At 69.3% G+C, this 55815-nt stretch carries 47 protein-coding genes, 1 tRNA gene and 2 pseudogenes (1 of these 50 running past the window's edge); 26 read left to right on the forward strand and 24 right to left on the reverse strand.

Annotation, left to right across the window (positions count from 1 at the left end; translation table 11 throughout):
* A protein-coding gene (mfd, locus tag ACX12L_RS00245) for a transcription-repair coupling factor (protein WP_459260716.1) crosses the window boundary here: on the reverse strand, nucleotides 1-2755 show its 5' portion. Its footprint begins 722 nt before the window's first position; the window shows 2755 of its 3477 coding nt (coding positions 1-2755); it begins with the start codon at nucleotides 2753-2755; its stop codon lies beyond the left edge, outside the window.
* Between the two features lie 78 nt (nucleotides 2756-2833).
* On the opposite strand from mfd, the gene ispD reads away from it, so the two are divergent.
* Nucleotides 2834-3676, forward strand: coding sequence for a 2-C-methyl-D-erythritol 4-phosphate cytidylyltransferase (gene ispD / locus ACX12L_RS00250; RefSeq protein ID WP_459260717.1), 843 nt, complete (start codon nucleotides 2834-2836; stop codon nucleotides 3674-3676).
* Nucleotides 3677-3693: 17 nt separating this feature from the next.
* Complete coding sequence (gene ispF / locus ACX12L_RS00255; RefSeq protein WP_459260718.1) at nucleotides 3694-4176, forward strand: 2-C-methyl-D-erythritol 2,4-cyclodiphosphate synthase; 483 nt, start codon at nucleotides 3694-3696, stop codon at nucleotides 4174-4176.
* Between the two features lie 3 nt (nucleotides 4177-4179).
* On the opposite strand, the gene ACX12L_RS00260 is transcribed toward ispF, so the two are convergent.
* Entirely contained in the window at nucleotides 4180-5679 is a 1500-nt protein-coding gene (locus ACX12L_RS00260; RefSeq protein WP_459260719.1) for a sensor histidine kinase, read from the reverse strand.
* 86 nt (nucleotides 5680-5765) lie between these two features.
* Nucleotides 5766-6497, reverse strand: coding sequence for an osmolarity response regulator transcription factor OmpR (gene ompR, locus ACX12L_RS00265; protein WP_459260721.1), 732 nt, complete (start codon nucleotides 6495-6497; stop codon nucleotides 5766-5768).
* Nucleotides 6498-6705: 208 nt separating this feature from the next.
* Between ompR and ACX12L_RS00270 the strand changes: the two genes are divergently transcribed.
* Nucleotides 6706-7422 carry an SIMPL domain-containing protein gene (locus ACX12L_RS00270; protein WP_459260722.1) on the forward strand — a complete coding sequence of 239 codons (717 nt, stop codon included), beginning with the start codon at nucleotides 6706-6708 and terminating at the stop codon, nucleotides 7420-7422.
* 60 nt (nucleotides 7423-7482) lie between these two features.
* Here ACX12L_RS00270 and ACX12L_RS00275 read toward each other — a convergent pair whose 3' ends face one another.
* A complete protein-coding gene (locus ACX12L_RS00275; RefSeq protein WP_459260723.1) occupies nucleotides 7483-8265 on the reverse strand; it encodes a 3-hydroxybutyrate dehydrogenase in 783 nt (260 codons plus the stop codon).
* Nucleotides 8266-8334: 69 nt separating this feature from the next.
* On the opposite strand from ACX12L_RS00275, the gene ACX12L_RS00280 reads away from it, so the two are divergent.
* The 7 genes and pseudogenes from ACX12L_RS00280 (at nucleotide 8335) to rimO (ending at nucleotide 14958) form a co-directional block, all read left to right on the forward strand.
* Entirely contained in the window at nucleotides 8335-9276 is a 942-nt protein-coding gene (locus tag ACX12L_RS00280; protein WP_459260724.1) for an alpha/beta fold hydrolase, read from the forward strand.
* Between the two features lie 29 nt (nucleotides 9277-9305).
* Nucleotides 9306-11522: a RelA/SpoT family protein gene (locus ACX12L_RS00285; RefSeq protein WP_459260985.1), complete on the forward strand. Its 2217-nt coding sequence runs from the start codon at nucleotides 9306-9308 to the stop codon at nucleotides 11520-11522.
* A gap of 58 nt (nucleotides 11523-11580) precedes the next feature.
* Nucleotides 11581-11657 (forward strand) — tRNA-Val (locus ACX12L_RS00290).
* A 408-nt stretch (nucleotides 11658-12065) separates the two neighbouring features.
* Nucleotides 12066-12281 carry a hypothetical protein gene (locus ACX12L_RS00295; RefSeq protein WP_459260725.1) on the forward strand — a complete coding sequence of 72 codons (216 nt, stop codon included), beginning with the start codon at nucleotides 12066-12068 and terminating at the stop codon, nucleotides 12279-12281.
* Nucleotides 12282-12349: 68 nt separating this feature from the next.
* Nucleotides 12350-12652 (forward strand): annotated as a pseudogene (locus tag ACX12L_RS00300) (RNA recognition motif domain-containing protein); the annotation flags it as partial.
* A gap of 322 nt (nucleotides 12653-12974) precedes the next feature.
* On the forward strand, nucleotides 12975-13514 hold the full coding sequence (gene phaR / locus ACX12L_RS00305; protein WP_459260726.1) for a polyhydroxyalkanoate synthesis repressor PhaR: 540 nt from the start codon (nucleotides 12975-12977) through the stop codon (nucleotides 13512-13514).
* A gap of 52 nt (nucleotides 13515-13566) precedes the next feature.
* The gene (gene rimO, locus ACX12L_RS00310; RefSeq protein WP_459260727.1) at nucleotides 13567-14958 is read left to right on the forward strand and encodes a 30S ribosomal protein S12 methylthiotransferase RimO; all 1392 of its coding nucleotides are present in this window, start codon (nucleotides 13567-13569) and stop codon (nucleotides 14956-14958) included.
* 57 nt (nucleotides 14959-15015) lie between these two features.
* Here rimO and ACX12L_RS00315 read toward each other — a convergent pair whose 3' ends face one another.
* Both ACX12L_RS00315 and ACX12L_RS00320 read right to left on the reverse strand, forming a co-directional pair.
* Nucleotides 15016-15375 carry an FKBP-type peptidyl-prolyl cis-trans isomerase gene (locus tag ACX12L_RS00315; protein WP_459260729.1) on the reverse strand — a complete coding sequence of 120 codons (360 nt, stop codon included), beginning with the start codon at nucleotides 15373-15375 and terminating at the stop codon, nucleotides 15016-15018.
* A gap of 115 nt (nucleotides 15376-15490) precedes the next feature.
* Nucleotides 15491-15796, reverse strand: a complete 306-nt coding sequence (locus ACX12L_RS00320; RefSeq protein WP_013518203.1) for a winged helix-turn-helix transcriptional regulator — start codon at nucleotides 15794-15796, stop codon at nucleotides 15491-15493.
* Between the two features lie 363 nt (nucleotides 15797-16159).
* Between ACX12L_RS00320 and ACX12L_RS00325 the strand changes: the two genes are divergently transcribed.
* Nucleotides 16160-17353 carry a CaiB/BaiF CoA transferase family protein gene (locus ACX12L_RS00325; protein WP_459260730.1) on the forward strand — a complete coding sequence of 398 codons (1194 nt, stop codon included), beginning with the start codon at nucleotides 16160-16162 and terminating at the stop codon, nucleotides 17351-17353.
* A gap of 62 nt (nucleotides 17354-17415) precedes the next feature.
* Here the strand turns inward: ACX12L_RS00325 and ACX12L_RS00330 are convergent, their stop codons facing one another.
* The 5 genes from ACX12L_RS00330 to dnaG form a co-directional block, all read right to left on the reverse strand.
* Nucleotides 17416-18369: a ketopantoate reductase family protein gene (locus ACX12L_RS00330; RefSeq protein ID WP_459260731.1), complete on the reverse strand. Its 954-nt coding sequence runs from the start codon at nucleotides 18367-18369 to the stop codon at nucleotides 17416-17418.
* Nucleotides 18370-18476: 107 nt separating this feature from the next.
* Nucleotides 18477-19160, reverse strand: a complete 684-nt coding sequence (locus ACX12L_RS00335; RefSeq protein ID WP_459260732.1) for a DNA-3-methyladenine glycosylase I — start codon at nucleotides 19158-19160, stop codon at nucleotides 18477-18479.
* A gap of 49 nt (nucleotides 19161-19209) precedes the next feature.
* Nucleotides 19210-19668, reverse strand: coding sequence for a hypothetical protein (locus tag ACX12L_RS00340; protein WP_459260733.1), 459 nt, complete (start codon nucleotides 19666-19668; stop codon nucleotides 19210-19212).
* Between the two features lie 393 nt (nucleotides 19669-20061).
* Nucleotides 20062-22464 carry an RNA polymerase sigma factor RpoD gene (rpoD, locus tag ACX12L_RS00345; protein ID WP_459260734.1) on the reverse strand — a complete coding sequence of 801 codons (2403 nt, stop codon included), beginning with the start codon at nucleotides 22462-22464 and terminating at the stop codon, nucleotides 20062-20064.
* A 258-nt stretch (nucleotides 22465-22722) separates the two neighbouring features.
* A complete protein-coding gene (dnaG, locus tag ACX12L_RS00350) occupies nucleotides 22723-24648 on the reverse strand; it encodes a DNA primase (protein ID WP_459260735.1) in 1926 nt (641 codons plus the stop codon).
* An 85-nt stretch (nucleotides 24649-24733) separates the two neighbouring features.
* Here dnaG and ACX12L_RS00355 point away from each other — a divergent pair, with 85 nt between their 5' ends.
* A complete protein-coding gene (locus tag ACX12L_RS00355) occupies nucleotides 24734-26380 on the forward strand; it encodes an acyl-CoA synthetase (protein WP_459260736.1) in 1647 nt (548 codons plus the stop codon).
* 47 nt (nucleotides 26381-26427) lie between these two features.
* Here ACX12L_RS00355 and ACX12L_RS00360 read toward each other — a convergent pair whose 3' ends face one another.
* The 4 genes from ACX12L_RS00360 to modA form a co-directional block, all read right to left on the reverse strand.
* The gene (locus tag ACX12L_RS00360) at nucleotides 26428-27993 is read right to left on the reverse strand and encodes a phospholipase D-like domain-containing protein (protein ID WP_459260986.1); all 1566 of its coding nucleotides are present in this window, start codon (nucleotides 27991-27993) and stop codon (nucleotides 26428-26430) included.
* A gap of 192 nt (nucleotides 27994-28185) precedes the next feature.
* Nucleotides 28186-29262 carry a molybdenum ABC transporter ATP-binding protein gene (modC, locus tag ACX12L_RS00365; protein ID WP_459260737.1) on the reverse strand — a complete coding sequence of 359 codons (1077 nt, stop codon included), beginning with the start codon at nucleotides 29260-29262 and terminating at the stop codon, nucleotides 28186-28188.
* The gene (gene modB, locus ACX12L_RS00370) at nucleotides 29259-29933 is read right to left on the reverse strand and encodes a molybdate ABC transporter permease subunit (protein ID WP_459260738.1); all 675 of its coding nucleotides are present in this window, start codon (nucleotides 29931-29933) and stop codon (nucleotides 29259-29261) included. Before modB ends, modC begins: the two co-directional genes overlap by 4 nt.
* Nucleotides 29934-30024: 91 nt before the next feature.
* Nucleotides 30025-30789 (reverse strand): molybdate ABC transporter substrate-binding protein, encoded by a 765-nt coding sequence (modA, locus tag ACX12L_RS00375; RefSeq protein WP_459260740.1) that lies wholly within the window; start codon nucleotides 30787-30789, stop codon nucleotides 30025-30027.
* Between the two features lie 66 nt (nucleotides 30790-30855).
* Here modA and ACX12L_RS00380 point away from each other — a divergent pair, with 66 nt between their 5' ends.
* The 6 genes from ACX12L_RS00380 to ACX12L_RS00405 all read left to right on the forward strand — a co-directional run bounded on the left by ACX12L_RS00380 (nucleotide 30856) and on the right by ACX12L_RS00405 (nucleotide 36490).
* Nucleotides 30856-31641 carry a TOBE domain-containing protein gene (locus ACX12L_RS00380; RefSeq protein ID WP_459260741.1) on the forward strand — a complete coding sequence of 262 codons (786 nt, stop codon included), beginning with the start codon at nucleotides 30856-30858 and terminating at the stop codon, nucleotides 31639-31641.
* A gap of 162 nt (nucleotides 31642-31803) precedes the next feature.
* Entirely contained in the window at nucleotides 31804-32574 is a 771-nt protein-coding gene (locus ACX12L_RS00385; RefSeq protein ID WP_459260742.1) for an ABC transporter ATP-binding protein, read from the forward strand.
* A gap of 1 nt (nucleotide 32575) precedes the next feature.
* Complete coding sequence (locus ACX12L_RS00390; protein WP_459260743.1) at nucleotides 32576-33286, forward strand: ABC transporter ATP-binding protein; 711 nt, start codon at nucleotides 32576-32578, stop codon at nucleotides 33284-33286.
* A gap of 49 nt (nucleotides 33287-33335) precedes the next feature.
* Entirely contained in the window at nucleotides 33336-34538 is a 1203-nt protein-coding gene (locus ACX12L_RS00395) for an ABC transporter substrate-binding protein (protein ID WP_459260744.1), read from the forward strand.
* A 47-nt stretch (nucleotides 34539-34585) separates the two neighbouring features.
* The gene (locus tag ACX12L_RS00400) at nucleotides 34586-35470 is read left to right on the forward strand and encodes a branched-chain amino acid ABC transporter permease (protein ID WP_459260745.1); all 885 of its coding nucleotides are present in this window, start codon (nucleotides 34586-34588) and stop codon (nucleotides 35468-35470) included.
* Nucleotides 35471-35488: 18 nt separating this feature from the next.
* On the forward strand, nucleotides 35489-36490 hold the full coding sequence (locus ACX12L_RS00405) for a branched-chain amino acid ABC transporter permease (RefSeq protein ID WP_459260746.1): 1002 nt from the start codon (nucleotides 35489-35491) through the stop codon (nucleotides 36488-36490).
* 49 nt (nucleotides 36491-36539) lie between these two features.
* On the opposite strand, the pseudogene ACX12L_RS00410 reads toward ACX12L_RS00405, so the two are convergent.
* The 3 genes and pseudogenes from ACX12L_RS00410 to ACX12L_RS00420 all read right to left on the reverse strand — a co-directional run bounded on the left by ACX12L_RS00410 (nucleotide 36540) and on the right by ACX12L_RS00420 (nucleotide 41357).
* Nucleotides 36540-37632: pseudogene (locus ACX12L_RS00410) on the reverse strand (lipocalin-like domain-containing protein).
* The gene (locus tag ACX12L_RS00415; protein ID WP_459260747.1) at nucleotides 37629-38699 is read right to left on the reverse strand and encodes a PLP-dependent cysteine synthase family protein; all 1071 of its coding nucleotides are present in this window, start codon (nucleotides 38697-38699) and stop codon (nucleotides 37629-37631) included. The pseudogene ACX12L_RS00410 and the gene ACX12L_RS00415 overlap by 4 nt, the downstream one beginning before the upstream one ends.
* 18 nt (nucleotides 38700-38717) lie before the next feature.
* The gene (locus tag ACX12L_RS00420; RefSeq protein WP_459260748.1) at nucleotides 38718-41357 is read right to left on the reverse strand and encodes an ABC transporter permease; all 2640 of its coding nucleotides are present in this window, start codon (nucleotides 41355-41357) and stop codon (nucleotides 38718-38720) included.
* 132 nt (nucleotides 41358-41489) lie between these two features.
* On the opposite strand from ACX12L_RS00420, the gene ACX12L_RS00425 reads away from it, so the two are divergent.
* On the forward strand, nucleotides 41490-41918 hold the full coding sequence (locus tag ACX12L_RS00425) for an Hsp20/alpha crystallin family protein (RefSeq protein WP_459260749.1): 429 nt from the start codon (nucleotides 41490-41492) through the stop codon (nucleotides 41916-41918).
* Nucleotides 41919-41927: 9 nt separating this feature from the next.
* On the opposite strand, the gene ACX12L_RS00430 is transcribed toward ACX12L_RS00425, so the two are convergent.
* The 3 genes from ACX12L_RS00430 to ACX12L_RS00440 all read right to left on the reverse strand — a co-directional run bounded on the left by ACX12L_RS00430 (nucleotide 41928) and on the right by ACX12L_RS00440 (nucleotide 43891).
* A complete protein-coding gene (locus ACX12L_RS00430; protein WP_459260987.1) occupies nucleotides 41928-42590 on the reverse strand; it encodes an ABC transporter ATP-binding protein in 663 nt (220 codons plus the stop codon).
* A 70-nt stretch (nucleotides 42591-42660) separates the two neighbouring features.
* On the reverse strand, nucleotides 42661-43623 hold the full coding sequence (gene miaA, locus ACX12L_RS00435) for a tRNA (adenosine(37)-N6)-dimethylallyltransferase MiaA (protein WP_459260750.1): 963 nt from the start codon (nucleotides 43621-43623) through the stop codon (nucleotides 42661-42663).
* A complete protein-coding gene (locus ACX12L_RS00440; RefSeq protein ID WP_459260752.1) occupies nucleotides 43613-43891 on the reverse strand; it encodes a hypothetical protein in 279 nt (92 codons plus the stop codon). The genes miaA and ACX12L_RS00440 overlap by 11 nt, the downstream gene beginning before the upstream one ends.
* Before the next feature lie 187 nt (nucleotides 43892-44078).
* Here ACX12L_RS00440 and ACX12L_RS00445 point away from each other — a divergent pair, with 187 nt between their 5' ends.
* Complete coding sequence (locus ACX12L_RS00445; protein WP_459260753.1) at nucleotides 44079-45023, forward strand: 2-hydroxyacid dehydrogenase; 945 nt, start codon at nucleotides 44079-44081, stop codon at nucleotides 45021-45023.
* On the opposite strand, the gene ACX12L_RS00450 is transcribed toward ACX12L_RS00445, so the two are convergent.
* Together ACX12L_RS00450 and ACX12L_RS00455 are read right to left on the reverse strand one after the other, a co-directional pair.
* Nucleotides 45020-45466: an HIT family protein gene (locus ACX12L_RS00450; protein ID WP_459260754.1), complete on the reverse strand. Its 447-nt coding sequence runs from the start codon at nucleotides 45464-45466 to the stop codon at nucleotides 45020-45022. The two genes, ACX12L_RS00445 and ACX12L_RS00450, sit on opposite strands and share 4 nt — an antisense overlap.
* Nucleotides 45467-45576: 110 nt before the next feature.
* On the reverse strand, nucleotides 45577-46599 hold the full coding sequence (locus tag ACX12L_RS00455; protein WP_459260755.1) for a porin: 1023 nt from the start codon (nucleotides 46597-46599) through the stop codon (nucleotides 45577-45579).
* A 240-nt stretch (nucleotides 46600-46839) separates the two neighbouring features.
* Here ACX12L_RS00455 and ACX12L_RS00460 point away from each other — a divergent pair, with 240 nt between their 5' ends.
* The 6 genes from ACX12L_RS00460 to ACX12L_RS00485 all read left to right on the forward strand — a co-directional run bounded on the left by ACX12L_RS00460 (nucleotide 46840) and on the right by ACX12L_RS00485 (nucleotide 54740).
* Nucleotides 46840-47463 (forward strand): Crp/Fnr family transcriptional regulator, encoded by a 624-nt coding sequence (locus ACX12L_RS00460; protein WP_459260756.1) that lies wholly within the window; start codon nucleotides 46840-46842, stop codon nucleotides 47461-47463.
* Nucleotides 47464-47739: 276 nt separating this feature from the next.
* Nucleotides 47740-49833 (forward strand): sensor domain-containing diguanylate cyclase, encoded by a 2094-nt coding sequence (locus ACX12L_RS00465; RefSeq protein ID WP_459260757.1) that lies wholly within the window; start codon nucleotides 47740-47742, stop codon nucleotides 49831-49833.
* A gap of 136 nt (nucleotides 49834-49969) precedes the next feature.
* On the forward strand, nucleotides 49970-51559 hold the full coding sequence (locus ACX12L_RS00470) for an ABC transporter ATP-binding protein (protein WP_459260758.1): 1590 nt from the start codon (nucleotides 49970-49972) through the stop codon (nucleotides 51557-51559).
* Nucleotides 51546-52616, forward strand: coding sequence for an ABC transporter permease (locus tag ACX12L_RS00475; protein ID WP_459260759.1), 1071 nt, complete (start codon nucleotides 51546-51548; stop codon nucleotides 52614-52616). Before ACX12L_RS00470 ends, ACX12L_RS00475 begins: the two co-directional genes overlap by 14 nt.
* On the forward strand, nucleotides 52616-53536 hold the full coding sequence (locus ACX12L_RS00480) for an ABC transporter permease (protein ID WP_459260760.1): 921 nt from the start codon (nucleotides 52616-52618) through the stop codon (nucleotides 53534-53536). The genes ACX12L_RS00475 and ACX12L_RS00480 overlap by 1 nt, the downstream gene beginning before the upstream one ends.
* 43 nt (nucleotides 53537-53579) lie before the next feature.
* Nucleotides 53580-54740 carry a BMP family ABC transporter substrate-binding protein gene (locus tag ACX12L_RS00485; protein ID WP_459260761.1) on the forward strand — a complete coding sequence of 387 codons (1161 nt, stop codon included), beginning with the start codon at nucleotides 53580-53582 and terminating at the stop codon, nucleotides 54738-54740.
* Nucleotides 54741-54853: 113 nt separating this feature from the next.
* On the opposite strand, the gene ACX12L_RS00490 is transcribed toward ACX12L_RS00485, so the two are convergent.
* Nucleotides 54854-55546 carry a hypothetical protein gene (locus ACX12L_RS00490; protein ID WP_459260762.1) on the reverse strand — a complete coding sequence of 231 codons (693 nt, stop codon included), beginning with the start codon at nucleotides 55544-55546 and terminating at the stop codon, nucleotides 54854-54856.
* Between the last annotated feature and the right edge of the window lie 269 nt (nucleotides 55547-55815).

Consider the following 55815-nt stretch of genomic DNA (forward strand, 5'->3'; position numbering starts at 1 on the left):
AGGCATAGGCCTGGTGGTGGCTGCGGCCCACGCGGCCGCGCAGCTGGTGCAGCTGGGCCAGGCCGAACTTGTCGGCGCGGCTGATGAGGATGGTGTTGGCGCTGGGCACGTCGATGCCGGTCTCGATGATGGTCGAGCACAGCAGGATGTTGTAGCGCTGGGCCACGAAGTCGCGCATGACCTTCTCCAGCTCGCGCTCGGGCATCTGGCCGTGGGCCACGGCGATGCGCGCCTCGGGCAGTATTTCCTCCAGCTTCTGGCGCCGGTTCTCTATGGTCTCGACCTCGTTGTGCAAAAAGTAGCACTGGCCGCCGCGCTTCAGTTCGCGCAGCACGGCCTCGCGGATCACGCCCGTGCCCTCGTTCCTCACGAAGGTCTTGATGGCCAGGCGGCGCTGCGGCGCGGTGGCGATCACGGAGAGGTCGCGCAGGCCCTCCAGCGCCATGCCCATGGTGCGCGGGATGGGCGTGGCCGTGAGCGTGAGCACGTCCACCTCGGCGCGCAGGGCCTTCATGGCCTCCTTGTGGCGCACGCCGAAGCGGTGTTCCTCGTCGATGATGAGCAGGCCCAGGTTCTTGAACTTGGTCGATTCGCTGAGCAGCTTGTGCGTGCCCACGACGATGTCCACCGTGCCATCGGCGATGCCCTTCACGGCTGCGGTGATCTCCTTGCCCGAGCGGAAGCGCGAGACCTCGGCCACCTTCACGGGCCATTTGGCGAAGCGGTCGCACAGCGTGCGGTAGTGCTGCTCGGCCAGCAGCGTGGTGGGCGCGAGGAAGGCGACCTGCTTGCCGCCCGTCACGGCGACGAAGCAGGCGCGCAGGGCGACCTCGGTCTTGCCGAAGCCCACGTCGCCGCAGACCAGGCGGTCCATGGGGCGCGGGCTGATCATGTCCTGCACCACGGCGTGGATGGCGGCGTTCTGGTCGGCCGTTTCCTCGAAGCCGAAATCGGCGACGAACTGCTCGTAGTCCTGCGGCGCGTAGCGGAAGGCGTGGCCCTGGCGCGCGGCGCGCCGGGCGTAGATGTTGAGCAGCTCGGCCGCCGCGTCGCGCACTTGTTCGGCGGCCTTGCGCTTGGCCTTCTCCCACTGGCCGCTGCCCAGCTTGTGCAGCGGCGCCTCGTCGGCCGACACGCCGGTGTAGCGGCCGATGAGCTGCAGCTGGCTCACGGGCACGTAGAGCACGGCCTTGTCGGCGTATTCCAGGTGCAGGAACTCCTGCGGCGCCGGGCTGCCGTCGGGGTTTTTGTTGCCCACGTCCATGCTGACCAGGCCGCGGTAGCGCCCTATGCCGTGCTGGTTGTGCACCACCGGGTCGCCCACTTTCAGCTCCGACAGGTCCTTGATCAGCGCCTCCACGTCGCTGGCCTGCTCCTGCTTCTTGCGCCGGCGGGTGGTGGCGCCCTGGGCGAACAGCTCGGTCTCGGTGACCAGGTCCAGGCCTTCCTCGATCCAGGCGAAGCCCGTCGCCAGCGCCGCCGTGGCAATGCCCACGCGCTCCCCGGGCGTGGCCTGGAACTCGGCCAGCGAGTCGAACGCCGGCGGATTCAGGCCCGAGGCGCGCAGGAAGTCCAGCAGGCTCTCGCGCCGGCCGTCGCTTTCGGCCAGCAGCAGCACGCGCTGCGCCGTGGCGCGGATGTGGGCCTGCAGCCGCGCCAGCGGGTCCTCGGCGCCGCGTGCCACGGACAGGTCGGGCAGCTTCTGGAACCGGGCGTTGTCGGCCACGTCTTCCACGCCCGGGCGCAGCGACAGCTGGGCGTGCGGCTTGGCCTGCGCGTAGAACTGGTCGGCCGAGAGGAACAGCGCCTCGGGCGGCAGGGTGGGGTGGTCCGGGTCGCCCTGGATCAGGCGGTAGCGCTCGCGCGTGTCCTGCCAGAAGCGCTGGAAGGCGGTCTCCAGGTCGCCGTGCAGCACCACCGTGGCCTGTTCGCCCAGATAGTCGAACACCGTGGCGGTCTCGTCGAAAAACAGCGGCAGGTAGTACTCGATGCCCGCCGTGGCCACGCCGTTGCCCATGTCCTTGTAGATGCGGCTGCGCGTGGGGTCGCCCTCCAGCAGCTCGCGCCAGCGCTGGCGGAACTTGGCGCGCGCCGCGTCGTCCATGGGGAACTCGCGCCCGGGCAGCAGCCGCACCTCGGGCACGGGGTACAGGCTGCGCTGGCTGTCGGGGTCGAAGGTGCGGATGGAGTCGATCTCGTCGTCGAACAGATCCACGCGGTAGGGCTGCGGCGAGCCCATGGGAAACAGGTCGATGAGCCCGCCGCGCACCGCGTATTCGCCGTGGCCCACCACCTGGGACACATGCTGGTAGCCGGCCAGGGTCAGCTGCGCGCGCAGCTTGGCTTCGTCCAGCCTTTGCCTGACCTTGAAGTGGAAGGTGTAGCCGGCCAGGAACGCGGGCGGCGCCAGGCGGTACAGGGCCGTGGTGGCGGGCACCAGCACCACGTCGGCCTCGCCCTGGGAGATGCGCCACAGCGTGGCCAGGCGCTCGCTGATCAGGTCCTGGTGCGGCGAGAAGCTGTCGTACGGCAGTGTCTCCCAGTCGGGAAACAGCGCGCAGCGCAGCCCGGGCGCGAAAAACGCCATCTCGTCGATGAGGCGCTGCGCGTCCGATGCGTCGGACGTGACGATGGCCGTGCAGCGGCCGGCGGCCTTCTCGCGCTCGCCCAGGCGGGCCAGCAGCAGGGCGTCGCTGCTGCCCGCGGGGCGGGGCAGGGTGAAGCGTTTTCCGGGGGAGAGTTTGGGCAGGTCCATGCGGGAGGTGTCGCCTGGATAGGTGCGCGATGCGCCTCGGCAGGCTTGTGGCAACCCGCGATTTTAGAATGCCCACCCATGACCGACCTGTTGCCCGCCTACAACCCTGTCCGCCACGTGCCCGGGCGCTTTTGGGCGCTGCTGCCCTGCGCGGGCACGGGCACGCGTGCCTTGCGCACGCAGCCGGGCGCGGGCGCCGTGCTGCCCAAGCAGTACCAGGTGGTCGCCGGCCAGCCCATGGTGCTGCACACGCTGGCGGCCTTTGCCGGCGTGGCGCGGCTGGCGGGCACGCTGGTGGCCGTGGCGCCGGGCGACGGGTTCTTTGCGCAGCACACGCATCCGGCCTTCTTCGCCGTGCCCTGCGGCGGCGCCACGCGCGCCGACACGGTGTTGGGCGGCATCAAGGCCCTGCAGGCGCGCGGGGCGCTGGACGAGGACTGGGTGCTGGTGCACGACGCCGCGCGCTGCCTGGTGGCCACGGCGCAGATCGATGCGCTGATCGACGCCTGCCAGCACGACAGCGTGGGCGGGCTGCTCGCGCACAAGCTGGCCGACACGCTCAAGACCGCCACGGACGGGCCCGGCGGCGTGCGCGTGGCCTCCACCGTGGACCGCAGCGACAAGTGGCTCGCGCAGACGCCGCAGATGTTCCGCATCGGCGCGCTGCGCCGCGCGCTGGAGCATGTGGGCGTGGGGGCCACCGACGAGGCCAGCGCCATGGAGGCCATGGGCCTGCACCCGCGCCTGGTGCCCGGCGGCGCGCAGAACTTCAAGGTGACCTACCCGGACGACTTCGCCCTGGCCGAGGCCGTGCTGGCCCAGCGCATGCACGGTGCCACGCTGGATCGATTCGGCGGCGCGCGCGGCGCGGCGGCCAGCGAGCCGGCGCAGACCTTTTTTTCCTCCACAACACCGCGCTAGCGGCGAACGGAACGAGCATGGATTTCAGGATTGGCGAGGGTTGGGACGTGCATGCGCTGGTGCCCGGGCGGCGCCTGGTCATCGGCGGCGTGGAGATTCCCCATGCGATGGGGCTGCTGGGGCATTCCGACGCCGACGTGCTGCTGCACGCCATCACCGATGCGCTGCTGGGCGCGGCGGCCCTGGGCGACATCGGCAGCCATTTCCCCGACACCGATGCGCGTTTCCGCGGCGCCGATTCCGTGGCGCTGCTCACCGAGGCCGCGCGCCGCGTGCGGGAAAGGGGCTACGCCATCGGCAACATCGACAGCACCGTGGTGGCGCAGGCGCCGCGCCTGGCGGCCCACATACCGGCCATGCGCGAGCGCATCGCCGGCGCCCTGGGCCTGCAGGGCGACCAGGTGAACGTGAAGGCCAAGACGGCCGAGCGCCTGGGCCCCGTGGGGCAGGGCCTGGCCATCGAGGCGCGCGCCGCCGTCTTGCTGGTGCGCCGCGCTTGACGCCTATACCGGCCGCTTCGGCAGGTCTGCCGTAGGCGGCAGGTGGCGCTTGACCTGCGGGCGCTGCAGGCGCTGCTGCGGGTCCTGCCCCTCGGGCAGGTCGGTGGCGCGCTGCAGCTGGATGTGGGCCACGAGCCCGCCCGAGGCCGAATTCGCCAGCGCGAAGATGCCGCCCATGCGCTGCACGGTCTTGTCCACGATGGACAGGCCCAGGCCCGCGCCCGCGGCCGCCGTGCGCGCCGAGTCGCCGCGGAAGAACGGCTTGGTCAGGTTGGCCAGCTGCTCCGGCGGCGCGCCGGGGCCATGGTCGCGCAGCTTGATCAGCACCCATTTCTCGCGCGCCTTGGCGGCGATGTCCACGGTGGTGATGCCGGTTTCGCGGTTCTTGCCGTAGCGGCGCGCGTTCTCCAGCAGGTTGGAGATCACGCGCGCCAGCTCCACTTCGTCCGCCATCGCCATCAGGTCCTCGGGCACGTTCATGGTGATCTGCAGCTCGCGGTGGTCCTGCACCGCGTACACGCAGGAGGACACCACGCCATGCAGGTTGACGGGGCTGAGCGCCACGGTGTCGGGACGCGCGTAGTCGAGGAACTTGTCGATGGTGGCGTCGAGCTGCACGATGTCGGCCACCATGTGCTCGCGCGCCACCTCGTCGGTCACGCTCATCTCGGTCTCCAGGCGCAGGCGCGCCAGCGGCGTGCGCAGGTCGTGCGAGATGCCGGCCAGCATCACGGCGCGGTCCTGCTCCAGCTTGGCGAGCTTCTGCGCCATGCGGTTGAAGCCGATGTTGACCTCGCGGATCTCGCTGGTCACGGCCTCCTCGTCGAGCTGGCCGGCGGCGAAGTCGCCGTCGCGCACGCGGTTGGCGGCGTCGCTGAGCTGCTTGAGCGGGTGGTTGATGAGCCGCGCGATGATGGCGGCGCCCGCCAGCGACAGCGCGCCCACGATGATGAGCCAGACCAGCCAGGTCTTGCCGCCGGCCGTGGACAGGCGCGAGCGGTCCATGAGCAGCCAGTTGGGGTCTCCGTTGATGATGAAGCCCACCCACAGGCCGTTCTCGCCGTTGACGCTGCTGGCCACGATGGTGCCCGGCCCCAGCCGCTGCGTGAGCTCCTCGGTCAGGCGCTGCCCCAGGGCCGAGGGCGGGAGCAGCTCGAACTTGTCCTTGGGTTCGCGCGGCAGGATGCGCACGCCCTCCTGGTCCGCCATGGTCTTGAGCAGGGACACACGGGCGATGGCGTCGGAATGCACGAGCGCCGCGCGGCTCAGGTTGACCATGGAGGCAATCTGCTGCGCCGTCTGCAGCGTGCGCGGCTCGAACTCCAGCGCGCGCAGCGTCTGCACCCAGGCCAGGATGCAGCCCACCAGCAACAGCGCCAGCAGGAAGAAGGTACGCCAGAACAGGTTCAGCCCCACGCGCGAACGCTGGGGCCGGCGGCTGGCCGAGGCCTCCAGCGGCGCCGGGCTGGTGGCGTCCGAAGGCATGTCGTGGGTGGCGTTCATGGTGGTGGCGGCATGCTGGGGCGCGGCGCCCGCAGGGCGGCCGCGTCCTGTGTCCGTCTGGTCAGGTGTGATGGCGACCCGCGGGATCAGTTCGTGCCGTCCGGCACGAACACGTAACCCACGCCCCAGACGGTTTGGATGTAGCGCGGCGCGGCGGCATCCACCTCCACGAGCTTGCGCAGGCGCGAGATCTGCACGTCCAGGCTGCGGTCGAAGGGCTCGAACTCGCGCCCGCGCGCCAGCAGCGCGAGCTTCTCGCGCGACAGCGGCTGGCGCGGGTGGCGCACCAGGGCCTTGAGCATGGCGAACTCGCCCGTGGTCAGAGGCAGCTCCTCGCCGTTCCTTTGCAGCGCGCGCGTGCCCAGGTCGAAGGTGAAGGGGCCGAAGGTCACGACCTCGTTGTCGCCCGAGGGGGCGCCCGGCGCCTCCTGCGGCGGGCGGCGGCGCAGCACGGCGTGTATGCGCGCCAGCAGCTCGCGCGGGTTGAAGGGCTTGCCGAGATAGTCGTCGGCGCCCACCTCCAGGCCCACGATGCGGTCCACGTCCTCGCCCTTGGCGGTGAGCATGATGATGGGCGTGCGGTCGCTGGCCGCGCGCAGGCGCCGGCAGATCGACAGGCCGTCCTCGCCGGGCATCATCAGGTCGAGCACGATCAGGTCCACGGTCTCGCGCAGCAGGATGCGGTTGAGCGCCTTGCCGTCCTCCGCCACCATGACTTCGAAGCCTTCCTGCGTGAGATAGCGGCGCAGCAGGTCGCGGATGCGCGCATCGTCGTCCACCACGAGGACCTTGTCGGTGCGGTTGGTTGTTGAAGCCATGCTGTCTTTCCCCAGTCCAATTTGTAACAGAGCCGATTTTGACCAGCTTGTGGACGGAAATTCGCGTTTCCCCTTAGGGTCTGACCAACTGTTACAGGTTTTGCGCTGCAGCGCAACGACGCCGACCGGTGTTCAATGACGATGCCCGGCGGGGGCGGCCGGCATTCGCCGATCAGGCCTGCATACCGAGGAAGGAACGAGAGAGAATATGAAGAAAACTTTCAAAACCATAGCTGCCAGCGCTTTATTGGCGGGCGCTACAGCCGTTTTTGCCCAAAACATATCGATCGCTGTGCCGCAGAACGTGCTGCAGTTGTCGGCCTCCGGAACGGTCGAGGTGCAGCAGGACCTGCTGGTCCTGACGCTGGCCGCCACGAGGGAAGCGCCGGAGGCGGCGGCGGTGCAGGCGCAGCTGCAGCAGGCCCTGGATGCCGCGCTCGCCGAGGCGCGCCGCGGCGCACAGCCGCAGCAGATGGACGTGCGCACGGGGGCCTTCGGCATGTACCCGCGCCATGGCAAGGACGGCAAGATCGCCGGCTGGCAGGGGCGCGCGGAACTGGTGCTGCAGGGGCGCGACTTTGCGCGCATCACGGGCACGGCCGGCAGGATCCAGGGCATGGCGATCAGCCAGATCGCCTTCGACCTGTCGCGCGAGGCGCGCGCAAAGGTCGAGACCGAGGCGCAGTCCAAGGCCATCGAGGCCTTCAAGGCGCGTGCCACCGAACTGGCGCGCGGTTTCGGCTTTGGCGGCTACGACTTGCGCGAGGTGAGCGTGAACAGCAACGAGATGGCTCCCGGTCCGCGGCCGCGCATGCTGGCCATGGAGGCCAAGGCGGCATCCATGGCCGCCGACGCGCCGGTGCCGGTGGAAGCCGGCAAGGCCCAGGTGGTGGTGAACATCTCGGGCTCGGTGCAACTGCGTTGATTCGGGCAGCCAGCCTCCTGCAATAGTGCTGGCAGCTATTAGGAATCGTGGCGGCAGCGCTTACTGCGCGACCCAGCCGCCGTCCATGTTCCAGGCCACGCCGCGCACGTTGTTGGCGGCGGGCGAGCAGAAGAACACCGCCAGATCGCCCAGCTCCTCGGGCGTGGTGAACTGCATGGAAGGCTCTTTTTCGCCCAGCAGGACCTTCTTCGCTTCTTCGTTGGACACGCCTAAAGCGGCAGCCTTGGCGTCCACCTGCTTCTGCACCAGGGGGGTGAGCACCCAGCCCGGGCAGATGGCGTTGCAGGTCACGCCCGTGGTGGCGTTCTCCAGCGCCGTCACCTTGGTCAGGCCCACGATGCCGTGCTTGGCCGCCACGTAGGCCGACTTCTGCGCCGAGGCCACCAAGCCGTGCACCGAGGCCACGTTGATGATGCGCCCCCAGTTGTTCGCCAGCATGCCCGGCAGGGCCAGGCGCGTGGTGTGGAAGGCGCTGGTGAGGTTGATGGCGATGATGGCGTCCCAGCGCTCGGGCGGGAAGTCCTGCACGCTGGCCACATGCTGGATGCCGGCGTTGTTCACCAGGATGTCCACGCGGCCGAACTGGGAGGCGGCGTACTTGAGCATGTCCTCGATCTCGGCGGGGCGGCTCATGTCCGCGCCGTGGTAGGCCACACGGGCCCCCGCGGCCTGGCCCTCAGCCAGCACCTCGGCCCGGGGCCCGTCCACGTCGCCGAAGCCGTTGAGCACGATGTTCGCCCCCTGGCGTGCCAGGGCCTTGGCGATGCCAAGGCCGATGCCGCTGGTGGAGCCGGTGACGAGGGCGGTTTTACCGTTCAGCATGAGAGTTTCTCCGAATGAATTAGGATGCAGCCCAGGCATTATCGAGTGCTGCATGGCGGTACCGTTTCCATGATTGAACCTACGCTGAAATACGTACCGTGCCCGGGCCCCGCGGCCGCCGGCGCCACCGCACAGGAAGGCCATCGCATGGCCTATTGGGAGTGGAACGACACGGGTGATCCCCGCCACCCCCACGTGATCGTGTGCGCGCATGGCCTGTCGCGCCAGGGGCGCGACTTCGACACGCTGGCGCGCAGGCTGTGCCGCCACGCGCGCGTGGTCTGTCCCGACGTGGCCGGGCGCGGCCACAGCGACTGGCTGGCGGACCCCATGGATTACCAGCTGCCCGTGTACGCGGCCGACATGCTGGCGCTGCTGGGCCAGCTGCAGCAGCAGGCTCCCATCGCCACCCTGGACTGGGTGGGCACGAGCATGGGCGGGCTGCTGGGCATGGCCATCTGCGGCGTGCCCGACCTGCCGCTGCCCGTGCCCGTGCGGCGCCTGGTGCTCAACGACGTGGGACCATGCCTCGAATGGCAGGCGCTCCAGCGCATCGGCCAGTACCTGGGCCAGCCCGTGCATTTCGATTCGCTGCAGCAGGCGGCCGATGCGCTGTGGGCCGTGTCCAGCAGCTTCGGGCCGCACACGCCGCAGGAGTGGCTGGAACTGTCGCGCGCCATGGTGCGCCCCGCGCCCCAGGGCGGCTTCGTGCTGCACTACGACCCGGCGATCGCCGTGGCGTTTCATGCGCTGACGCCGGAGGCCGCGAGCGCGGGCGAGCAGCAGATGTGGCAGCTCTACGACCGGATCACGGCGCAGGTCCTGCTGCTGCGCGGCATGCAATCGGACCTGTTGTCGCCACGGACGGCGCAGCAGATGACCGCGCGCGGGCCCCGTGCGCGCCTGGTGGAGTTCGCCGGCGTGGGCCACGCGCCCACGATGGTCCATGACGACCAGGCCGAGGTGGTCGCCCGGTTCCTGCTGGACGGGCAGGAGGAGCCTGCAGCATGAGAAGCAGCTTCATCGGCCAGACGCCACCCATGGCGCAGGCTGGGGGCGCTGCGGCGCGTCCCGACGGCGTGCCGCAGCTCATCGCGGCCACATCGCAGGTCGAGGAGGCGGAGCATGCCGACGCCCTGGTGCGCGCCCGGGCCTTCGCAGAGCCCCTGCTCATCGGCGAAACGCTGGAGACCGGGGAGAACATGCTGGCCCATGCGGACGCGGTGGCCGCCATCCTCAGGAACCTGGGCGGCTCCGAGACCATGCAGGCGGCGGCCTACCTGGTCTACACCTGCGAGCACCTGAACAAGCCCGAGGAGGTGATCGGCAAGGCCTTCGGCGGCAACTTCGCGGCCCTGGCCGTGGAGACCACCAAGCTCATGCGCGTGCAGCTGCAGGCGCGCGAGGCGCAGGTGGCAGGCCTGCAGGTGGACGATGCGGCCACGCAGACCGAGAACGTGCGCAAGATGCTGCTGGCCTTCTCGCGCGACCTGCGCGTGGTCATGCTGCGCCTGGCCTCGCGCCTGCAGACGCTGCGCTACTACGCGGCCACCAAGCGCCCGGTGTCGCCGGCCATCGCGCGCGAGGCGCTGCAGGTGTTCGCCCCTCTGGCCAACCGCCTGGGCATCTGGCAGATGAAATGGGAGCTGGAAGACCTGGCCTTCCGCTTCCTGGAGCCCGACACCTACAGGGAGGTGGCGCGCCTGCTCGACGAGAAGCGCGTGGAGCGCGAGCTGTACATGGAGCAGCTGCGCAGCAGGCTGGAGTCCGAGCTGCGCGCGCACAGCATCAGCGCCACCGTGTCCGGCCGGCCCAAGCACATCTACAGCATCGTCAAGAAGATGCGCGGCAAGTCGCTCGACTTCGACCAGGTGTTCGATATCCGCGCGCTGCGCGTGATCGTGCCCAGCGTCAAGGACTGCTATGCCGCCCTGAGCTGGGTGCACAGCCAGTTCACCTCCATCGAGGCCGAATTCGACGACTACATCGCCAAACCCAAGCCCAACGGCTACCAGTCGCTGCACACGGTGGTGCGCGACGAGGCCGGCAGGGCCATCGAGATCCAGATCCGCACCCAGGCCATGCACGACCATGCCGAGCACGGCGTGGCCGCGCACTGGGCCTACAAGGAGGCAGGCACCAAGGGCTATGCCGGCGTGTCGGCCAGCAGCGACTACGACGCCAAGATCGCCGTGCTGCGCCAGCTGCTGGCCTGGGAGCGCGACCTGGTCGGCTCGGCCAGCCGCAGCGGCCTGTTCGAGGACCGCATCTACGTGCTGACGCCGGATGCCGCGGTGGTGGAACTGCCCCAGGGCGCCACGCCCGTCGATTTCGCCTACGCGGTCCACACCAACGTGGGCCACCGCTGCCGCGGCGCGCGCGTGGACGGGGCCATGGTGCCGCTGAACACGCCGCTGCAGAACGGCCAGACGGTGGAGATCAGCACCGTGAAGGAGGGCCGCCCCTCGCGCGACTGGCTCAACCCCGATCTGGGCTACCTCACCAGCAACCGGGCCAAGGCCAAGGTGCGCGCTTGGTTCAATGCCCAGGCGACCCACGCGACGGTCACGCGCGGGCGCGAACTGGTGGAAAAGCTGTTGCAACGCGAGGGCAAGACGGCCATCAAGCATGACGACCTGGCCGTCCAGCTGGGATTCAAGTCCGCCGACGCACTGTTCGAGATGGTGGGCAAGGACGAGCTGTCGCTGCGCTCCATAGAGGCCCTGCTGCGCCCGCCCGAGCCGGTGGCGCAGGAGCCCGACCTGCTGGTCAGGAAGGCGCGCACGGCCGATGGCGCGCACAAGGGCGGCGTGCTCGTGGTCGGCGTGGATTCGCTCATGACGCAGCTGGCCAAATGCTGCAAGCCCGCGCCGCCCGACGACATCCGCGGCTTCGTCACGCGCGGCAAGGGCGTGAGCGTGCACCGCTCCGACTGCCGCAACTTCCACGAAATGGCCGCGCGCAACGCCGAGCGCGTGATCGACGTGCAATGGGGTCGGCCGCGGAGCTTGCCGGCGGAGGCGGCCGTCTATCCCGTGGACGTGGCGGTGGAGGCATCGGACCGCCAGGGCCTGCTGCGCGACATCTCCGAGGTGTTCGCGCGCGAGAAGACCAACGTGATCGGCGTGCAGACCCAGTCCGTGAAGGGCACGGCCTGGATGACCTTCACCGTGGAGGTGTCCGACGCCGGGCGGCTGAACAAGGTCCTGGGCATCGTCGCCGGCGTGCAGGGGGTGCGCTCGGCGCGCAGGCGCTGAGCCGTTTTCTTTCTGGGCGGTTTTTTGCTGCTATACTTTCGCTTTCTCGAACGATCACAGGCGCGTAGCTCAGCTGGTTAGAGCACCACCTTGACATGGTGGGGGTCGTTGGTTCGAGTCCAATCGCGCCTACCAATGAAATCAACGGGTTGCAGCGGCTTCGCTGCGACCCGTTTTTCTTTCTGGGCTGGCAAGGCGCACACCTCGGAGACTTTCGAGCCGGCTTCGCCATCGAACAATATGCTCTCTTTTGAATAAAAGTTTGCTTGTTTTGATTTGTGAGGCATAATGCGCCGATGCGCTGCCCACTGCTTGCCTTGGCAGCGCCCGACTGACAGCACTCCCATCGCCTGTTCTGCCGCACTTCCAGCGAAGTCCGTCGGCTGTCACTCCTTCTTTCGCGGCGAGCTCATTGCGGATCCCCACCTTCTTTTCCGGATCTGCCCGAGCCCTCCCTGTGCCATGGCGCCGCAGGGATTTTTCTTTCCCCCCTTTGACCCCTGACGGGACGCCTTACTGGCGAAGATCCCCCGTCAGTCCGCAATGCTTGAAAAACAAAACGCAGAGTGCGTAGGCAACTACGTTGTCACGCCGCTCACCAAATCCACCAGTGCCGGTGTTGCCGCCTCGGTTTCCATCCGCCGGGGAATGTACGACCGGATCTTCCGGTTCGTCCCCCACTTTGCCTGCGATGCGCAGGCGGTGCAGTACGCCTTGGCCCAGGGCCGCAGCATGGTGCTGCAGGGCCAGCTGGGCTGACTGGCTTCCATTTCCTCTCCGTGGCTGGCCCCGAGTGGCCGGCCCTTCACTCCGAAAGAAAGACATTTATGAACAATCGACTCTATGTAGGCAACCTGGCCTATTCTGTCCGCGACGAATCGCTGGTCCAGCAGTTCTCCCAGTTCGGCTCCGTCACCTCCGCGAAAGTCATGATGGAGCGCGATACGGGCCGCTCCAAGGGCTTCGGCTTCGTCGAAATGGCCAGCGGTGCCGAGGCGCAGGAAGCCATCAACGGCCTGCACGGCAAATCGGTCGATGGGCGCGCTTTGACGGTGAACGTCGCACGCCCCATGGAAGCCCGGCCGAGCTTTGGCGGTGGCGCCGACCGCGGCGGCTATCGCGGCAGCCGCTACTGACATCATTGAATGGGGCGCAGCCACGGCTCTCGCCGTGGCGCCCGTTGCCCGGTTCTGGGCGTAAAGCCTTCAAACGCATCAAGCCGCCGAACAGGCGGCTTTTTCATCGCCGGGCCGTCCCAAGATGGAAAGCGGCCCCCTTGGGGGCAGCGACCCGCGCAGCGGTGGAGCGTGGGGGCCATTTTTCGTTGATGCATGTCGCGCAAGGGCAATGTGGATGTCGCGATCAGGGTATTCCTGCGCGTGGCGTAGGCATGGCCTGCCTAGAATCTGCTGCACTGCAATACGAGCCGGACCACGACCGGAGGAGCCACCCGTGCCAGACCAGAACCCCGCACCTGACGCCAAGCCCGTGCAGCGCGTCATCAAGAAGTACCCCAACCGCCGCCTGTACGACACCTCCACCTCCACCTACGTCACGCTGGCCGAGGTCCGGCAGCTGGTGATGAATGGCGAGACGGTCGCCGTGCGCGATGCCAAGAGCGGCGAGGATCTCACGCGCAGCATCCTGCTGCAGATCATCCTGGAGGAGGAGGCCGGCGGCGCGCCCATGTTCAGCGAGGCGGCGCTGGCTAACATCATCCGCTTCTACGGCCATGCCATGCAGGGCTTCATGGGCGCCTATCTCGAGAAGAACGTGCAGATGTTCACCGAGATCCAGGCCAAGCTGGCCGAGCAGACGCAGGGCCTGACGCCGGAGATGTGGTCGCAGTTCATGAACCTGCAGTCGCCCATGATGAAGGGGCTGGTGGGCAATTACGTCGAGCAGTCGCAAACCATGTTCCAGCAGATGCAGGAGCAGATGCAAAAGCAGACCGAGCAGGTGCTTGGCGCGTTCGGCATCAAGAAGCGCTGACCGAAACGCCGACAAAAGCGCCGACTTCTGCCGAATTGAGACAATGCGGGGGATGAGCGAAGCACTCTCCCCCACAAAGACCCCCAAGATCGGCTTCGTCAGCCTGGGCTGCCCCAAGAACCTGACGGACTCCGAACTCATACTCACGCAGCTGAGCGCCGAAGGCTACCAGACCTCCAAGACCTTCGAGGGCGCGGATCTGGTCGTCGTCAACACCTGCGGCTTCATCGACGATGCCGTGCGCGAGAGCCTGGACACCATTGGCGAGGCGCTGGCCGAGAACGGCAAGGTGATCGTCACCGGCTGCCTGGGCGCGCGCGCCGACACGGCGGGCGGCAACCTGGTCAAGGGCGTGCACCCCAGCGTGCTGGCCGTGACCGGCCCGCATGCCGCGCAGGAGGTGATGGAGCACGTGCACCAGCATTGCCCCAAGCCGCACGACCCCTTCATCGACCTGGTGCCGGGCGCGTTCGGCGAGGCCGGCATCAAGCTCACGCCGCGCCACTATGCCTACCTGAAGATATCCGAGGGCTGCAACCACCGCTGCACCTTCTGCATCATCCCGTCGATGCGCGGCGACCTCGTGTCGCGCCCGATCGGCGGCGTGCTCCAAGAGGCCAGGGCCTTGTTCGAGGGCGGCGTGAAGGAACTGCTGGTGGTGAGCCAGGACACTTCGGCCTACGGCGTGGACGTGAAGTACCGCACGGGCTTCTGGGACGGCAAGCCGGTCAGGACGCGCCTGCTGGAACTGGTGAAGGCCCTGGGCGAGATCGCCAGGCCCTACGGCGCCTGGGTGCGCCTGCACTATGTCTACCCCTACCCGAGCGTGGACGACATCATCCCGCTCATGGCGCAGGGCCTGGTGCTGCCCTACCTGGACGTGCCGTTCCAGCACAGCCACCCCGATGTCTTGAAGCGCATGAAGCGCCCGGCCAGCGGCGAGAAAAACCTCGAGCGCATCCAGCGCTGGCGCGAAATGTGCCCCGAGCTGGTGATACGCAGCACCTTCATCGCGGGCTTTCCGGGCGAGACGGAGGAGGAATTCGAGCACCTGCTGCAGTTTCTGCGCGAGGCGCAGATCGACCGCGCCGGCTGCTTCGCCTACAGCGACGTGAAGGGCGCCGCCGCCAACGACCTGCCGGGCATGCTGCCCATCGGGCTGCGCGAGGAGCGCCGCGCGCGCTTCATGGCCGTGGCCGAGGAAGTCTCCACCGCGCGCCTGCAGCGCCGCGTGGGCCAGACCCTGCAGGTGCTGGCGGACAAGGCCGTGGGCCTGGGCAAGAAGGGCGGCGTGGGCCGCAGCTGGGCCGACGCGCCCGAGATCGACGGCCTGGTCCACCTGCTGCCGCCCGAGAAGATCAGCAAGACCTACAAGGTGGGCGACTTCGTCAAGGCGCGCATCGTGGGCACGCAGGGGCACGACCTGGTGGGCGTTCCCGTCTGACGAAAAAAAGGAGCGTGGGTCCACCACGCTCCTTTTGCGGTTGGGGGCAGGGCGCCGTCAGCCGCCCACGGCCAGCAGCTCCACGTCGAACTTCAGCGTGGCGTTGGGCGGGATCACGCCGCCCGCGCCGCGCGCGCCATAGCCCAACTCGGCCGGGATGATGAGCGTGCGCTGGCCGCCGATCTGCATGCCCTGCACGCCCTCGTCCCAGCCCTTGATGACCATGCCGGCGCCGAGGGGGAATTCGAAGGGGTCGTTGCGGTCGCGACTGGAGTCGAACTTCGCCCCCTGCTGGCCGTCCTGGTAGAGCCAGCCCGTGTAGTGCACGCGCACCGACTGGCCGCGCGCGGCCTGCGCGCCCGTGCCCACGACGGTGTCTTCGTACTGCAGGCCGGAGGCGGTGGTGGTGAAAGCCATGGTGATTCCTTCGTTTGCTTCAAAAATAAGAACTTCTGACGCTTGTCCAGCAAGCGCTTGAGCCCAAAAATACCAAAACCCGCGCAGGGCGGGCCGGTGCGGGGTGTCGTGCGCCTTACTTCTTCACGCGGGCAGCGGCCCAGCGGTTGGCGAAGGCCTGCACGTCGGATACGCGCTTGAGCAGGTCCTGCCCCACGGGGGTGACGACGTAGCCGTCGCTGCCGTGGTCCAGAAAGCCGGCCTCGCGCAGTTCCTTGATGCGGGTGTTGAGGGTGTTGGGCGTGATGCCGCCCACGCTGTCCTGCAGCAGGCGGAAGGTCTGCGGATGGCCGTCGCGCAGGGCCCACAGCACGCGCAGCGCGTAGCGGCATTCGAGTTTCTCGAACAGCTGAAAGACGGCGGCGTTTTCCTTGGAGCTCATGAACGCTTCTCCTTGCGCTTGGGTTGGGTGATGGACGCCGCACCGCGGGCGGCGGGGCGGCGAGGGCTGGAAAAAACGATAGCAATATAGCGCGGAAATGGGTTTGCTACAAGTTTGGTAGCTCAAGGCGTATGTCTGACCTGCGCGAGTGTCAGAAAGTTGCCGAATCTGATGGATGGGCGGATGAGGTGTTCCAGATGGGAAGTTCAGTGGTTCCGAAATAGACGAGCCGTAGTGTGGTGGAGTTTCTAGAATCCTGATCCAACGCAACCCCCAGGGATCTGCCCATGCCCCCGGTCTCCTGCATGCCGCCGTGCGCGAGGGGGCTTGTGCGACGGCCTGATTTCTTTCACATCCCTATCCATGAGCACATCTTCCCTGCCGCTCGCCGGCATCCGCGTGGTCGAGTTCACCCACATGGTCATGGGCCCCACCTGCGGCATGGTGCTGGCCGACCTGGGGGCCGAGGTCATCAAGGTCGAGCCCGTGGAGGGCGACCGCACGCGCCACCTGCTGGGCGCGGGCGCTGGCTTCTTTCCCATGTTCAACCGCAACAAGAAGAGCATCGCCATCGACCTGCGCCGGCCCGAGGGGCTGGAGGTGGCGATCCGCCTGGCCAGCAGCGCCGACGTGGTTGCGCAGAACTTCAAGCCTGGCGTGATGGCCAAGTACGGCCTTCATTACTCCGCGCTATCGCGCCTGAACGAGCGTCTGGTCTACGTGAACCACACGGGCTTTTTGCCCGGCCCTTATGAACACCGCACGGCGCTCGACGAAGTGGTGCAGATGATGGGAGGCCTGGCCTACATGACCGGCCGCCCCGGCGACCCGCTGCGCGCGGGCACCAGCGTGAACGACATCATGGGCGGCATGTTCGGCGCCATTGGCGTCATGGCCGCGCTGATGCAGCGCGCCCAGACGGGCAGGGGGCAGGAGGTGGACTCGGCGCTGTTCGAGAACAACGTGTTCCTGGTCGGCCAGCACATGATGCAGTACGCCGTGACCGGCCAGCCCGCCGCGCCCATGCCCGAGCGCATCTCGTCCTGGGCGGTGTACGACGTGTTCAGCGTGAAGGATGGCGGCCAGATCTTCCTGGCCGCCGTGAGCGACGCGCAGTGGCAGACCTTCTGCGACGCCATGGGCTACGCCGACCTCAAGGCCGACCCGCGGCTCGCCACCAACAACGACCGCGTGCGCGCGCGGCCCACGCTTATGCCCGTGCTGCGCGGGCGGCTGGCCGCGCACACGACCGAAGACCTCGCAGCCGTCTTCGAGCGCCATGGCCTGCCGTTCGCGCCCATCAGCCGGCCCGAGGAACTGTTCGACGACCCGCACCTGAGCGCCACGGGCGGCCTGGCCGAGATCCGCCTGCCGGATGGCGAGCGTGCAGGGCAGGCGGTACGCACCACGCTGCTGCCGCTGCGCATGGACGGCCAGCGCCTGGGCGTGCGCTGTGATCCGCCGCGCCTGGGCCAGCACACCGAGGAACTGCTGCGCGGGCTGGGCTATGACGCCGGGCAGATTCGGGCGCTGCTCGCCGCCTCGGCCGTGGCCTGATCCGTGGTGTGCATGTTTTTTGCAGCGAAACCCTTTCCCACAGGGCGCAAGCAGCTATCGTTTTAGCAGGCCGCCTTGGCCTGCAACATGCGCACCAGCACCAGCAGGGCGCGGTTCGCGGGCGTGGGCACGCCCAGCACTGCGCCGCGCCGCGCCACGTAGCCGTTCAAATGCTCTATCTCGCTGGGCCTGCCGCGCGCCAGGTCCTGGGCGGTGGAGGACAGCTGCGCCGGCATGCTTTGCGCAATGCCGCGCACGGCGGCGTGGATGTCGCCGTCCATGCGCACGCCGTCCGCCTGTGCCACGGCCAGGCATTCGGCCACCAGGTCGGCGATCACCTCGGTGGCGCCGTCCTGCTGCACCAGCCAGCCATAGGGCCGCTGCACGATGGCCGACAGCGCGTTGTAGGCGCAATTGATGACCAGCTTGGCCCACAGCGCGCTGCGCACGTTGTCCGACACCTGCGCGGGAATGCCCGCCGCGCCCAGCTCGCGGACCAGGCGCCCGGCAAGGGGCGAGGGCGCCAGCACCAGCTCGCCGCGCCCGAAGTGGCGCACGTGGCCCGGCCCCGCCATGGCCGTGGCCACGTAGACCACGGCTGCCGCCACGGGCTGCGCCGGGCCGAGCACGGCGCGCACGCGCTCGTCGTTGTCCACGCCGTTCTGCAGCGTGAGCACCAGCGCGCCGGGCGCGAGGTGGGGCTGGATCTGCCGCGCCGCGGCCTCGGTGTCGGTGGACTTCACGCACAGCAGCACCACGTCGGCGCCCGCCACGGCGCCGGCATCGGTGCTGGCGCCCATGGCCACGTGCGCATCCTGCGCGGCGGTCTGCAGGCGCAGGCCGCGGGCCTGGATGGCCTGCACGTGCGCCGGGCGGCCGATCAGCGTGACGGCATGCCCCGCACGCGCCAGCAGGGCGCCGAAGTAGCAGCCCACCGCGCCCGCTCCCATGACGGCAAAGCGCAGGCGGACGGAGTGGGGCGGGGGCGGGGTGTGGGGCTCGGTGGTCGGGGTCATGGCGGATCCATGGGTTGGGCGGCGGGGCAGGTCATCGTGGGCCGTTCGGCCCTTGGCGTGGGGGCCGCCACGGTACGCCGGCTCGGCAATGTCCTGAAAATCTTTCGCTAGAACCTCGGGTTGATGCTCAGAGACAGCATGGCCGACAGCTGGCACAGCAGTCTTCCCGAGTCCTGCTGCAGCGCATTGAACGCATCCTGCACGGTTTGCATGTCGCGCTGGCTGGTGGGGCCGTGGTCGATGATGCCCGCGGCCATCAGGCGTGCAACCACGTCGCTGGTCAACAGGAAGGTATCCTTCCCGGCCAGGCGCAGAAACCCGGCGGCCGAGCGTCCGCCCAGGCGGGCGCCGCGCTGGGCCAGCAGGCGCCACAGGCCAACGATGTCGGCGCTCGGCCAGTCGGCGATGAACTCGCCGAAACTGCAGCCCCGCTCCTGGCGGATATCCAAGATGAATTGGGCGTTCTTGGGGATGGTCTGCAGCTTGGTGCGATCGCGGATGATCCGGTCGTTCCGCATGTGGTTTTCTATCTGCTGCGGACCGAGCAACGCCATCTGCCCGGGTGCGAATCCCGAGAAGGCCTTTTCAAACTCGGGCCATTTGGCATCGACCATCGAATGCTGCATGCCGGCTTGAAATACCCGCTGGCTCATGGCGGAAAGATAGCGGTCGTCGCCCTTGCGTTTCAACTCTTCGGGAGTGAGCGCCTTGGGCAGGAAGGCCTCCATGGCTTCGTCGGATTCAAAACGCGTGCGTACCGTTTCGTCAAGCCAGCGATAGTCAAGAAACATGATGGTTCGATTATCTGATGCTTCATGGGCTGCGATGCCGGCGTGCAGCTCAACGGCGCCCGCTTTGCGGACGTCCGTTGGGGCGTCCAGTTGGGCAAACGTCTGAATTCATAACATCCCGGAGTTCGTCCTTGTAGCAATCGTCCAGAAGTTGCAGGGCGCTCCGGGCTTGGGTGGCAGTGGCCGGATTCTTCGACAGGGAGGCCTCTTTCAGGGCGGGCATGGCTTGTTTCCCAAGCGTCACCAGCATCATTGCTGCTGCAGAAGCCACGCCATGGTCCTTGTCGCCCATCATCCGAATGAGGACTGGAATATCGGCCGCGCTGATTCTCTCCCTCACGACTTTGATGGTTCTGGCATCTACGGCCAACACCAAGTGGCCGCTCAGGTGGCGGTTTCTCTTGATCTCCCTCTTGATTTCCTGGTATCGGACGGGATTGTCTTGCGCAACCGTTGTGCCATTCGCTGCCGCGTGGGTGTGTATGGCGCATAGAAAAGCAAGGGCCATGGGCCAAGGAGAACCTTTTCTCCGACTTGGCCGATGCACCAACGTATCGATGACGGGTGCCTGGCTGCCATGGCTCAGCTCGGAAGATGGCAGGAAAGGTTTCTTGCCGGACTGTGGGACTGGCCAAATCACAGGCTGTACCTTTCCTGGATGAATGATGCGGATCTGCCTTCAACCGTATAACGCTGCTGGGGCGCCCCGCCTGGTTATCCGCTTGAATTCAAATCCGTATGGGCGTTGGATCTCGGGTTTCGCCCGGGTCGGCAGTTCTTCCCGGAGGAGCGCTGATTGTGCGGCCTGGCTGGATGCGCTGCGAGGCCCATCCGTTGGAAAAGAAACAGGCCCGCCCCGCAGCGCGGGAACGGGCCTGGGGCACGAGGTGCCGGGCTGCGCTTACAGCGAGTCGATGAAGCTGCGCAGCTTGTCCGAGCGGCTGGGGTGCTTGAGCTTGCGCAGCGCCTTGGCCTCGATCTGGCGGATGCGCTCGCGCGTCACGTCGAACTGCTTGCCCACTTCCTCCAGCGTGTGGTCGGTGGACATCTCGATGCCGAAGCGCATGCGCAGCACCTTGGCCTCGCGCGGGGTGAGGCCGTCGAGGATGTCCTTGACCACGTCGCGCAGGCCGGCCTGCATGGCGGCGTCGATGGGCGCGGTGTTGTTGCTGTCCTCGATGAAATCGCCCAGGTGGCTGTCGTCGTCGTCGCCGATGGGGGTTTCCATCGAGATCGGCTCTTTGGCGATCTTCATGATCTTGCGGATCTTGTCCTCGGGGATCTCCATCTTCTCGGCCAGGATGGAGGCGTCGGGCTCGAAGCCGAACTCCTGCAGGTGCTGGCGCGAGATGCGGTTCATCTTGTTGATGGTCTCGATCATGTGCACCGGGATGCGGATGGTGCGCGCCTGGTCGGCGATCGAGCGCGTGATGGCCTGGCGGATCCACCACGTGGCATAGGTCGAGAACTTGTAGCCGCGGCGGTATTCGAACTTGTCCACGGCCTTCATGAGGCCGATGTTGCCCTCCTGGATGAGGTCCAGGAACTGCAGGCCGCGGTTGGTGTACTTCTTGGCGATGGAGATCACCAGGCGCAGGTTGGCCTCGATCATCTCCTTCTTGGCGTCGCGCGAGTTGGCCTCGCCCTGGTTCATGCGCTTGTTGATCGCCTTGAGCTCGGCCAGCGGCACCACCACGCGCGACTGCAGGTCGATCAGGTGCTGCTGCAGTTCCTGGATCGGGGGGATGTTGCGCTGCATCACGGCGCTCCAGGGCTTGGCCGAGGCTGCCTGCTTCTCGACCCACTGCAGGTTCAGAAGGTTGGGCGGGAATTCCTTGATGAAGGTTTCCTGCGGCATGCCGCACTTGTCCACGATGATGCGGCGCAGCTCGCGCTCCTTCTTGCGCACGTCGTCCACCTGGGCGCGCACCATGTCGCACAGCTTCTCGATGGTCTTGGCGGTGAAGCGGATGGTCATCAGCCTGGACGAGATCTCGTGCTGCACCTTCATGTACGACGGGCTGCCATAGCCTTCCTTGTCGTAGATCTTGTGCATCTTCTCGAACAGCGCGCGCAGCTCGTCGAAGCGGTCCAGCGCCTCGGTCTTGAGCTTTTCCAGCAGCCGGGTCATGGCCTTGGAGCCGCCCTTGCCGTCGTCGTCGTCCTCTTCGTCGTACTCGTCGAAGTCTTCCTCGGCCACGTAGTCGTCGGCCTCCTCGGGGTTGGAGAAGCCGTCGACCACGGTGGAGATGACCACCTTGCCCTCGCGGATTTCCTCGCCCATGCTGAGGATCTCGGCAATCGTGGCGGGCGAGGCGCTGATGGCCTCCATCATGTCCATCAGGCCGCCCTCGATGCGCTTGGCGATCTCGATCTCGCCCTCGCGCGTGAGCAGCTCCACCGTGCCCATCTCGCGCATGTACATGCGCACGGGGTCGGTGGTGCGGCCGAACTCGCTGTCCACCGTGGACAGGGCCGCCTCGGCCTCTTCCTCGGCCTCTTCCACGGTGGTGGCCGTGGGCGCCACGTTGTTCTGGAACAGGGTCTCGGCGTCGGGCGTCTGCTCGTACACCGCCACGCCCATGTCGCCCAGCATGGCGACCACGACTTCCATGGTCTCGGCGTCCACCAGCTTGTCGGGCAGGTGGTCGGAGATCTCCACCTGCGTCAGGTAGCCGCGGGTCTTGCCCAGGGTGATCAGCTTCTTGAGCTGCGAGCGGCGCTTGGCCATGTCCTCCTCGGACAGCACCGTCTCGTCCAGGCCGAATTCCTTCATCAAGGCGCGTTCCTTGGCCTTGCTGATCTTCATGCGCAGGGGCTTGGCCTTCTCGGCGGGCGCGGCCTCGGCCTCGGGCGCCTCGGGTTCGCCCTCGAGTTCCGCTTCGATGTCGGACAGGTCGGCGTCGTCCTCCAGGCCTTCTTCCTTGGCCTTGGGCTTGCGGCCGCGCTTGGCGGGGGCCTTGGCGGCGGCCGTGGCGCTGCCGGCGGCCTTGGCGGGGCGGCCGGGCTTCTTCTTGGGCGCATCCTCGGAGGCTTCGGCCTGCGCGGCGGCGGCCTTGGGCGCGCGCGCGGGCTTTTTCTTCAACAATTCATCGGCGGCTTTTGTCAGCTCGGCAGGGGTTTTTGGCGTTGGCACGGTCTTGACTTTCGTCGCGGCCTGAAGCGCGGCGTCAGCGGCCTTGGCGGTGGCTGCTTTCGCGGGCGCCTTGGCGGCGGTTTTCACAGGGGTTGCGGCTTTTGAGGCGGCCTTCGCAGCGGTGCCAGAGGCAGGCTTGGGCGACTTCGCGGACTTTTGAACGGGCATGGACAACCTCAGGGTCAAAAACGGACACACAAAGAAAACACAAGCGCCAAGGAACCCGGCGCGGGCAGGCACGGCGAAGGCCGGGGCCTTCGCGGTTCGAGGGGCAAATCCTCAGGGGCAAGATGTCTGGGCGAACATTTGGTGTGCAGTCCTTGCGGTGGGGGAAGGCGGTGGTGCGCGTTTGTCACGGTTGCCTGGTCCGGAGGTGCTGCTGTCGCTCTTGCCGACAAACCCTAAATTATAGCGGCGGCGCGTATTTCAAGTAGGCCTGGGAGAAATACCGAGCAATCCCTTGAGCCGCAGCTCCAGCGCCTGGTACTGCGCGAGCGCGGCGGGGTCGCGCGTCACGTGGGGCACCAGCTCCTGCTGCTGGCGCTTGAATTCCTCGATCAGCATGCGGTCGAGCAGGCCGCGCAGCTCGGCGTGCAGCTCGGCCTCGTCGCCCTCGGTCTGGGCGTGCGAGCCGGTCATCACGCGCTCGGCGAGCGGCTCGCAGCCGTGGCCGCGCAGCGCCTCGCGCAGCACGGCCCAGGGCTGGGGGCCGTGCTCGTGGAGCTGGCCTTCGAGCCACGCGAACAGCGGGCCGTGCGGCTCGGGCTGGGCGCACAGCGCGGCGTGGTCCTCGTGCGAGAGGCCTTCGAGGAACTGCATGTGCGACAGCAGCAGCCGCGCCGCGTGGTCGATGCGGCTGGCGGCGGGCCTGCGCGGCAGCGGGGGCTGGGCCGGGCGCGCGGGCTCGCGGCGCCAGCGGCCGCCGGCGTCCTTGCGCCAGGGGCGGCGCGCGGGTTCGCCCTGCCACGGGCCGGGTGGCTGCGGGTGCCAGGGCGGCTCGTCCGCGAACGGGTCGCCGCCCTCCGGCGCTGCCGCGGGCGCGGCGCGCGGGCCCTCCTGCGCCCAGAGCTCGGCCAGGTCCTTGGCCGGCAGCTGGCCCAGTTCCGAGAGCTCGGCCAGCATCTGGCGCTTGAGGGCGCCGTCGGGCAGCTGGCTCCAGAGCGGGCGGGCGTTGGCCAGCATGTGGGCGCGGCCCTCGGCCGTGCCGAGGTCGCAGCCCTCGCGCGCGGATTCGAGCAGGAAGCGCGAGAGCGGCATGGCGTCGCCCACGTGGCGCGCGAAGGCCTCGGGCCCGTGGGCGCGGATGAAGCTGTCGGGGTCGTGCTCGGGCGGCAGGAACAGGAACTTGATGCTGCGCGTGTCGCTCGCGTAGGGCAGGGCGCCGTCGAGCGCCTTGCGCGCCGCGCGCCGGCCGGCCGCGTCGCCGTCGAAGCTGAAGACCACCACGTCGGTGAAGCGGAACAGCTTGTGCACGTGGTCGGGCGTGCAGGCCGTGCCCAGCGTGGCCACGGCGTTGGGAAAGCCGAGCTGGGCGAGGGCGACCACGTCCATGTAGCCCTCGGCCACCAGCACGTAGCCCATCTCGCGGATGGCGCCGCGCGCCTCGTACAGGCCGTAGAGCTCGCGGCCCTTGTGGAAGACCGGCGTTTCGGGCGAGTTGAGGTACTTGGGTTTGTCGTCGCCCAGCACGCGCCCGCCGTAGCCGATGCATTCGCCCTTGACGTTGCGGATGGGGAACATGACGCGGTCGCGGAAGCGGTCGTAGCGCTTGCCGTCGTCCTCGCCCACGATCACGAGGCCGCTTTCCTCCAGCAGCGGGTTGTCGTACTCGGGGAACACGCTGGCCAGATTGCGCCAGCCCTCGGGCGCGTAGCCCAGGCCGTAGCGCTTGGCGACCTGGCCCGACACGCCCCGGCCCTTGAAGTACTGGACGGCGCGCGGGGATTCGCGCAGGTGGCGGCGCCAGGATTCGCCGGCCTTCTCCAGCACCTCGGTCAGCGTGGCCTGCTTCTGGCGCTGGGCGGCGGCGCGCTCGCGGTCCTGGGGCGAGGTGTTCTCGTCGTCGGGCACCTGCATGCCGACCTGCTGGGCCAGGTCCTGCACGGCCTCGCGAAAGCCCATGCCCGCGTGGTCCATGAGGAAGCCGATGGCGTTGCCGTTCTTGCCGCAGCCGAAGCAGTGGAAGAACTGCTTGGAGGGGCTGACGCTGAACGAGGGCGATTTCTCCCCATGGAAGGGGCACAGCCCCATGAAGTTGGCGCCGCTCTTCTTGAGCTGCACGTAGCGGCCTACGATGTCGACCACGTCGACGCGCGCGAGCAGCTCCTGGATGAACGACTGGGGGATGGACACCGGGCTATTTTCTCTCAGCCAGGCGTCAGCCGGCCTTGTTCTAATGGCCGCGTTTTTTTGCATTCCCCGAAACAAGGAGCCTGCCGTGACCAGCATGTACGACCAGAACCTGCCCCGCAACGAGGCCAACCACGCGCCGCTGTCGCCCCTGTCCTTCATCGAGCGCACGGCCGAGGTCTACCCGGACCGCCTGGCCATCGTGCATGGCGATCTGCGCCAGACCTGGGGCCAGACCTACGCGCGCTGCCGCCGCCTGGCGAGCAGCCTGCGCGCCGCGGGCATCGGCAAGAACGACACCGTGGCCGTGATGTTGCCCAATACCCCGCCCATGGTGGAGGCGCATTTCGGCGTGCCCATGGCGGGCGCGGTGCTCAACGCGCTGAACACGCGCCTGGACCCCGAGACCATCGCCTTCATGCTCGACCACGGCGAGGCCAGGGCGGTGATCGTGGACCCCGAGTTCGCCCCCGTCATGGCCAGGGCGCTGGCGCTGCGCCAGTCCAGGGCGCCGCTGCTGCTCATCGACGTGGAGGATGCCGCCTATGGCGCCGCCGAGCAGCGCGTGGGAGCGCAGACCTACGAGGAGTTCCTGGCCGCGGGCGACCCGCAGTTCGCCTGGGAGCTGCCCGGCGACGAGTGGGACGCGATCGCGCTCAACTACACGAGCGGCACCACCGGCAACCCCAAGGGCGTGGTCTACCACCACCGGGGCGCGGCCATCAACGCCATCAGCAACGTGCTGGAGTGGGACATGCCCAAGCACGCCGTCTACCTGTGGACGCTGCCCATGTTCCACTGCAACGGCTGGTGCTTCCCCTGGACGGTGGCGGCGCGCGCGGGCGTGAACGTGTGCCTGCGCCGCGTGGAGGCGCAGGCGATCTTCGACGCCATGCGCAACCACGGCGTCACGCACTACTGCAGCGCGCCCATCGTGCACGGCCTGCTGGTGAACGCGCCGGCGGCCATGAAGGAGGGCGTGCCCGCGGGCGTGAAGGCCATGGTGGCGGGCGCCGCGCCGCCGGCCTCGATGATCGAGGGCATGGAGAAGCTCGGCTTCGACCTGACCCACGTCTACGGCCTGACCGAGGTCTACGGCCCGGCCACGGTGTGCGCCAAGCATGACGCCTGGAACGAACTGGACGTCGGCGAGCGCGCGCGCCTGAACGCGCGCCAGGGCGTGCGCTACCACCTGCAGCGCGCGGCGGCGGTGCTGGACCCCGAGACCCTGCGGCCCGTGCCGCACGACGGCGAGACTATGGGCGAGATCATGTTCCGCGGCAACATCGCCATGAAGGGCTACCTGAAGAACCCCCAGGCGACCGAAGACGCCTTCCGCGGCGGCTGGTTCCACAGCGGCGACCTGGCGGTGCAGTACCCCGACGGCTACATCAAGATCAAGGACCGCAGCAAGGACATCATCATCTCGGGCGGCGAGAACATCTCCTCCATCGAGGTCGAGGACGTGCTCTACCGCCACCCCGACGTGCTGGCCGCGGCCGTGGTCGCCAAGCCCGACCCGAAGTGGGGCGAGACGCCCTGCGCCTTCGTGGAGCTGAAGGCCGGCGCCCAGGCCACGCCCGAGGACATCGTGGCGCATTGCAAGAAGCACCTGGCCGGCTTCAAGGTGCCGCGCGCCGTGGTCTTCGGGGAGCTGCCCAAGACCAGCACCGGCAAGATCCAGAAGTTCGAGCTGCGCAAGCAGGCGGGCTCGGCCCAGGCCATCGACGTCTGATTTTGATAGCTGCCGGCGCTTGGCTGGCGGGCGCTAGGGCCCGTTTTCTATAAAAGCCACTCAATGGGCAGGCGCGTGAGCAGCCACACCAGCGAGCGGCTCCACCAGGTGGTGTGCGGCTCGGTGGCGTGGACCGGCGCCGGGTCGCCCGCGCCGCTGCGCCACTGCAGCCGGCCATCCTCGTCCAGGGCCACGCGGTAGGACTGCAAGGGGATCTGGTGCTCGAAGGCCTGGGCGATCTGCCGCGCCAGCGCCGGGCTGTGGATCAGGAAGCCCAGCTCGGTGTTGAGCAGCGCCGAGCGCGGGTCGAAGTTGAGCGAGCCCACGAACACGCGCTCGCCGTCCACGGCAAAGGTCTTGGCGTGCAGGCTGGAGCCCGAGTTGCCCAGGCGCTGCAGCAGCGGCCGGCCCTTCTCGGCCGCGTATTCGGGCACCAGGCTGCGCATTTCATAGAGCGTGGTCCCCTGCGCCAGCAGGCTCTTGCGGTGCTTGGCGTAGCCGGCATGCACGGCGGGCACGTCCGTGGCCTCGAAGGCGTTGGTCAGCACGCGCACGCGCACGCCGGCCTGCTGCAGCTGCGCGAAGGCCTGCACGCCGGCGGCCGTGGGCACGAAGTAGGGCGATACCAGGTCCACGCTGCGCTGCGGCGTGCCCAGCGCGGCCCCGAGCTGGGGCAGCAGCAGGCCGGAGCGCTGCGTGCGGCCCAGGCCCTTGGCCGGATCGTCGCTGAGCATCTGCACCCGGGCCCAGTGCAGCGGCAGGCGGCGCTCGAGCAGCTGGCGGGCCAGGTCGCTGTCCGCGATGGCCCGGGCATAGTCCTGCGCCTGGGGCGAGTGCAGCAGGGCGAGGGCCCGGTCTGCCAGGTCGGCCAGGGCCTGCGGGTCCACCGCCGGCAGGATGCGGTGCGCGGGGTGGGCGCTGGCGCTGGCCCAGTAGCGGTCGAAGTCGTGCGACACGTCCTGCGCCACCGGGCCGACGGCCAGCACGTCCAGGTCGGCGAACAGCACGCCGGAGGTGGCGCCGAAGTACTCGTCGCCCACGTTGCGCCCGCCCACGATGCTGGCCTGGTTGTCCGCCGTGAACGACTTGTTGTGCATGCGCCGGTTGGCGCGGCGCGGGCTGGCCAGGTAGCCCAGCGCCTTGGGGCTGCGCCAGGTGAAGGGGTTGAACAGGCGGACCTCGATCCCCGGGTGGGCGTCCAGCGCCGCCAGCGGCGCGTCCAGCCCGGCCGTGCCGACGTCGTCGAGCAGCAGGCGCACGCGCACGCCGCGCTCGGCGGCGGCCAGCAGCTCGGCCAGCAGCAGGGTGCCGGTGGTGTCGCCGCGCCAGATGTAGTACTGCACGTCCAGCGTGCGCTCGGCCGCGCGCGCCAGCAGCACGCGGGCGACGAAGGCGTCGTGCGGGTGGCTCAGCGTGTGGATGCCGCTCAGCCCCGGGTGCGCGGACACGGAGGGGCCGAGCGCCCGGCCCAGCTGCGTGCCCCGGGCGGCGGGCAGGTCCAGCGCCGCGGATGCGCTGCGCCCGGCCGGCGACGGCAGGCTGCAGCCCGCCAGCAGCAGCCCGGCGAGCAGCGCCCGCAGGCGGCGCGCGGGCGCAGGCGCGGGTGCGTCCATCGCGTCGCCCGTGCCCATGCCGGTGCTGCCGGCCGCGATCGCCCGGGCCGGGGCGTGGAGTGGGACCCTATGCACGAAATTTCATACCGTTGGATGGTGGATTGCCCCATACGATAGCCCACCCGCCTTGCCGAACGCCGGCGTGCTGCGTGTACCGTCCCGCACCCGGCTTCGCGCCTTTGCGGCGCCGTATCAATCCACCAGCGCCGCGCCCTTGACCTGGGCGAACACCGCCTCGCCCGCGGCCAGCGCCAGCGTGCGGCAGGAGCGTCGGGTGATGCGCGCGAGCAGCGTGGTGCCCGCGGCGTCCAGCGCCACCAGCACCTGGCCGGGGCCGTCGTCGGCCAGCTGCGTGATGCGCGCGGGCAGCAGGTTCAGGATGCTGCTGTCGCTCGCGCGCGTGCGCGCCAGGCTCACGTCGCGCGCCAGCATGCGCAGGCGCACGCATTCGCCCACGGCGCGCGGGCGGCTGCTCGCCAGCTGGATCTGCCCGCCTTCGATGCCCACGGTGAGCAGGTGGTCGTCCCCGTCGTATGCGAGCACCCGCCCCTGCACCAGCGCGGCGGCGGCGTCGCCATGGGCCAGGGGCAGGTCCAGCCGCGCCATCAGCTCGGCCGTGGGGCCCTGGGCCGCGATGCGTCCGGCCTGCAGCAGCACCAGGTGCGAGGCCAGGCGCGCTACCTCGTCGGGCGAGTGGCTCACGTAGAGCACGGGGATGTCGAGCGTGCGGTGCAGGCGCTCCAGGTAGGGCATGACCTCGGCCTTGCGCGCCGCATCGAGCGCCGCGAGCGGCTCGTCCATCAGCAGCACGCGCGGGCTCGCGGCCAGCGCCCGGGCCATGGCCACGCGCTGGCGCTCGCCGCCCGAGAGCGTGTGCGGCATGCGTTTCAATAGCGCGCCCAGGCCGAGCAGTTCCACCGCCTGCTCCAGCGATACGCGCCGCTGCTGCGGCGGCTGGCGGCGCAGGCCGTATTCCATGTTGCGCCGCACGTTCAGGTGCGGGAACAGGCTCGCTTCCTGGAACACGTAGCCCAGCGCGCGCCGGTGCGTGGGCAGCCACTGGCCGGCGGCGCTGTCCTGCCAGGTCTCGCCGTTGACCTGCACGCGGCCCTCGGTGCGCTCCAGCCCCGCCACGGCACGCAGGCACGTGGTCTTGCCGCAGCCCGAGGGGCCGAACAGCGCGGTGACGCCGTTGCCGGGCAGCCGCAGATCCACGTCCAGCGAGAAATCGGCGCGCTGCACGCGCAGGAGCGCATGGATGCCGTTCATCGCCCCTCCTTGGGCTGCAGCCACTGCAGCAGCATGAGCACGATGAACGAGAAGACCACCATGCCGCCCGCGAGCCAGTGCGCCTGGGCGTATTCCATGGCCTCCACGTGGTCGTAGATCTGCACCGACACCACGCGCGTCACGCCGGGGATGTTGCCGCCGAGCATGAGCACCACGCCGAATTCGCCCACCGTGTGCGCGAAGCTCAGCACCGCCGCCGTGACGAAGCCCGGCCGCGCGAGCGGCAGCGCCACGGTGAAGAAGCGGTCCAGCGGGCTCGCGCCCAGCGTGGCCGCCACCTCCAGAGGACGCCTGCCCGCCGATTCGAAGGCGCGCTGCAGCGGCTGCACGGCGAACGGCAGCGAATAGACGATGGAGCCGATCACCAGCCCCGGGAACGTGAACGGCAGCCGCCCCAGGCCGAGCGACTGCGTGAGCTGCCCGATCGGCCCGTTGGGCCCCATGGTCACCAGCAGGTAGAAGCCGATCACCGTGGGCGGCAGCACCAGCGGCAGCGCCACCACCGCGCCCACCGGGCCGCGCCAGCGCGAGCGCGTGTGCGCCAGCCACCAGGCCAGCGGCGTGCACAGCGCCAGCAGCAGCACGGTGGTGATGCCGGCGAGTTCCAGGGTCAGGGTGATGGCGGCCCAGTCTTCGGGGCTCAGGTGCATGCTATTGAGAAAAGAGCTGTTACCGCTCGGTATGCAATGGTTTCAATATCGAATCATATTGAAATCATTGCGGATAGAGCGCAAGGCGCTATCAAAAAGAGTAGCCGTAGGACTTGATGATGGCGCGCGCCTTGTCGCCGCGCAGGTACTGCATGAGAGCGGTGGCGGCCTCGCTGCCCTGGGCGGGCTTGAGCACGATGGCGTCCTGGCGGATCGGCTCGTGCATGCCGGCGGGCACCACCCAGGCCGAGCCCTCGCGCAGCTTGCCGTCCTCCATCACCTGCGACAGGGCCACGAAGCCCAGCTGCGCGTTGCCCGAGGCGGCGAACTGGTAGGTCTGGCCGATGTTCTCGCCGGTGACCACGCGCGGCTGCACCTGGGCGGTGAGGCCCAGCTTGTCCAGCGTCTGCATGGCCGCGAGGCCGTAGGGCGCGAGCTTGGGGTTGGCGATGGCGATGTGCTGCCAGTCGTTCTTGGCCAGCACCTTGCCCTCGGCATCCACGTAGCCGGCCTGCTTGCTCCACAGCACGAGCTGGCCGATGGCGTAGGTGAAGCGCGTCGCGCCGTCGCCCAGGCCTTCCCTGGCGATCTTCTCGGGCGTGCTGTCGTCGGCCGCGAGCAGGATGCCGAACGGCGCGCCGTTCTTGATCTGCGCATAGAACTTGCCCGTGGCGCCGAACGAGAGCACGGCCTTGTGGCCCGTGTCCTGCTCGAACAGCGCGGAGATCTTCTGCATGGGCGCGGTGAAGTTCGCGGCCACGGCCACCGAGACTTCGCCGGCATGGGCGCCGGGCAGCATCAGGGCGGCCAGTCCCAGGGTGGACAACGTGCGGCGCAGGAGGGGGGAATGGTTCATGGGAGCAGCCTCGCTATTACCAGGATGAATAGCGGACGAGTATAGGCGAGTGCCTGGCAGCCGGGCATGATGCGCCTCATGCGATCACCCGTTTCGTTCAAGGATGCCCTGGGCCACGGCATGGCCGACAAGCGCATCGACATCCTGCGCCAGATCGGGCAGGGCGGTTCCATCTCGCAGGCCGCGCGGGCCGTGGGCGTGAGCTACAAGGCCGCGTGGCAGGCGCTGGACACGCTCACCAACCTGGCGGGCGTGGCGCTGGTGGAGCGCGTGGTGGGCGGCGTGGGCGGCGGCGGCGCGCGGCTCACGCCCGCGGGCCGGCAACTGCTGGCCACGGCAGATGCCGTGCAGCAGGCGCGCTCCGCGGTGCTGGTGGGGCTGGGTGAGAGTGCCGATGCGGATGCGGCCGTGGCGCGCCTGTCGGTGCGCACCAGCATGCGCAACCAGTGGCCCTGCATCGTGCAGGCCATGGAATCCCGCGGCCAGGTCGTGCGCGTGCACCTGCGCGGCGCGGGCGGCGCGGCCGCAGGGCTGGCCGTGCACTCGCGCATCACGCGCGAGAGCGCCGAGCTGCTGGGCCTGCGCCCGGGCCTGCCCGTGCAGGCCCTGTGCAAGGCCACGGCGGTGCACGTCCTGCCGCTGGCGGCGGCGGCCCGGGCCGCGCAGGGCGGCAACCTGTGGCCGGGGCGGGCCACGCGCGTGTCGCGCGGAGAGCTGGGCGACGAGGTGGCCGCGCAGCTCGATGCCGGCGTGCAGATGGTGGGCTTCGCCGCCGCGGGGGCGGGCCTGCGCGCACGCTCGCGCGTGGTGCTGGCGGCCGAGGAATCCGCCATCGTGCTGGCCGTGGCTTGACTACCACAGTACGGGGGGCTCTTTCATGATCCGTAGCAGCTTAGGCGTTTGTACGTAGGCATTTCTCCCGTTCATGGCGATGGAGTTCGCCTTTTACGATGCAGCGCAACATAAACATGGAGAAGGGGCCTGCCGCGCGTGCGCGGTGCGTGTCCGGTGGCAATGAGCGACGTCATACTGAAAACATCCCACCTCACCAAGGAGTTCAAGGGCTTCACGGCGGTCTGCGACGTGAACCTGTCCGTGCGCCGTGGCTCCATCCATGCCCTGATCGGGCCCAACGGCGCGGGCAAGACCACCTGCTTCAACCTGCTGACCAAGTTCCTGGAGCCGACCTCGGGCACGATCCATTTCAACGGCGAGGACATCACGCGCGAGCAGCCGGCGCAGATCGCGCGGCGCGGGGTGATCCGCTCGTTCCAGATCTCGGCCGTGTTCCCGCACCTCACGCTGATGGAGAACGTGCGCCTGGGCCTGCAGCGCAAGCTCGGCACGAGCTACCACTTCTGGCGCAGCCAGCGCAGCCTGAACCAGCTGAACGGGCGCGCCCTGGAGCTGCTGGCCGAGGTGGGCCTGGAGGACCTGGCCGGCGAGGTCACGGTCAACCTGCCCTACGGCCGCAAGCGCGCGCTGGAGATCGCCACCACGCTGGCCATGGAGCCCGAGCTCATGCTGCTGGACGAGCCCACGCAGGGCATGGGCCACGAGGACGTGGACCGCGTCACGCAGCTCATCAAGAAGGTCTCGGCCGGGCGCACCATCCTCATGGTGGAGCACAACATGAAGGTCATCTCGACCATCGCCGACTGCATCACGGTGCTGCAGCGCGGCGCCGTGCTGGCCGAGGGGCCGTACGAAGAAGTTTCGAAGAACCCGCAAGTCATGGAAGCGTACATGGGCACGACCGACGGCCAACTGCAGGGGGCGCACTGACATGGCGACGCCCGCACTGGAAATCCGCAACCTCGAGGCCTGGTACGGCGAGTCGCACGTGCTGCACGGCGTAGACATGCTCGTGCAGCCCGGCGAGGTCGTCACCCTGCTGGGGCGCAACGGCGCCGGGCGTACGTCCACGCTGCGCGCCATCATGGGCCTGACCGGCGCGCGCAAGGGCTCGATCAGGATCAACGGCCAGGAAACCATCGCCATGCCCACGCACCGCATCGCGCACCTGGGCGTGGGCTACTGCCCCGAGGAGCGCGGTATCTTCTCCAGCCTGTCGTGCGAGGAGAACCTGCTGCTGCCGCCCGTGCTCAAGACGGGCACGCAGGGCATGCCGGTCGACGAGATCTACGCCATGTTCCCCAACCTGGCCGAACGCAAGAACAGCCAGGGCACGCGCCTGTCGGGCGGAGAGCAGCAGATGCTGGCCGTGGCGCGCATCCTGCGCACGGGCGCCAAGCTGCTGCTGCTCGACGAGATCTCCGAGGGCCTGGCCCCCGTGATCGTGCAGGCGCTGGCGCGCATGATCGTCATGCTGCGCGAGAAGGGCTACACGGTGGTCATGGTGGAGCAGAACTTCCGCTTCGCCGCGCCGCTGGCCGACCGCTTCTACGTCATGGAGCACGGCCGCATCGTGGAGCAGTTCGGTGCGGCCGAGCTCGAAGCCAAGATGCCGGTGCTCAACCAATTGCTGGGCGTCTGAGGCCCGCCGGTTTCCCCCATCCATATTTCTGACCCTGAAGGAAGCAACGATGCAAAAGACACTCAAGACCCTGGTGATGATGCTCGGGACGGCAGGCCTGGGCCTGTCGGCCATGCACGCGCATGCGCAGGACAAGGTGAAGATCGGCTTCATCACCGACATGTCCAGCCTCTACGCCGACGTGGAAGGCAAGAACGGCGCCCTGGCCATCCAGATGGCCATCGACGACTTCGGCGGCAAGGTGCTCGGCAAGCCCATCGAGCTGCTGTCCGCGGACCACCAGAACAAGGCCGACATCGCCGCCAGCAAGGCGCGCGAGTGGATCGACACCCAGGGCCTGACCATGCTGTTCGGCGGCACCAACTCCGGCACGGCGCTGGCCATGGCCAAGATCGCGGACGAGAAAAAGCGCGTCTTCCTGGTCAACGGCGCGGGCTCCTCGGCGCTGACCAACGAGCAGTGCAGCCCCTACACCGTGCACTACGCCTACGACACCGTGGCCCTGGCCAAGGGCACGGGCAGCGCCGTGGTCAAGCAGGGCGGCAAGGACTGGTTCTTCCTGACGGCCGACTATGCCTTCGGCGCGGCGCTGGAGGCCGATACCGCCAAGGTGGTGAAGGAAAACGGCGGCCGCGTGCTGGGCAGCGTCAGGCACCCGCTGAACGCGTCCGACTTCTCCTCCTTCCTGCTGCAGGCGCAGAACTCCAAGGCGCAGATCCTGGGCCTGGCCAACGCGGGTGGCGACACCATCAACGCCATCAAGGCGGCCAAGGAGTTCGGCATCACCAAGACCATGAAGATGGCCGGCCTGCTGGTGTTCATTACCGACATCCACAGCCTGGGCCTGAAGAACACCGAGGGCCTGCTGCTGACCACGAGCTGGGACTGGAACCTCAACGACAAGACGCGCGAGTTCGGCAAGAAGTTCTTCGCCAAGACCAAGCGCATGCCCACGGACATCCATGCCGCCGACTACTCGGCCACCATGAACTACCTCAAGGCCGTGCAGGCCGCCGGCACGACCGATGCCGACAAGGTCATGGCCAAGCTCAAGTCCACCACGATCGACGACTTCTACGCCAAGGGCGTCATCCGCCCCGATGGCCGCTTCGTGCACGACATGTACCTGATGCAGGTGAAGTCGCCCGCCGAATCCAAGGAACCCTGGGATTACTACAAGGTCGTGGCCAAGCTGTCCGGCGACCAGGTGTTCACCACCAAGGCCGAGAGCAAGTGCGCCCTGTGGAAGTAATGGCGCGCCGACTGACCCCACTCCACCATCCGTAGCATCTGGTTCAAATGGAAATCTTTGGTGTCTCAATGCCGGCCATGCTGAGCCAGCTCCTGCTGGGGCTGGTCAATGGCTCGTTCTACGCGATCCTCAGTCTGGGGCTGGCCGTGATCTTCGGCCTGCTCAACGTGATCAATTTCGCGCATGGCGCGCTGTTCATGCTGGGGGCGCTGATCACCTGGATGGCCATGAACTACTTCGGCATCAACTACTGGGTGATGCTGATTGCCGCGCCGCTGCTGGTCGGTGTGTTCGGCATCGTCATAGAGCGGCTGCTGCTGCGCTGGATCTACAAGCTCGACCACCTGTACGGCCTGCTGCTCACGCTCGGGCTGACCATGGTGGTCGAGGGGGTCTTCCGCTCCATCTACGGCGTCTCGGGCCTGGGGTACGACACGCCTGAACTGCTCGAGGGCGCGACCAGCCTGGGCTTCATGATCATGCCCAACTACCGCGCCTGGGTGGTGGTGGCCTCCATCGTGGTGTGCATCGCCACCTGGTACGTGATCGAGAAGACCAAGCTCGGAGCCTACCTGCGCGCAGGCACCGAGAACCCGCGCCTGGTCGAGGCCTTCGGCGTCAACGTGCCGGTGATGATCACGCTGACCTACGCCTTCGGCGCAGCGCTGGCGGCCTTTGCCGGCGTGCTGGCGGCGCCCGTGTACCAGGTCACGCCGCTCATGGGCCAGAACCTGATCATCGTGGTGTTCGCCGTGGTGGTGATCGGCGGCATGGGCTCCATCATGGGTTCCATCCTCACCGGCCTGGGCCTGGGCGTGATCGAGGGCTTCACCAAGGTTTTCTACCCCGAGGCGTCCTCCACCGTGGTGTTCGTCATCATGGCCATCGTTTTGCTCATCCGCCCCGCCGGCCTGTTCGGCAAAGAGAAATAAGCCGCAGGGGTGAACCACATGAACGTCAAGAAATTCGCCCCCGTCGGTTACGGCCTGCTGCTGCTGGCCCTGATCGCCGCGCCCTTCCTGGGCGCCTACCCCGTGTTCGTGATGAAGCTCCTGTGCTTCGCGCTGTTCGCCTCGGCCTTCAACCTGCTGCTGGGCTACACGGGCCTGCTGTCCTTCGGCCACGCGGCCTTCCTGGGCGGCGCGGCCTACGTGACGGGCCATGCGGTCAAGGTCTGGGGCGCCACGCCCGAGTTGGGGCTGCTCGCCGGCCTGCTGTCGGGCGCCGCCCTGGGCCTGGTGATGGGCTGGTTCACCATCCGCCGCCAGGGCATCTACGCCACCATGATCACGCTGGCCCTGGCGCAGATGCTGTTCTTCGCGGCGCTGCAGCTGCCCTTCACCGGCGGCGAGGACGGGCTGCAGGGCGTGCCGCGCGGCAAGCTCTTCGGCCTGATCGACCTGTCCAGCGACATGACCATGTACTACGTGTGCCTGGCCATCGTGGTGCTGGCCTTCCTGCTCATCGTGCGCACCATCGATTCGCCGTTCGGCCAGGTGCTCAGGGGCATCAAGGAGAACGAGCCGCGCGCCACCTCGCTGGGCTACGACACCAACCGCTTCAAGCTGCTGGCTTTCGTGATCTCGGCCGCCATCGCGGGGCTGGCCGGCGCGCTCAAGACGCTGGTGCTGGGCTTCGCCACGCTGTCGGACGTGCACTGGAGCGCCTCGGGCCACGTGGTGCTGATGACGCTGGTGGGCGGCATGGGCACCCTGAGCGGCCCGCTGGTCGGCGCCGCCGTGGTGGTGGCGCTGGAGAACAAGATCGGCGAGCTGGGCAACCTGCTGGCCCGGCTGACCACGGTGGACTGGTTCAACACCCTGGGCGAGTCGGTCACCATCGTCACCGGCCTGATCTTCGTGGTCTGCGTGCTGGCCTTCAGGCGCGGCATCATGGGCGAGATCATCGCCTGGCTGGAGCGGCGCGGCTCCGGGGGCGGCGGCTCCCATTGACCGGACCCGGCACATGACCTGGCCATGCTTTGCATGGCCTTTCTTTTTTTCAGCCCAGCTGGAGCCGCTGCGCATAGCCCGTCATCTCCAGGTAGCCGCGCCCCAGCTTGCGCCCGGCCTCGTCGCGCAGCAGGCTCAAGCCTTCCCAGTAGATCGCGCTCGTGGAGCCGCGGCTGTCGAGCTCCTGCGCGTCGAGCAGCGCCTGCACGCCGAAGCGCCCGGCGGGCGTGTCCACGCGCCACTCCACGGGGTAGAGCGCGCCGCTGCCGGGGCTGCGCCAGCGGCGCAGCGGCGTGAACCGCACCGCCTGCGGGCCGAAGACATCTGCGCGGGATTCGCCCGCGCGCCGCCAGGAGCCGCCGGCCCACAGCGCGCTGCCGTCGGCGCGCCGCAGCTGGAAGGCGGTGAGCGCGGCGCCGTCGCGCAGGTTCATGCCGATCCAGTCCCAGCCCACGGCGTCGGGCGCCATCAGCGCCTCGCTCCACTCGTGGTCCATCCAGGCGCGGTTGTCGGGCGCGCCCGCGTCGGCCACGGCCATGCGGCGGCCGCCGAGCGTGATGGCGCCCGTCACCGCCAGCTGCGGCTGGCTGTAGTAGTAGCTGGCCTGCTCCGGCCCGGGCCCCTTGCGCGACAGGCCGGCGTCGCCCTGCAGCAGCACGGGCTGGGTGCTGGCGCAGTCCAGCTCCAGCGCGAAGCCGTCGGCCTGGGCGCGGATCTCGTAGCGGCTCGCGCCGGGCAGGGGAGCGGGCCGGCGCACCAGCGACCAGTCGCGCAGGCGGATGCCGGTGTCGCCCTCCAGTGCCTGGGCGATGCCGAAGCCCGCGCGCGATGCGCTGGTCGTGCAGCTGCCGCCTGCCCTGCACGTCGGTCAGCGCGGCATGGGCGAAGATGAGCTGGCGCGCCGCGAAGGCCGAACGCAGGCCCTGCGCGGCATCGACGCGCGAGCGGAAGAACGTGATCTGGAAGCCCCACAGCCGCCCGTCGGCGCGCGCCTGGCCGGTGACGTACCACCATTCGGTGCGCAGGTCGGGGTGGCTGCCGTGGTCGCGCGGAAAGGCCAGGGTGCGCGCGGGCAGCGCGCGGGCGCGCCCGCCCAGGGCGCCGAATGCGCCCAGCGCCAGCAGCGCGCGGCGGGCTATCAAGCCAGCAGCGCCTGCAGCCGCTGCTCGGCCGCCGCGCAGTCGCCCATGCAGCACCGCACCCAGGCCGCGTCATGGTAGGTGGGCAGGTAGCGCTCGCCCGCGTCGCACAGCAGCGAGAGGATGGAGCCCTGCTCGCCGCGCGCGCGCATCTGCTGCGCCAGCGTCAGCATGGCGACGAAGTTGGTGCCGGTGGACGGCCCCACGCGCCGGCCCAGGAGCGCGGACAGCGCGCGCATGGCGGCGATGGAGTCCACGTCCTGCACCTCCTCCATGCGGTCGACCAGGGTGCGGATGAAGCTCGGCTCCACGCGCGGCCGGCCTATGCCCTCGATGCGCGAGCCGGGGGCGGTCAGCAGGGCGTCCCCCGTGCGGTGGTAGGCGCCGAACACCGAGCCGGCCGGGTCCGCCACGCACACCTGCGTGGCGTGCCGCTGGTAGCGCACGTAGCGGCCTATCGTCGCGCTGGTGCCGCCCGTGCCCGCGCCCACCACGATCCAGCGCGGGACGGGGTGGCGCTCGCGCTGCATCTGGCTGAACATGCTCTCGGCGATGTTGTTGTTGCCGCGCCAGTCGGTGGCGCGCTCGGCGTAGGTGAACTGGTCCATGTAGTGGCCGCCCGTCTGCGCGGCCACGGCGTGCGCGGCCTCGTACACCTCGCCCGCGCTCTCCACGAAATGGCAGCGCCCGCCGTAGAACTCGATCAGCGCGATCTTCTCGGCCGAGGTGCTGCGCGGCATCACGGCCACGAAGGGCAGGCCCAGCAGGCGCGCGAAGTAGGCCTCGCTCACGGCGGTGGAGCCGCTCGACGCCTCGACGATGGTCGAGCCCTCGCCCACCCAGCCGTTGCACAGCGCGTACAGGAACAGCGAGCGCGCGAGGCGGTGCTTGAGGCTGCCCGTGGGGTGGGTGGATTCGTCCTTGAGGTACAGGTCGATGCCGGCCGCCGAGAACGCGGGCAGCGGCAGGGGGATCAGGTGCGTGTCGGCGCTGCGCTGGTAGTCGGCCTCGATGCGGGCGATGGCCCCGTGCAGCCAGCTGCCGTGGGCGGGAGTGGTGATGGCGGGCATGGCGCCTATTGTGCGGCCCTACCAGTCTTCCTTCACGGCCATCACCGCGTCCCGCCCCGCGGCCTGGCGGCCCGCGAGCCAGGCCGTGAGCGTGCCCACCGCCACCACGGCACCCGCCAGGGCCGCCAGGCGCGGCCAGGGCAGGGCCATGTCCATGGTCCAGTGGAAGCTCTGCGGGTTCACCACGTGCACCAGCACCGCGGCCACGGCCAGGCCCAGCAGCAGGCCGGCCAGCGCGCCCACGGCCGTCCAGGCCGCGCCCTCGCCGGCCACCACGGCCAGGATCTGCCGGCGCGTGAGGCCCAGGTGGACCAGCAGGCCGAACTCCTTGCGCCGCGCCAGCACCTGGGCGCTGAAGCTGGCCGCGACCCCGAACAGCCCGATCGCGATGGCCACGGCCTGCAGCCAGTAGGTGACGGCGAAGCTGCGGTCGAAGATGGCGAGCGAGCGCGCGCGTATCGCCTCGGCCGAGGTGATCTCCAGCGCCGCGGCGGCCGCCTCGCCCAGGTCCACGCGCGCCCGGGCCAGCACCTGGGCGCGCAGCGCATCGGCGTCCGTGTCCGGCGCGGGCCACAGCGCCAGGTCGCTGGCGCGCCGGTCGCCCGTCAGGCGCGCGAAGTCTTCGCTGTCGAGCGCGATGGCGCCATGCTGGCGCACGTAGTCGCGCCACACGCCTGCTATGAAAAACGTAGCTTCCAGCGCTTGCCCATCAAGCACTGAGGGCCTGAAAGCCTCTGAAAGAGCGGGCCAGTCCGCGCCCGGCCTGGCGCCATACAGGTCGGCCGCCGCCTCGCTCACGTACACGCCCACGCGCCCCGGTGGCACGGGCAGGGCGGGGCCCACCAGCGGCAGGGCCCGGGCCGGATCGCCCCCCAGGGGCCGCGCCAGCAGCGCCACGGCCGGGCGGCTGGCCTGCAGCTGCACGCTGCTGCTGCGCAACGCCTGCACGCGCGCCACGCCGGGCAGCCGGGCCAGGGCGTCGGCGAAGCCGGGCGGGAAGACGGCGGCCTCGTCGCCGCCCGCCACGCCGGCGGCGCGCAGGTACAGCGGCGCGGGCAGCACGCTGTCGAGCCACTGGCCGACCGATCCGCGGAAGCTGGTCACCATCACCGTCAGGGCCACGGCCAGGCTCAGGGCCGCGACCACGCCGCCCACGGCCACGGCGGCGCCGGCGGGCATGCGGCGCGCGCGCTCCAGCGCCAGCAGGGCCAGGGCGCTTTCCGCGGCCAGCGGCGCCAGCCGCGCAAGCAGGGCCTGCACCAGCCAGGGCAGCAGCGCCATGCCGCCGACCAGCAGCAGGCCCACCGCCACATAGGCCGCAAGCGGTATGCCGAAAATGGGCGGAACGCTTGCCAGCAAAGCGCTGGCAGCTATCAAGAAGATACCGGCCCAGGGATGGCCGGCGCGCCCGCCCTGGCTGCCCAGGCCCTTGAGCGTCTGCGCCGGCGGCAGGCGCTGCGCCTGGCGCGCCGGCCACCAGCCGCCCGCCAGGGCCGCGGCTACGCCCAGCAGGCCGTAGACCAGGGCGGCCGCCGTGCTCCACTGCAGCGCCGGCTGCACGCCCGCGAAGTAGCCACCGCCCAGGTCGCCGCCGAGCAGCCGGAGCGCCAGCGCCGCCAGGGCCGCGCCCAGGGCGATGCCGGCCACGCTGCCCGCCAGGCCCAGGGCCGCGGACTCCAGCAGCACCAGTGCCAGTCGCTCGCGCGGCGTGGCGCCCAGCACGGCCAGCAGCGCCAGCTGCGGCGCGCGCTGGGCCACGCTGAGCGCGAGCACCGAGAACACCAGGAAGGCGCCGGTGAACAGCGCCACCAGGGCCAGCACCGTGAGGTTGACGCGGTAGGCGCGCGAGAGGCTGTCCACGCGCTGCACGGCGTCCTGCGGCGCGGCGAACTGCACGCCCGCGCTCCAGCCGGGCAGGGCGGCCAGCGCGCGTTCGAGCGCGGCGCGCGTGCCGCCCGGGCGCAGCCGCAGGTCGATGCGCGTGAGCTCGCCCGCACGGCCGAACAGGTCCTGCGCCGCGCCTATGTCCATCAGCGCCAGCGGCGGGCCGCCCGCGGTCACCGTGCCGGCCACGCGCACGCTGTGCGTGGCCAGGCCCGCCTGCAGCGTGATCGGCGGCGTGCGCGCGTCGATGGCGCCCAGGCCCAGCGCCTGCTGCGCCGCCGGGTTGAGGAACACCGTGGCCGGCGCCAGCATGGCCAGCCGGTCGCCGCCCTCGGACACGCGCGGCGCCAGGGCCGGGGCCATGGCGGGCAGCAGCAGCGCGTCGGCGCCCAGCACGCGCAGCGGCACGCCGGCGCGCGCCGCACCGCTGCGCGCGCGCACGGGCAGCTCCAGCCAGGGGCTGGCGATCTGCACCTGCGGCGCTGCCGCCACCAGGCCGTAGAGCGATTCGGGCAGCGCGCCGCGCGTGGCGCGCAGCTCCAGGTCGGGCTGGCCCTCCACCGCGCGCACGGCCTGGCTGAATTCCTCCAGCGCCGAGGCGTTGATCACGTGCACCGCGAAGCCCAGCGCCACGCCCAGCATGACCGCGGCCACGGCGGCTGCGCTGCGCCAGGGGTGGCGGCGCAGCTCGTGCCAGGAAAAGGTGCGCACAAGGGCGGGCAGCATGGGCCGATTGTGCGGCGCCGTGGCGGCCGCGCCGGATTTGCGCCACATCAAACTCCCTGGGCCCGGAGCCCTTGAACCCTCGGACCCTGGGGCCTATATAGGTTGCAGCAGGCAGGATCCGCCTGCCCGATGGCCCGCAGGGGGTCTTCGTTTTCATCGTGTCAAGGAAGGAGCTACATCATGAATTCGCTGGTCAGCCGTGGCAGTCTGTTCGACGATTTCTTCAAGGACTTCGCGCCCGGTTTCTATGTGCGTCCGCTGCACGGCGAGGGGCTGCCCGCACCCTCGCAGATCAAGATCGACGTGAAGGAGGACGATGCCGCCTATACGGTGCAGGCCGAGGTGCCGGGCGTTCCCAAGGAGGACATCAACGTCTCCATCGACGGCAACGTGGTGAGCCTGCGCGCAGAGGTGCGCCAGCACGACGAGAAGAAGGACGGCGAGAAGGTGCTGCGCAGCGAGCGCTACTTCGGCTCCGTGGCGCGCAGCTTCCAGCTGCCCGTGGACGTGGACGCCGCCCAGGCCAAGGCCAGGTACGACAACGGCGTGCTCACGCTCACGCTGCCCAAGAAGCAGGGCAACAAGACGCAGCGCCTGGCGATCGAATAAGCCAGGGGATCATGCCGCCGGGCGGATGCCCTGCGCCGTCAGGCGCAGCACCCTGTCCGCCCGGTCCGCCGCGGCCTGCGAGTGGGTGACGAGCACGAGCGCGGCGCCATGCCCGCGGGTCTGGGCGATGAGCAGGTCCATGATCCGCGCCGCCGTGCCGGGGTCCAGGTTGCCCGTGGGCTCGTCCGCCAGCAGCAGGGCGGGGCGGTGCACCAGGGCCCGCGCGATGGCCACGCGCTGCAGCTGGCCGCCGCTGAGCTGCTGCGGCAGCCGCCCGCCCAGGCCCTCCAGGCCCACGGCGGCCAGCATCTGCTGCACGCGCGCTCCGTCGGGGCGGTTCAGCAGCAGCAGCGGCAGGCCCACGTTCTGCGCCACGTCCAGGTGCGGCAGCACGTGGAAGGCCTGGAACACGAAGCCCACGTGGGCGCGGCGCCACAGGGCGCGCTGCGCGTCGTCGAGCGCGGCGAGATCGGTGCCGCCGGCGTGCACGATGCGGCCCGCGTCCCAGCCGTCCAGCCCCGCCAGGCAGTTGAGCAGTGTGGACTTGCCCACGCCCGACTCGCCCACGATGGCGAGGAACTCCCCCGCGCGCAGCGTGAACTCCACGTTTTCGAATACGGTGGCCGCGCCGTAGCGCTTGGCCAGGGCCTGCACGCGCAGCAACTCGTCCATGGGGGTCATTGGATAACCTCCGTGCTTCGCACCGCGGTGCGAGCCCCCTTCGGAACGGCCGGGCGGGGGCTCATGCGCCCAGGTGGCGGCGCACGGCCTGCAGCAGCCGGGCGGTGGCGCCGGGCGCGTCGCAGGCGATGGCGTGGCGCTGCGGCATGCCGCGCAGCCAGGTGATCTGCCGCTTGGCGAGCTGGCGCGTGGCGGCGATGCCGCGCTCGGGCAGGCTGGCCAGCGGGTGCAGGCCGTCGAGCGACTCCCACGCCTGGCGGTAGCCCACGCAGCGCATGCTGGGCAGGTCGGCATGCAGGTCGCCGCGCGCGCGCAGGCGCATCACCTCGTCGAGGAAGCCCGCGGCCAGCATGGCGTGGAAGCGCCGGGCGATGCGCTCGTGCAGCCAGGCGCGGTCCTGCGGTTCCAAGGAAAAAAGGGCTTCAGCGCTTATTGGGCGGGCGCTGGAAGCTCCTGTTTTGGTAGTGTGAAAGCTCGACAGCGGCCGGCCCGAGACGTGCCACACCTCCAGCGCGCGCTGGATGCGCTGGCTGTCGCCGGGCGCCAGGCGCGCGGCGGTGGCCGGGTCCACGCGCGCCAGCTCGGCGTGCATGCCGGCCCAGCCGATGGCGGCGGCCTGCTGCTCCAGGCGCGCGCGCACGGCGGCGTCGGCCGGCGGCATGTCGTCCATGCCGTCCATCAGCGCCTTGAAGTACAGCATGGTGCCACCCACCAGCAGCGGCAGCGCGCCGCGCGCGCGGATCTCGGCGATGAGCCGCGTGGCGTCTTGCACGAACTCGGCGGCGCTGTAGGGCTGCAGCGGGTCGCGGATGTCGATGAGGTGGTGCGGCACGCGGGCCAGTTCCTCGCGCGTGGGCTTGGCCGTGCCGATGTCCATGCCGCGGTACACCAGGGCCGAGTCCACGCTGACGATCTCCACCGGCAGCTGCGGCGCCAGCGCATCGGCAATGGCGAAGGCGGCGGCCGTCTTGCCCGAGGCCGTGGGGCCGGCCAGCGCGATGGCGGGAATGCGTTCAGCGGGCATGGGCGGGTTCCGGTTCGGCGTGGCGCTGCACCAGCGTCCGGGCAATGGCCGCCGGCGTCATCGTGAAGCCATCGAGCGCCGGGGCCATGCCCGCCGCCTGCGGGAGCGGCCCCACCGCGCCCGGCTGCCTCCAGGGCGCGGGCAGGTACAGGCTGGCGGCGGCGGGCTGGACGCCCGGCGGCAGGGCCAGCACCACGGCGGCGGGGCCCGGGGGCACGGGTGCGGCGGGCGCCTCCTGCGTGCCGATGGCGGCGGACGGAACGGACATGATGCGCGCGAGGGTAGCAGAGTCGGCGGTGCGCGGCGCCAGGCTCCCATCCACGCGCCGGGGCCAGCCGGGCCATGCGGTGCAAGAACGCCGAATTTGCACGAAAATGCCCTGTACCGCCCTGCATGCAAGCGAGAGCAGCTATGAAAAACATAGTCCACCTCCGCCATTTCGAGTGCCGCACACCATGACCTCCGCAGCCCCCATTCCCCTGCTCGTGCTCAACGGCATGTCCCGGCAGCACCTGGACCAGATCGGCCGGCGCTTCGACGTCTGCTACGCCCCTGCGCCCGCGCAGCGCGCCCAGGCCATCGCCGGGCAGGGCGCGCGCTTTCGTGCCGTGCTGACCATCGGCTCCGTCGGCCTCACGGCGCAGGAGATCGGCGCCATGCCGGCGCTGGAGCTGGTGTGCGCCCTGGGCGCGGGCTACGAGAACCTGGCGCTGGACGCGGCCCGCGCGCGCGGCATCGCACTGGCCAACGGCGCCGGCACCAACGACGATTGCGTGGCCGACCACGCCTTCGGCCTGCTGATCGCCATCGTGCGCGGCATGCGCGTGCTGGACCGGCAGTGCCGCGCGGGCGTGTGGCGCGACGCGATCGGCCTGCCGCCCAATGTGTCGGGCAAGCGGCTGGGCATCTTCGGGCTGGGCACCATCGGCCGCAAGATCGCGCGCCGCGCGGCGGGCTTCGACATGGAGATCGGCTACCACAACCGCAGCCCGCGCGCCGGCGCGCCGCACCGCTACTTCGACAGCCTGCACGCCCTGGCCGCCTGGTGCGACGTGCTGGTGTGCGCCACGCCCGGCGGCGCGGCCACGCACCACCGCGTGGACGCCGCGGTGCTGCAGGCCCTGGGCCCGCAGGGCTACCTGGTGAACATCGCGCGCGGCAGCGTGGTGGACACGCAGGCCCTGGCCGCCGCGCTGCGCGATCGGCGCATCGCCGGCGCGGGGCTGGACGTGTACGAGAGCGAACCCGCGCCGCCGCAGGAGCTGATCCACCTGGACAACGTGCTGCTCACCCCGCACGTGGCCGGCTGGTCGCCCGAGGCCGTGCAGGCCAGCGTGAACCGCTTCCTGGCGAACGCCGAGGGCCACTTCGCGGGCCGCGGCGTGGTGTCGCCGATCTAATCCGATTGCAGCGCCGCGCGCAGGCGCCCGGCGTAGCCTGCGAGCACGGCCGCCGGCGGCTCCTTGCGCGGCCAGGTGAGGGCGATGCCGTCGGCCTCGTGGCGCGGCACCACGTGCATGTGAAAGTGCGCCACGGTCTGGTCGCCCAGCACGCCGTTGGCCTGCAGCAGCGTGAGCCCGGGCGGGTCGAAGGCGGCCTGCACGGCCAGCGCCACGCGGCGCGCGGTCTGCATCACGGCGGCGGCTTCCTCGGGCGTCGTGTCCAGCAGCGTGGCCGCATGGCGCCGGGTGGCCACGAGCACATGGCCCGGCGTGACCTGGCCTATGTCCATGAAGGCAATGGTGAGCGCGTCCTCATACACCTTGGCGCTGGGGATCTCGCCGGCCACCAGGCGGCAGAAGATGCACTGGCCGGGCGGCGAGGTGTCGACGAACATGGGCACGGCGGGGCTCCTTTTCTCTCGGTCGATGGGATGGCGCAGCATACGGCAGGCAAAACGAAGGGCACGCGGCGCCCGGCCGCGTGCCCTGTGCGGGAGGAGCGCAAGACGCTTCAGAAGCGGTGGCGTATGCCCACGCCGAAGCTGTTGCCCGTGGACTGGTTCGTGATCTTGTCGTTCATGTACATGGCGTACACGTCCGTGCGCTTGGACAGGTAGTAGTCGTAGCCCAGCGTGAAGGTCTTGCGGTCGAGGTCGGTGAACGACAGCTCGGTCCTGGCCCAGGACGCCAGCAGGCTGCCGCCGGCCAGGGGGGCCGATGCGCCCACCTGCAGGGTCTTGGCCTTGTCGGGGTTGTTGTCGGCCTTGGCCTGTCCGTAGCTCAGGTAGGGCTTGACCATCTTGAAGTCGTAGGCGGCGGCCAGCATCCAGTCCTTCTTGGTGGTGCCCAGGTAGGTGCCCTGGCCGGGGTTGCCGATCTGGGCGCGCTCGTAGAAGCCGGTCAGCGTCAGCGGGCCGCCGGAGTAGAAGAAGTTGGCGCCGACGTTCTTCTTGCCGTTGTCGCCCGCCTGCTCGCCGAACTGGTACTGCAGGTTCGCCTTGAAGCCGCCGATGTCGGGCGTGCTGTAGGCGATCTGGTTGCTCCAGCCCGTGTCGGAGGGCACCGTGGCCTTCCAGCCCGAGGCGTTGAACAGCGGCACGTCCATGTGCAGGATCAGCGGCGAGAACGTGAACGAGTCGCCCAGCGGGTTGCCGACCACCGAGGGCAGGAAGTTGGGCGCCATCCAGCGGCCCAGCAGCACGGAGCCGAAGCTGCCCGACAGGCTCACGTTGGCGTCGCGCGAGAAGAAGGTGTCGCCCGGAAAGCGCCCCTGCGTGCCGTTGTCCACCTGGATGAACGAGGTGAGCTGGAAGTTGGCCTTGAGCCCGCCGCCCAGGTCTTCCGTACCCCTGAAGCCGAACCACGAGGTGGTCATGCCGCCGCTGTTGACGACGGATTTGCGGTCGGCATCGCCGGCCATCTTCATGGAGCCGGCGTACGCATCGGCCAGGCCGGTGACCTGGACGGAGCTTTGGGCGTAGGCGCCGGCGCAGCACAGCGCTGCCGCGGCCAGGGCAATGAGTTTCTTGGGCATGTGTAGTCCTTTGGTGCAGCCGACGAAGACCGGCATTGGGCATGTGGTTTGTATGCAATATTTGCACACACCTATCATCATCCGGAAATTTGCGCGGTGCGCATAGGCGGCAAAGGGTTTTGCCGGATTTTTTTGCGTCATCCAGACAGCGGTTGTTGCGCAAACCACCACAGATGAGGTAGTGGCGCAGATTTGATTTCCCTCAAAGCATAGACTGTGCGCGCACGGCACAGTCGTGCCATGTTCCCGACTCCTTCCTCCGACCAGTCCGCACAGATCGAGGTGGCCGCCGCGGGCGAGGTGCTGCGCGAGCGCCACCAACAACCGGCATCCGTGCTGTACCTGGACAACGGCCGTGTGCTGCTGGGCGTGCGCGAGGACGGCGTGATGCGCCACCAGCTGGGAGTGGTGGAGGGGCCGTTCTGGCTCGATGCCGCAACGGCCCTGCTGGATCAGCCCTGCGCCGTGGACATGGTGGCCGATACGCGCGTGCAGCTTCGCCGCATGCCGGTGGAGGATTTCAAGCGCAGCTTCGATGACCTGCCGCAGGCGGCCCAGGTGCTGGTGCGCGACATGGCCATCGGCTACTGCCAGCAGACCGAGCTGGCCGTGAGCCGCCTCGCGCAGGACGCCGAGGCGCGCTGCGCCCAATGGCTGCTGCGCCATGCGCACAACAGCGAGGACGGCGGGCTGCGCGTGACCCTGCACCAGCGCAAGCGCCTCATCGCCGCCCAGCTCGGCATCGCGCCCGAAACGCTCTCGCGCGTGCTGCGCCACCTGCGCGAGCATGGCCTCATCGCCGGCACGGGCAACGTGCTGAGCCTGCCGCAGCCGCGCGCGCTGCAAATGGTGGCCGGGTTCTAGATAGCTCGCCGCCTTTTGCGCGCAATTCGTAAACGGATTCGCCTGTTTCCAACAAAACAGGCGAATCTGCATCCGCCTGTTTCTATCTCGTCGTTTTCAGGACACGCTTCAGGGTTTTTCCTCCACGGCTCCCAGGGTTCCACCCAAGCCGGGGTATGAGGGCGCTGCTTATATTGGTCCGGACCCCGGTGCTTCACCGGGCTTCCAAGAGCCAGTAGTGATGCCACGCGCCATGCCCGATTTCTTCGCCCAGGGTGCTTCGACCGCGGAGCACCCATGACCCAGCCCGAGCATGCCTCCGCATTGTGGGAGCACGAGCCCGAGGATGCGGGCGCGCCGCCGTGGTTCCCCGGGCCGCTGGTGCGCAAGCTGCTGCTGGTGGCGGCCGCTGCCATCGTGCTGTCCGGTGCCCTGGCCGCCTGGTGGGTGTCGCACGCCATCGGCCAGGATTCCATGGACCGCCTGGTGAGCCAGCAAAACGACGAGGTGGAGTTGGTGGCGCGCCTGCTGGCCAGCAAGATCGAGCAGAGCCAGAAGGTGCTCTCCACGGTGGCCGACAGCATCTCGCCCGAGATGCTGGACTCGCCCGCGTCGCTGGAATGGCTGCTGCAGCAGGGCCTGCCGGCCGTGCGCTTCTTCGATGCCATGCAGGTGGCGCGCAAGGATGGCGACCTGAGGGTCAACCTGCGCTATGGCAAGCTCGCCAAGGCCTCCGACCTCGATCCGGTCGAGCGCGACTATCTGGTGCGCACGCTGCTCAACGGCAAGCCCCTGGTCTCGGGCCTGATCGGCAGCACCGCGGCCGACGCCCGCGTGATGTTCACCATGCCGCTGCTGCGCGGCGAGGGGCGGGTGATGGGTGCCGTGGCCGGCGTGCTGCGGCTGCAGTCCCAGGGGCTGCTGCCGCACTCGCTGGCGCTGCCCGAGCGCAGCGAGTCGCGGCTCATCGTGCTCACGCGCGATGGAGTGATCCTCTCGCACCCCACCCTGGAGCGCGTGCTGGGCCAGGTAAGCGACGAGCCCGGCCTGGGCGAGGTCTACGCGCAATGGCGCAGCGCCGACCAGCCGATGGCCGCAGGCGCCATGACGCAGCTGCACGGGACCCATGTGGTGAGCCTGGCCGCCGTGCCCATGCCCCAGTGGCTCGTGGCCCGCGTGAGCGATGCGCAGACCATGCTGGAGCCGCTGCACGGCGCGCAGCGCCGCGCTTGGTGGCTGGCCGCGGAGGCCACGGGGGCGGTCTGCGTGCTGGCCGTGCTGGCCATGGTCTGGCTGGCGCGGCCGCTGGCCCTGCTGCGCCTGCGCGCCAGGGCGACGCTGGAGGCCGAAGACCGGGAAGAAGGCGCGGGCGAGGCCGGCGCAGACGGGCCCTGGCCGCGTTCGTCGGGCGAAGTGGACGACGTGGTGCGCGTGTGCACCCGGCTGCTGGAGAGCAGGCGCCTGGGCTGGCGCGGCGCGCAGACGGTGGAACGCCAGCTGCAGGCGGTGCTCGAGCATGTGCCGCTGGGCATCGCGCTCACGCGCGCCGAGCATGTGGAGGCCGTGAGCCTGCAGGCCTGCCGCCTGCTGGGTTACACGCCTGAGCAGCTGCAGGGCTACAACCTGCTCGCGCTGCTGGCTCCGCAGGAGGGGGGCGTGGACGTGGTGCAGCAGGTGCATGCGGAGTTCGCCGCGCATGGCGTCTTCGACGGCGAATTGCCCCTGCTGCGCCAGGACGGCGGCACGCTGTGGGTGCGCGCGCAGGGCCAGCAGGTGCAGCCCGGCGATCCCGCGCGCGGCCAGGTGTGGACGCTGGAGGATTGCACCGCCGAGCGCGAGGCGCGGCTGCAGCAGGCCTGGGAGCGCACGCACGACCCGCTCACCCAGCTGCTCGACCGCACCGAATTCAAGCGGCGCCTGCAGGTGCTGCTGGCCGAGCGCGCGCAGCGCGGGCCGCAACCGCCACCCGACGATGGCGGCGGCGTGCTGCTGTTCCTGGACCTGGACCATTTCACGGTGGTCAATGACGTGGCCGGCCGCGACGTGGGCGACGCCGTGCTGCGCCACCTGGCGCGCCTGCTCGAATCCGAGGTGCGCCAGACCGGCTGGGCGGCGCGCCTGGGGGGGGACGAATTCGCAGTGCTCCTGCCCGGCGCCACCCTGGCGCGCGGCCAGGCCGTGGCCGAGCGGCTGCGCGCCGCCGTGCAGGCCTGGGAGCCCGCCTTCCAGGGGCGCAGCTTCACGCTGGGCCTGAGCATAGGCCTGGTGCCCCTGGTGCCGGGGCTGCGCGAGGTGTCGGCCGTGCTCCATGCGGCCGACATGGCCTGCTACGAGGCCAAGCGCGCGGGGCGCAACCGCATCCACCTGGGCGAAGTGCGCGCGCTGGCGTGACGGCGGCGGCGGGCGGGGCGCGCCGGCCCAGGATCGCGTCGCTACCAAAAGGCTAGCTGCTGGCGCGCATCGGGTCGGCGCCACATCCGGTTTTGATTCAATAAAGCGCAGCAAAAAACTAGGAGACAATCGCGCCATGAATCCCACCCCCCACTCTGCCCCCGCCGCCCCTGCCGCGGGCGAGCCGCCGCGGCTGCAGTTGACGGGCATCACCAAGAGATACCCGGCCGTGGTGGCCAACGATGGCGTGTCGCTCACGGTGCGGCCCGGCGAGGTGCATGCGGTGCTGGGCGAGAACGGCGCCGGCAAGTCCACGCTGATGAAGATCATCTACGGCGCCGTCAAGCCCGATGCCGGGCAGGTGCTGTTCGACGGCCGGCCCGTGCAGGTGCGCAATCCGCAGGAGGCGCGCCAGCTCGGCATCGCCATGGTGTTCCAGCATTTCAGCCTGTTCGACACGCTCACCGTGGCCGAGAACGTCTGGCTGGGCCAGGATAAGAGCGTGCCGCTGGCCGAGGTGGCGCGGCGCATCAGCGCCACGGCCTCCGAGTACGGGCTCGACGTCGACCCGCTGCGCCCCGTGCACACCTTGAGCGTGGGCGAGATGCAGCGCGTGGAGATCATCCGCGCGCTGCTCACCGCGCCCAGGCTGCTGATCCTGGACGAGCCCACCTCGGTGCTCACGCCGCAGGCGGTGGACAAGCTCTTCGTGGTGCTGCGCAAGCTGGCCGGCGAGGGCTGCAGCATCCTCTACATCAGCCACAAGCTGCACGAGATCCGCGCGCTGTGCACTGCCTGCACGGTGATGCGCGGCGGCAAGGTCACGGGGGTGTGCGACCCGTCGCAGGAGTCCAATGCCTCGCTGTCGCGCATGATGATCGGCGCCGAGCCGCCGCGGCTCGCGCTCCGCGCGCAGATACCGGGCGAGGTGGTGCTGCGCACCTGCTCCCTGAGCCTGCCGGTGGCCGACCCGTTCGGCGTGGCGCTCATCGATGTCGAGCTGGCCGTGCGCGCCGGCGAGGTGGTGGGCATTGCCGGCATCTCGGGCAACGGGCAGAAGGAACTGCTCCAGGCCCTGTCGGGCGAGGACCGGCGTGCCGAGGCCGCCATGGTGCAGCTGTCGGGCAGGAACGCCGGGCGCCTGGGCCCGCGCCGCAGGCGCGCCCTGGGCCTGCACTTCGTGCCCGAGGAGCGCCTGGGCCGCGGCGCCGTGCCCACCATGGGCCTGGCGCACAACCTGCTGCTCACGCGCAGCGAGGCCGTGGGGGCGGGCGGCTGGCTGCGCATGGGGCGGCTGCGGGAGCAGGCGCGCGGCATCATCGCGCGCTTCCAGGTCAAGGCGGGCGGGCCCGACGCGGCGGCCCGGTCGCTGTCGGGCGGCAACCTGCAGAAATTCATCGTGGGCCGCGAGATCGACGCCGGCCCGAAGCTGCTCATCGTCGCGCAGCCCACCTGGGGCGTGGACGTGGGCGCGGCCGCGCAGATCCGCGGCGAGATATTGCGGCTGCGTGACCAGGGCTGCGCGGTGCTGGTGCTGAGCGAGGAGCTGGACGAATTGTTCGAGATCTGTGACCGGCTGCATGTGCTGGCCAAGGGGCGGCTGTCGCCCAGCGTGCCGCGCGCCGAGGCGACGGTGGCGCGCATCGGCGAATGGATGAGCGGGCTGTGGCACGCCGAGGTGCAGGCCCACCTGGGCGCGGGGGAGGTCGGCCATGCTCAAGCTTGAGGCGCGGCCCCAGGCCTCGCGCCTGTGGTCCTATGGTTCGCCGCTGCTGGCGCTGGCGATCACGGTGCTCATCGGCGTGGCGCTGTTCGCGGCCCTGGGCAAGGACCCGGTGCGCGGCCTGCAGGTGTTCTTCTGGGAGCCCGTCAAATCCGCCTACGCCCTGGGCGAACTGGCCCTGAAGGCCACGCCGCTGCTGCTCGTCGCCCTGGGGCTGGCCGTGTGCTTCCGCTCGAATGTCTGGAACATCGGGGCCGAGGGGCAGTTCGTGATCGGCGCCGTGGCCGCCGGCGGCATCGCCCTGCTGGCCGACAAGACCACGGGGCCGTGGATCGTGCCGGCCATCCTGGTGGCCGGCGTGCTCGGCGGCATGGCGTGGGCGGGCATCACGGCGCTGCTGCGCGACCGCTTCAACGCCAACGAGATCCTGGTCAGCCTGATGCTGGTCTACGTGGCCACGCTGCTGCTGGGCTACCTGGTGTACGGGCCCTGGAAGGACCCCATGGGCTACAACTTCCCGCAGACGCGCATGTTCGAGCGCGTCACGCAGATGCCCAAGCTGTTCGCGGGCTCGCGCGTGACCATAGGCCTGCCGCTGGCGCTCGCGGGCAGCGCGCTGCTGTGGGTGTTCCTGTTTCGCACGCGCGCGGGCTTTGCGCTGCAGGTGGGCGGGCTGGCGCCGGCCGCGGCGCGCTACGCGGGCTTTTCGTCGCGCCGCGCGTTGTGGGCGGCGCTGCTGATCTCCGGCGCCACGGCGGGCCTGGCCGGTGCGCTGGAGGTGGCGGGGCCCATAGGCCAGCTCACGCCCTACGTGCCGGCGGGCTACGGCTTCGCGGCCATCATCGTGGCCTTCGTGGGGCGCCTGCACCCGGTTGGCATGGTGTTCTCGGCGCTGCTCATGAGCATGTTCTACATCGGCGGCGAGCTCGCGCAGTCGCGCCTGGGTTTGCCGAAATCGCTCACGGGGGTGTTCCAGGGCCTGCTGCTGTTCACGCTGCTGGCCTGCGACACGCTGATTGCCTACCGCGTGCGCTGGGTGTCTGCGCAGGGAGGGCGCTGATGGAATCGTACGCATTGCTGCTGGGCAGCACGCTGAGCGCCGGCACCGTGCTGGCCATTGCCGCGCTGGGCCTCCTGATCAACGAGAAGGCGGGCATCGTCAACCTGGGGGCCGAGGGCATGATGCTGTGCGCCGCCATCGCCGCCTTTGCGACCGTGGTCCACACGGGCAGCTTCGCGCTGGGCCTGCTCGCCGGCATGGCCGCGGGTGCGGTGCTGGCGGCGCTGTTCGGCGTGCTGGTGATCTGGTTCAACACCAACCAGTACGCCACGGGGCTGGCGCTGTCGCTGTTCGGCGTGGGCTTCTCGGCCTTCGTGGGCATCGGCTACGTGCAGGCCAGGCTGCCCGACACGCCCAAGTTCTCGTGGCCCCTGCTGGGCGACCTGCCCGTGGTGGGGCAGGCGCTGTTCAGGCACCACCCGCTGGTCTACCTGACCATGGTGCTGGTGGCGCTGATGGTGTGGTTCCTGTACCGCACGCGCGCCGGCCTGGTGCTGCGCTCGGTGGGCGAGTCGCCCGATTCGGCCCATGCGCTGGGCTACCCGGTGCGCCGCATACGCCTGGGCGCAGTGATGGCCGGCGGCGCGCTGTGCGGGCTGGCCGGGGCCTACATCTCTACCGTCTACACGCCGCTGTGGGTGGAGGGCATGGTGGCCGGGCGCGGCTGGATCGCGCTGGCGCTGACCACCTTCGCCACCTGGCGGCCCGCGCGCGTGCTGCTGGGCGCCTACCTGTTCGGCGGCGTGACCATGCTGCAGTTCCACCTGCAGGCCACGGGGGTGCAGGTGGCCAGCCAGCTGCTGTCCATGCTGCCGTACCTGGCCACCATCGTGGTGCTGGCGCTCATCTCGCGCAATCCGGCCTGGATACGTGCCAATATGCCGGCCTCGCTGGGCAAGCCCTTTTACCCTGGCGGCTGATTTTTCCCCTCTGCTTTTTTCCTCACCTCGTTGAAAGAAAGACATGACTGACCTGCGCAAGCGTTCCCTGTTCAAGCTGGCCGCCCTGTCGGCCGTTGCCGCCACGGCCCTGGCGGGCTGCGGCAAGAAGGAAGAGGCGGCACCCGCCGCGCCCGCGGCCGCGCCGGCTGCGGCGCCAGCGGAAAAACCCGTGCCTTTGAGGGTTGGCTTCGCCTATGTCGGCCCAGTGGGCGACGGCGGCTGGTCGTACGCCCACGACCAGGCGCGCAAGAAGCTGCAGGCCGAGTTCGGCGACCGCATCCAGACCAGCTTCGTGGAGAGCGTGCCCGAGGGCCCGGACGCCGAGCGCGTGCTGCGCGACATGATCACGCAGGGCGACAAGCTGATCTTCGGCACCACCTTCGGCTACATGGACGTGATGCAGAAGCTGGGCGCCGAATTCCCCGACGTGAAGTTCGAGCACGCCACGGGCTACAAGACCAGCGCCAACGTGCGCACCTACGACAGCCGCACCTACGAGGGCGCCTACCTTGCGGGCATCATCGCCGGCGCCATGACCAAGACCGGCACGCTGGGCGTGGTGGGGTCGGTGCCCATTCCCGAGGTGCTGCGCAACCTGAACAGCTTCACCCTGGGCGCGCAAAGCGTGAATCCCAAGATCAAGACCAAGGTGGTCTGGGTCAACGAATGGTTCAGCCCCCCGAAGGAGACCGAGGCCGCCACCAGCCTGATCAACGGCGGCGCCGACGTGCTATTCCAGAACACCGACTCGCCCGCCGTGCTCAAGACCGCGCAGGAGAAGGGCAAGCGCGCCTTCGGCTGGGACAGCGACATGACCGCCTACGGCCCCAAGGCCCACCTGGCATCCGCCGTGATCAACTGGGCGCCGTACTACATCAAGGCCACCAAGGACGTGCTCGACGGCACCTGGGCCACGGGCCAGAGCTGGTGGGGCGTGAAGGAGGGCGCGATCGACCTCGTCTCCATCGCCGAGGACGTGCCCGCCGAGATCAAGGCCAAGGTCGATGAGGTCAAGAACGGCCTGAAGAATGGCAGCTTCGCGATCTGGAAGGGCCCCATCGTGGACAACACCGGCAAGACCGTGCTGGAAAAGGACGCCGTGGCCGACGACAAGTTCCTCACGGGCATCAACTTCTACGTCAAGGGCGTGGAGGGACAGGTGCCGGGGGGCGAGAAGAAGTAGGCCGCAGGGCTTCCTGCGCCGAAAGGGCCGCCCGCATGGGCGGCCCTTTTTTCATCGCCGGGCCGTTTCGTTTCAAGGTAAATATTCACCGGAGGCACTGGGTCCGCCGAAAACTATCGGCTCGTGGAACGGCTCGGACGCGATCGGGCGGGCCCCATTCTCGGAATGGGATGGGCAGCAAGAAAATTCGTGACCTCCGCAAGAAGGACCGGGGCAATCGAATAGATCTCTGCTTCCAGTGAATCTGCCCGTCTGTGTGGTGCCCGTCCAAAAATCATGGCGAGCAGTATTTCTGCGCCTCCTGCGCTTTCTTGTGCCCGGCCGACCATTTCGTTGGCTTCTCCCTCGGGATCAACGATCCGCCCACTCACCCCATGGTGAAAGGGAGTGCGGACTTTTTTATATGTCGCTTCGAGCCACTGAAGCTCCTTGGAGTCAATCACTTCAAGGTCGGCGAGCTGTTGGCACATGGATGGGAACATTTCACCGCGGGTCAACCCCTCTGTCTCCCGGTCGATCTGGTTGAGAGCCAGGTGGAGTTGGGCCCTCGTCTTGCATTTCCTCTGCGTCAGCTTGCGAATCACCAAAAGATCACGGACCCAGATTTCAAGAAGCGTCGTGGAAAGCTCGATCGCCGCGAGCAGCATGCCGTTATTTATCGCATCGGCGATCTCATTGAGATACAGGCGGGATGCCCGGCCATCCACGCGCAATTCGAGCAAGGCTTTTGCAATGAGCCGTAGCTTCGATGCCGTGGGTTCTTCTACCCGTTGCGCCAGGCCACGGTGCTTCTTGGGTCCGCTCATCAGATCGAATTTTCAGAAGTCGGGGTCGTCAACCCGCAGAAGCGGCAAGGCCGTTCCCGCGTCCATTTGCGGGAAATCATGGCATACGCCATGGATGGTGTCATCTGCGAAGGGTGCCAGACGAGCGTGACCAGCGCGTGATCCTTGCCCGCAACCTGCTGGCGGCGCTGCGCAGCGGCCGCGTGTCATGGGAACGGGGCTGGCAGCGGGGAATGAGCATCGGACGATTGAGATGGCGCCGCCGGCAACTGGTCCAAGGGCAAGGGTGT

Source organism: Alicycliphilus sp. T452, assembly GCF_054512775.1.

Coding starts and splice junctions, on each gene's coding strand:
- ispD (WP_459260717.1), top strand. CDS start 2,834: ATGACCGACCTGTTGCCCGCCTACAACCCTGTCCGCCACGTGCCCGGG.
- ispF (WP_459260718.1), top strand. CDS start 3,694: ATGGATTTCAGGATTGGCGAGGGTTGGGACGTGCATGCGCTGGTGCCC.
- ACX12L_RS00260 (WP_459260719.1), bottom strand. CDS start 5,679: ATGAACGCCACCCACGACATGCCTTCGGACGCCACCAGCCCGGCGCCG.
- ompR (WP_459260721.1), bottom strand. CDS start 6,497: ATGGCTTCAACAACCAACCGCACCGACAAGGTCCTCGTGGTGGACGAC.
- ACX12L_RS00270 (WP_459260722.1), top strand. CDS start 6,706: ATGAAGAAAACTTTCAAAACCATAGCTGCCAGCGCTTTATTGGCGGGC.
- ACX12L_RS00275 (WP_459260723.1), bottom strand. CDS start 8,265: ATGCTGAACGGTAAAACCGCCCTCGTCACCGGCTCCACCAGCGGCATC.
- ACX12L_RS00280 (WP_459260724.1), top strand. CDS start 8,335: ATGATTGAACCTACGCTGAAATACGTACCGTGCCCGGGCCCCGCGGCC.
- ACX12L_RS00285 (WP_459260985.1), top strand. CDS start 9,306: ATGGCGCAGGCTGGGGGCGCTGCGGCGCGTCCCGACGGCGTGCCGCAG.
- ACX12L_RS00295 (WP_459260725.1), top strand. CDS start 12,066: ATGCTTGAAAAACAAAACGCAGAGTGCGTAGGCAACTACGTTGTCACG.
- rimO (WP_459260727.1), top strand. CDS start 13,567: ATGAGCGAAGCACTCTCCCCCACAAAGACCCCCAAGATCGGCTTCGTC.
- ACX12L_RS00315 (WP_459260729.1), bottom strand. CDS start 15,375: ATGGCTTTCACCACCACCGCCTCCGGCCTGCAGTACGAAGACACCGTC.
- ACX12L_RS00320 (WP_013518203.1), bottom strand. CDS start 15,796: ATGAGCTCCAAGGAAAACGCCGCCGTCTTTCAGCTGTTCGAGAAACTC.
- ACX12L_RS00325 (WP_459260730.1), top strand. CDS start 16,160: ATGAGCACATCTTCCCTGCCGCTCGCCGGCATCCGCGTGGTCGAGTTC.
- ACX12L_RS00330 (WP_459260731.1), bottom strand. CDS start 18,369: ATGACCCCGACCACCGAGCCCCACACCCCGCCCCCGCCCCACTCCGTC.
- ACX12L_RS00335 (WP_459260732.1), bottom strand. CDS start 19,160: ATGTTTCTTGACTATCGCTGGCTTGACGAAACGGTACGCACGCGTTTT.
- ACX12L_RS00340 (WP_459260733.1), bottom strand. CDS start 19,668: ATGGCCCTTGCTTTTCTATGCGCCATACACACCCACGCGGCAGCGAAT.
- rpoD (WP_459260734.1), bottom strand. CDS start 22,464: ATGCCCGTTCAAAAGTCCGCGAAGTCGCCCAAGCCTGCCTCTGGCACC.
- ACX12L_RS00360 (WP_459260986.1), bottom strand. CDS start 27,993: ATGGACGCACCCGCGCCTGCGCCCGCGCGCCGCCTGCGGGCGCTGCTC.
- modC (WP_459260737.1), bottom strand. CDS start 29,262: ATGAACGGCATCCATGCGCTCCTGCGCGTGCAGCGCGCCGATTTCTCG.
- modB (WP_459260738.1), bottom strand. CDS start 29,933: ATGCACCTGAGCCCCGAAGACTGGGCCGCCATCACCCTGACCCTGGAA.
- modA (WP_459260740.1), bottom strand. CDS start 30,789: ATGAACCATTCCCCCCTCCTGCGCCGCACGTTGTCCACCCTGGGACTG.
- ACX12L_RS00380 (WP_459260741.1), top strand. CDS start 30,856: ATGATGCGCCTCATGCGATCACCCGTTTCGTTCAAGGATGCCCTGGGC.
- ACX12L_RS00385 (WP_459260742.1), top strand. CDS start 31,804: ATGAGCGACGTCATACTGAAAACATCCCACCTCACCAAGGAGTTCAAG.
- ACX12L_RS00390 (WP_459260743.1), top strand. CDS start 32,576: ATGGCGACGCCCGCACTGGAAATCCGCAACCTCGAGGCCTGGTACGGC.
- ACX12L_RS00395 (WP_459260744.1), top strand. CDS start 33,336: ATGCAAAAGACACTCAAGACCCTGGTGATGATGCTCGGGACGGCAGGC.
- ACX12L_RS00400 (WP_459260745.1), top strand. CDS start 34,586: ATGGAAATCTTTGGTGTCTCAATGCCGGCCATGCTGAGCCAGCTCCTG.
- ACX12L_RS00405 (WP_459260746.1), top strand. CDS start 35,489: ATGAACGTCAAGAAATTCGCCCCCGTCGGTTACGGCCTGCTGCTGCTG.
- ACX12L_RS00415 (WP_459260747.1), bottom strand. CDS start 38,699: ATGCCCGCCATCACCACTCCCGCCCACGGCAGCTGGCTGCACGGGGCC.
- ACX12L_RS00420 (WP_459260748.1), bottom strand. CDS start 41,357: ATGTGGCGCAAATCCGGCGCGGCCGCCACGGCGCCGCACAATCGGCCC.
- ACX12L_RS00425 (WP_459260749.1), top strand. CDS start 41,490: ATGAATTCGCTGGTCAGCCGTGGCAGTCTGTTCGACGATTTCTTCAAG.
- ACX12L_RS00430 (WP_459260987.1), bottom strand. CDS start 42,590: ATGGACGAGTTGCTGCGCGTGCAGGCCCTGGCCAAGCGCTACGGCGCG.
- miaA (WP_459260750.1), bottom strand. CDS start 43,623: ATGCCCGCTGAACGCATTCCCGCCATCGCGCTGGCCGGCCCCACGGCC.
- ACX12L_RS00440 (WP_459260752.1), bottom strand. CDS start 43,891: ATGTCCGTTCCGTCCGCCGCCATCGGCACGCAGGAGGCGCCCGCCGCA.
- ACX12L_RS00445 (WP_459260753.1), top strand. CDS start 44,079: ATGACCTCCGCAGCCCCCATTCCCCTGCTCGTGCTCAACGGCATGTCC.
- ACX12L_RS00455 (WP_459260755.1), bottom strand. CDS start 46,599: ATGCCCAAGAAACTCATTGCCCTGGCCGCGGCAGCGCTGTGCTGCGCC.
- ACX12L_RS00460 (WP_459260756.1), top strand. CDS start 46,840: ATGTTCCCGACTCCTTCCTCCGACCAGTCCGCACAGATCGAGGTGGCC.
- ACX12L_RS00465 (WP_459260757.1), top strand. CDS start 47,740: ATGACCCAGCCCGAGCATGCCTCCGCATTGTGGGAGCACGAGCCCGAG.
- ACX12L_RS00470 (WP_459260758.1), top strand. CDS start 49,970: ATGAATCCCACCCCCCACTCTGCCCCCGCCGCCCCTGCCGCGGGCGAG.
- ACX12L_RS00475 (WP_459260759.1), top strand. CDS start 51,546: ATGCTCAAGCTTGAGGCGCGGCCCCAGGCCTCGCGCCTGTGGTCCTAT.
- ACX12L_RS00480 (WP_459260760.1), top strand. CDS start 52,616: ATGGAATCGTACGCATTGCTGCTGGGCAGCACGCTGAGCGCCGGCACC.
- ACX12L_RS00485 (WP_459260761.1), top strand. CDS start 53,580: ATGACTGACCTGCGCAAGCGTTCCCTGTTCAAGCTGGCCGCCCTGTCG.
- ACX12L_RS00490 (WP_459260762.1), bottom strand. CDS start 55,546: ATGAGCGGACCCAAGAAGCACCGTGGCCTGGCGCAACGGGTAGAAGAA.